This window comes from Caulobacter sp. LARHSG274 (assembly GCF_052871235.1).
Genome location: NZ_JBIXJO010000009.1, coordinates 108704 through 163789 on the forward strand (window position 1 = coordinate 108704; position 55086 = coordinate 163789).

53 protein-coding genes and 1 pseudogene (1 of these 54 running past the window's edge) are annotated in these 55086 nt (G+C 69.2%); 16 read left to right on the forward strand and 38 right to left on the reverse strand.

Annotation, left to right across the window (positions count from 1 at the left end):
- Positions 1–301: 301 nt before the first annotated feature.
- The 7 genes from ACIPQB_RS15945 to ACIPQB_RS15975 all read right to left on the reverse strand — a co-directional run bounded on the left by ACIPQB_RS15945 (position 302) and on the right by ACIPQB_RS15975 (position 7960).
- Complete coding sequence (locus tag ACIPQB_RS15945; RefSeq protein WP_446486235.1) at positions 302–844, reverse strand: hypothetical protein; 543 nt, start codon at positions 842–844, stop codon at positions 302–304.
- Positions 845–927: 83 nt separating this feature from the next.
- Positions 928–2550 (reverse strand): HAMP domain-containing sensor histidine kinase, encoded by a 1623-nt coding sequence (locus ACIPQB_RS15950; RefSeq protein ID WP_446486236.1) that lies wholly within the window; start codon positions 2548–2550, stop codon positions 928–930.
- Complete coding sequence (locus ACIPQB_RS15955) at positions 2547–3266, reverse strand: response regulator transcription factor (protein ID WP_446486237.1); 720 nt, start codon at positions 3264–3266, stop codon at positions 2547–2549. The genes ACIPQB_RS15950 and ACIPQB_RS15955 overlap by 4 nt, the downstream gene beginning before the upstream one ends.
- 2 nt (positions 3267–3268) lie before the next feature.
- On the reverse strand, positions 3269–4897 hold the full coding sequence (locus ACIPQB_RS15960) for a DUF4153 domain-containing protein (protein WP_446486238.1): 1629 nt from the start codon (positions 4895–4897) through the stop codon (positions 3269–3271).
- A 111-nt stretch (positions 4898–5008) separates the two neighbouring features.
- Complete coding sequence (locus ACIPQB_RS15965; RefSeq protein WP_446486239.1) at positions 5009–6025, reverse strand: helix-turn-helix domain-containing protein; 1017 nt, start codon at positions 6023–6025, stop codon at positions 5009–5011.
- A 505-nt stretch (positions 6026–6530) separates the two neighbouring features.
- Positions 6531–7466, reverse strand: a complete 936-nt coding sequence (locus tag ACIPQB_RS15970) for a Gfo/Idh/MocA family protein (protein WP_446486240.1) — start codon at positions 7464–7466, stop codon at positions 6531–6533.
- Between the two features lie 233 nt (positions 7467–7699).
- The gene (locus tag ACIPQB_RS15975; RefSeq protein ID WP_446486241.1) at positions 7700–7960 is read right to left on the reverse strand and encodes a hypothetical protein; all 261 of its coding nucleotides are present in this window, start codon (positions 7958–7960) and stop codon (positions 7700–7702) included.
- Between the two features lie 74 nt (positions 7961–8034).
- Between ACIPQB_RS15975 and ACIPQB_RS15980 the strand changes: the two genes are divergently transcribed.
- Positions 8035–8430 (forward strand): ankyrin repeat domain-containing protein, encoded by a 396-nt coding sequence (locus ACIPQB_RS15980; RefSeq protein WP_446486242.1) that lies wholly within the window; start codon positions 8035–8037, stop codon positions 8428–8430.
- 626 nt (positions 8431–9056) lie between these two features.
- Here the strand turns inward: ACIPQB_RS15980 and ACIPQB_RS15985 are convergent.
- Complete coding sequence (locus ACIPQB_RS15985) at positions 9057–11339, reverse strand: glycoside hydrolase family 3 N-terminal domain-containing protein (protein WP_446486243.1); 2283 nt, start codon at positions 11337–11339, stop codon at positions 9057–9059.
- Positions 11340–11468: 129 nt separating this feature from the next.
- On the opposite strand from ACIPQB_RS15985, the gene ACIPQB_RS15990 reads away from it, so the two are divergent.
- The gene (locus tag ACIPQB_RS15990; protein ID WP_446486244.1) at positions 11469–11702 is read left to right on the forward strand and encodes a hypothetical protein; all 234 of its coding nucleotides are present in this window, start codon (positions 11469–11471) and stop codon (positions 11700–11702) included.
- An 11-nt stretch (positions 11703–11713) separates the two neighbouring features.
- On the opposite strand, the gene ACIPQB_RS15995 is transcribed toward ACIPQB_RS15990, so the two are convergent.
- Together ACIPQB_RS15995 and ACIPQB_RS16000 are read right to left on the reverse strand one after the other, a co-directional pair.
- Entirely contained in the window at positions 11714–12604 is an 891-nt protein-coding gene (locus ACIPQB_RS15995; protein ID WP_446486245.1) for an oxygenase MpaB family protein, read from the reverse strand.
- A gap of 63 nt (positions 12605–12667) precedes the next feature.
- Positions 12668–13114 (reverse strand): hypothetical protein, encoded by a 447-nt coding sequence (locus ACIPQB_RS16000; RefSeq protein WP_446486246.1) that lies wholly within the window; start codon positions 13112–13114, stop codon positions 12668–12670.
- A gap of 180 nt (positions 13115–13294) precedes the next feature.
- Between ACIPQB_RS16000 and rutB the strand changes: the two genes are divergently transcribed.
- The 4 genes from rutB to rutA all read left to right on the forward strand — a co-directional run bounded on the left by rutB (position 13295) and on the right by rutA (position 16587).
- Positions 13295–13996, forward strand: coding sequence for a pyrimidine utilization protein B (gene rutB / locus ACIPQB_RS16005; RefSeq protein WP_446486247.1), 702 nt, complete (start codon positions 13295–13297; stop codon positions 13994–13996).
- 122 nt (positions 13997–14118) lie between these two features.
- Complete coding sequence (rutC, locus tag ACIPQB_RS16010; protein WP_446486248.1) at positions 14119–14508, forward strand: pyrimidine utilization protein C; 390 nt, start codon at positions 14119–14121, stop codon at positions 14506–14508.
- Positions 14509–15312: a pyrimidine utilization protein D gene (gene rutD / locus ACIPQB_RS16015; protein ID WP_446486249.1), complete on the forward strand. Its 804-nt coding sequence runs from the start codon at positions 14509–14511 to the stop codon at positions 15310–15312. It abuts the gene before it with no gap.
- 210 nt (positions 15313–15522) lie between these two features.
- The gene (gene rutA, locus ACIPQB_RS16020; protein ID WP_446486250.1) at positions 15523–16587 is read left to right on the forward strand and encodes a pyrimidine utilization protein A; all 1065 of its coding nucleotides are present in this window, start codon (positions 15523–15525) and stop codon (positions 16585–16587) included.
- Positions 16588–16597: 10 nt separating this feature from the next.
- Here the strand turns inward: rutA and cckA are convergent, their stop codons facing one another.
- The 13 genes from cckA to ACIPQB_RS16085 all read right to left on the reverse strand — a co-directional run bounded on the left by cckA (position 16598) and on the right by ACIPQB_RS16085 (position 34013).
- Positions 16598–18676, reverse strand: a complete 2079-nt coding sequence (cckA, locus tag ACIPQB_RS16025) for a cell cycle histidine kinase CckA (RefSeq protein WP_446486251.1) — start codon at positions 18674–18676, stop codon at positions 16598–16600.
- A gap of 92 nt (positions 18677–18768) precedes the next feature.
- Positions 18769–19425, reverse strand: coding sequence for a hypothetical protein (locus tag ACIPQB_RS16030; RefSeq protein ID WP_446486252.1), 657 nt, complete (start codon positions 19423–19425; stop codon positions 18769–18771).
- A gap of 257 nt (positions 19426–19682) precedes the next feature.
- Entirely contained in the window at positions 19683–20765 is a 1083-nt protein-coding gene (gene flhB / locus ACIPQB_RS16035) for a flagellar biosynthesis protein FlhB (RefSeq protein WP_446486253.1), read from the reverse strand.
- A 12-nt stretch (positions 20766–20777) separates the two neighbouring features.
- Positions 20778–21533: a flagellar biosynthetic protein FliR gene (gene fliR, locus ACIPQB_RS16040; protein WP_446486254.1), complete on the reverse strand. Its 756-nt coding sequence runs from the start codon at positions 21531–21533 to the stop codon at positions 20778–20780.
- Between the two features lie 10 nt (positions 21534–21543).
- Complete coding sequence (gene fliQ, locus ACIPQB_RS16045; RefSeq protein ID WP_446486255.1) at positions 21544–21807, reverse strand: flagellar biosynthesis protein FliQ; 264 nt, start codon at positions 21805–21807, stop codon at positions 21544–21546.
- A gap of 163 nt (positions 21808–21970) precedes the next feature.
- Positions 21971–23035: a serine hydrolase domain-containing protein gene (locus ACIPQB_RS16050; protein ID WP_446486256.1), complete on the reverse strand. Its 1065-nt coding sequence runs from the start codon at positions 23033–23035 to the stop codon at positions 21971–21973.
- Between the two features lie 87 nt (positions 23036–23122).
- The gene (locus ACIPQB_RS16055) at positions 23123–23623 is read right to left on the reverse strand and encodes a RidA family protein (RefSeq protein ID WP_446486257.1); all 501 of its coding nucleotides are present in this window, start codon (positions 23621–23623) and stop codon (positions 23123–23125) included.
- Positions 23624–23772: 149 nt separating this feature from the next.
- Positions 23773–24165, reverse strand: a complete 393-nt coding sequence (locus ACIPQB_RS16060) for a c-type cytochrome (RefSeq protein ID WP_446486258.1) — start codon at positions 24163–24165, stop codon at positions 23773–23775.
- A 41-nt stretch (positions 24166–24206) separates the two neighbouring features.
- Positions 24207–25811, reverse strand: coding sequence for an FAD-dependent oxidoreductase (locus tag ACIPQB_RS16065; RefSeq protein ID WP_446486259.1), 1605 nt, complete (start codon positions 25809–25811; stop codon positions 24207–24209).
- Positions 25812–26102: 291 nt separating this feature from the next.
- A complete protein-coding gene (locus ACIPQB_RS16070; RefSeq protein WP_446486260.1) occupies positions 26103–28562 on the reverse strand; it encodes a TonB-dependent receptor plug domain-containing protein in 2460 nt (819 codons plus the stop codon).
- A gap of 429 nt (positions 28563–28991) precedes the next feature.
- Positions 28992–31532 (reverse strand): TonB-dependent receptor plug domain-containing protein, encoded by a 2541-nt coding sequence (locus ACIPQB_RS16075; protein ID WP_446486261.1) that lies wholly within the window; start codon positions 31530–31532, stop codon positions 28992–28994.
- Positions 31533–31889: 357 nt separating this feature from the next.
- Entirely contained in the window at positions 31890–33569 is a 1680-nt protein-coding gene (gene phoY / locus ACIPQB_RS16080) for an alkaline phosphatase PhoY (protein WP_446486262.1), read from the reverse strand.
- An 84-nt stretch (positions 33570–33653) separates the two neighbouring features.
- The gene (locus ACIPQB_RS16085; RefSeq protein WP_446486263.1) at positions 33654–34013 is read right to left on the reverse strand and encodes a hypothetical protein; all 360 of its coding nucleotides are present in this window, start codon (positions 34011–34013) and stop codon (positions 33654–33656) included.
- Between the two features lie 137 nt (positions 34014–34150).
- Between ACIPQB_RS16085 and ACIPQB_RS16090 the strand changes: the two genes are divergently transcribed.
- Complete coding sequence (locus ACIPQB_RS16090) at positions 34151–34627, forward strand: Lrp/AsnC family transcriptional regulator (protein WP_446486264.1); 477 nt, start codon at positions 34151–34153, stop codon at positions 34625–34627.
- Positions 34628–34660: 33 nt separating this feature from the next.
- On the opposite strand, the gene katG is transcribed toward ACIPQB_RS16090, so the two are convergent.
- Positions 34661–36847 carry a catalase/peroxidase HPI gene (katG, locus tag ACIPQB_RS16095; protein ID WP_446486265.1) on the reverse strand — a complete coding sequence of 729 codons (2187 nt, stop codon included), beginning with the start codon at positions 36845–36847 and terminating at the stop codon, positions 34661–34663.
- A 285-nt stretch (positions 36848–37132) separates the two neighbouring features.
- Between katG and ACIPQB_RS16100 the strand changes: the two genes are divergently transcribed.
- Positions 37133–37372: a hypothetical protein gene (locus tag ACIPQB_RS16100; protein ID WP_446486266.1), complete on the forward strand. Its 240-nt coding sequence runs from the start codon at positions 37133–37135 to the stop codon at positions 37370–37372.
- A 183-nt stretch (positions 37373–37555) separates the two neighbouring features.
- On the opposite strand, the gene ACIPQB_RS16105 is transcribed toward ACIPQB_RS16100, so the two are convergent.
- Entirely contained in the window at positions 37556–39103 is a 1548-nt protein-coding gene (locus ACIPQB_RS16105; protein ID WP_446486267.1) for a glycine betaine ABC transporter substrate-binding protein, read from the reverse strand.
- On the reverse strand, positions 39096–39860 hold the full coding sequence (locus tag ACIPQB_RS16110; RefSeq protein WP_446486268.1) for an ATP-binding cassette domain-containing protein: 765 nt from the start codon (positions 39858–39860) through the stop codon (positions 39096–39098). The genes ACIPQB_RS16105 and ACIPQB_RS16110 overlap by 8 nt, the downstream gene beginning before the upstream one ends.
- Positions 39861–40000: 140 nt before the next feature.
- Between ACIPQB_RS16110 and ACIPQB_RS16115 the strand changes: the two genes are divergently transcribed.
- Positions 40001–40201, forward strand: coding sequence for a hypothetical protein (locus ACIPQB_RS16115; RefSeq protein ID WP_446486269.1), 201 nt, complete (start codon positions 40001–40003; stop codon positions 40199–40201).
- Between the two features lie 175 nt (positions 40202–40376).
- Here ACIPQB_RS16115 and fliE read toward each other — a convergent pair whose 3' ends face one another.
- Genes fliE through flgB form a run of 3 tightly spaced genes read right to left on the reverse strand, consistent with a single transcriptional unit; the run spans position 40377 to position 41581 of the window.
- Positions 40377–40685: a flagellar hook-basal body complex protein FliE gene (gene fliE / locus ACIPQB_RS16120; RefSeq protein ID WP_446486270.1), complete on the reverse strand. Its 309-nt coding sequence runs from the start codon at positions 40683–40685 to the stop codon at positions 40377–40379.
- 11 nt (positions 40686–40696) lie between these two features.
- Complete coding sequence (gene flgC, locus ACIPQB_RS16125) at positions 40697–41119, reverse strand: flagellar basal body rod protein FlgC (RefSeq protein WP_446486271.1); 423 nt, start codon at positions 41117–41119, stop codon at positions 40697–40699.
- Positions 41120–41131: 12 nt separating this feature from the next.
- Positions 41132–41581 (reverse strand): flagellar basal body rod protein FlgB, encoded by a 450-nt coding sequence (gene flgB / locus ACIPQB_RS16130; RefSeq protein ID WP_446486272.1) that lies wholly within the window; start codon positions 41579–41581, stop codon positions 41132–41134.
- A gap of 97 nt (positions 41582–41678) precedes the next feature.
- On the opposite strand from flgB, the gene ACIPQB_RS16135 reads away from it, so the two are divergent.
- Genes ACIPQB_RS16135 through ACIPQB_RS16145 form a run of 3 tightly spaced genes read left to right on the forward strand, consistent with a single transcriptional unit; the run spans position 41679 to position 43772 of the window.
- Entirely contained in the window at positions 41679–42014 is a 336-nt protein-coding gene (locus tag ACIPQB_RS16135) for a hypothetical protein (protein WP_446486273.1), read from the forward strand.
- On the forward strand, positions 42011–42814 hold the full coding sequence (gene fliP, locus ACIPQB_RS16140) for a flagellar type III secretion system pore protein FliP (protein ID WP_446486305.1): 804 nt from the start codon (positions 42011–42013) through the stop codon (positions 42812–42814). Before ACIPQB_RS16135 ends, fliP begins: the two co-directional genes overlap by 4 nt.
- A gap of 46 nt (positions 42815–42860) precedes the next feature.
- Positions 42861–43772 (forward strand): ribokinase, encoded by a 912-nt coding sequence (locus ACIPQB_RS16145; protein WP_446486274.1) that lies wholly within the window; start codon positions 42861–42863, stop codon positions 43770–43772.
- A gap of 4 nt (positions 43773–43776) precedes the next feature.
- On the opposite strand, the gene mopJ is transcribed toward ACIPQB_RS16145, so the two are convergent.
- The 4 genes and pseudogenes from mopJ to ACIPQB_RS16165 all read right to left on the reverse strand — a co-directional run.
- Entirely contained in the window at positions 43777–44283 is a 507-nt protein-coding gene (mopJ, locus tag ACIPQB_RS16150; protein ID WP_446486306.1) for a motility/cell cycle regulatory protein MopJ, read from the reverse strand.
- Between the two features lie 212 nt (positions 44284–44495).
- Positions 44496–44918: a MucR family transcriptional regulator gene (locus tag ACIPQB_RS16155; RefSeq protein ID WP_446486275.1), complete on the reverse strand. Its 423-nt coding sequence runs from the start codon at positions 44916–44918 to the stop codon at positions 44496–44498.
- Between the two features lie 217 nt (positions 44919–45135).
- Positions 45136–46356 carry a DUF2336 domain-containing protein gene (locus ACIPQB_RS16160; RefSeq protein ID WP_446486276.1) on the reverse strand — a complete coding sequence of 407 codons (1221 nt, stop codon included), beginning with the start codon at positions 46354–46356 and terminating at the stop codon, positions 45136–45138.
- Between the two features lie 130 nt (positions 46357–46486).
- Positions 46487–47815, reverse strand: a pseudogene (locus tag ACIPQB_RS16165) (methyl-accepting chemotaxis protein); the annotation flags it as partial.
- A gap of 287 nt (positions 47816–48102) precedes the next feature.
- Here ACIPQB_RS16165 and ACIPQB_RS16170 point away from each other — a divergent pair.
- The 3 genes from ACIPQB_RS16170 (at position 48103) to ACIPQB_RS16180 (ending at position 49517) form a co-directional block, all read left to right on the forward strand.
- On the forward strand, positions 48103–48444 hold the full coding sequence (locus ACIPQB_RS16170) for an ArsR/SmtB family transcription factor (protein ID WP_446486277.1): 342 nt from the start codon (positions 48103–48105) through the stop codon (positions 48442–48444).
- Between the two features lie 35 nt (positions 48445–48479).
- Positions 48480–48959 carry an SRPBCC family protein gene (locus tag ACIPQB_RS16175; protein ID WP_446486278.1) on the forward strand — a complete coding sequence of 160 codons (480 nt, stop codon included), beginning with the start codon at positions 48480–48482 and terminating at the stop codon, positions 48957–48959.
- A 132-nt stretch (positions 48960–49091) separates the two neighbouring features.
- Positions 49092–49517: a hypothetical protein gene (locus ACIPQB_RS16180; protein WP_446486279.1), complete on the forward strand. Its 426-nt coding sequence runs from the start codon at positions 49092–49094 to the stop codon at positions 49515–49517.
- A gap of 141 nt (positions 49518–49658) precedes the next feature.
- On the opposite strand, the gene ACIPQB_RS16185 is transcribed toward ACIPQB_RS16180, so the two are convergent.
- The 5 genes from ACIPQB_RS16185 to ACIPQB_RS16205 all read right to left on the reverse strand — a co-directional run bounded on the left by ACIPQB_RS16185 (position 49659) and on the right by ACIPQB_RS16205 (position 54300).
- Entirely contained in the window at positions 49659–50660 is a 1002-nt protein-coding gene (locus ACIPQB_RS16185; protein ID WP_446486280.1) for a hypothetical protein, read from the reverse strand.
- The gene (locus ACIPQB_RS16190) at positions 50573–51496 is read right to left on the reverse strand and encodes a glycosyltransferase family 2 protein (RefSeq protein WP_446486307.1); all 924 of its coding nucleotides are present in this window, start codon (positions 51494–51496) and stop codon (positions 50573–50575) included. Before ACIPQB_RS16190 ends, ACIPQB_RS16185 begins: the two co-directional genes overlap by 88 nt.
- Positions 51493–52638: a GNAT family N-acetyltransferase gene (locus ACIPQB_RS16195; RefSeq protein ID WP_446486281.1), complete on the reverse strand. Its 1146-nt coding sequence runs from the start codon at positions 52636–52638 to the stop codon at positions 51493–51495. Before ACIPQB_RS16195 ends, ACIPQB_RS16190 begins: the two co-directional genes overlap by 4 nt.
- A 92-nt stretch (positions 52639–52730) precedes the next feature.
- A complete protein-coding gene (locus tag ACIPQB_RS16200; RefSeq protein ID WP_446486282.1) occupies positions 52731–53225 on the reverse strand; it encodes a GAF domain-containing protein in 495 nt (164 codons plus the stop codon).
- A gap of 190 nt (positions 53226–53415) precedes the next feature.
- The gene (locus ACIPQB_RS16205) at positions 53416–54300 is read right to left on the reverse strand and encodes a crotonase/enoyl-CoA hydratase family protein (protein WP_446486283.1); all 885 of its coding nucleotides are present in this window, start codon (positions 54298–54300) and stop codon (positions 53416–53418) included.
- 152 nt (positions 54301–54452) lie between these two features.
- Here ACIPQB_RS16205 and ACIPQB_RS16210 point away from each other — a divergent pair, with 152 nt between their 5' ends.
- A protein-coding gene (locus ACIPQB_RS16210; RefSeq protein ID WP_446486284.1) for a GMC family oxidoreductase crosses the window boundary here: on the forward strand, positions 54453–55086 show its 5' end (the start). It continues 1028 nt past the right edge of the window; the window shows 634 of its 1662 coding nt (coding positions 1–634); the start codon lies at positions 54453–54455; its stop codon lies off the right edge, out of view.

Consider the following 55086-nt stretch of genomic DNA (forward strand, 5'->3'; position numbering starts at 1 on the left):
CCCCCCCCCCGCGGGGGGGGCGGGGCGGCCCTTCCACACTCCCCGGGGGGGGGGGCGCCCCTCGGCCGCCGCCGGACGCCCCCTCCGTCTCGCCGCTGCGCGCCGAGCCACCTCCCCCGTTGCACGGGTGAGGAGAAGACGCCCGCCACGGCGAGGCCGCGCCTTGAAACCTTGATGGCGAGCTTGCTCGTCTGGCCGTGTCCTTTTGGAGAGTAAGTAAGGTGTTTCAATAGGCTGGCGACTGAACGTCCGCTATAGATCGTTCGGATGCGCATTAATTAGTGAAATTACAAGCCTATATCTAGTGATGTTCGAACAATACCTCTTTGAATTTTCCCAACAGAACCACAGCTTCATTAATGTTGAAATCCGAATCATAGAGGCCTGACGCCGTATTTCCAATGAATCTTCTTTCTACCTCCTTCGCTGCAGTAGTGACTCTGCTCATCAGGTCAACTAGTAGCGGTATGGCAGCAGGTGGAAGTATTGCAAAGTCGATTCGATCGAGCATTCGCGCCATTTCTTCGATTTCACCGATCCTGAAATTCTGGCGTTGGCTGATTAAGCCGACGATTTGCTCGAGCAGTCCAAACGCTGAGCGCCGCTTATCCCATAGATCGGCCTGCTCACGCTGGCTATGGGCCCGATGTTGCAGCATCGGCGCCCCAACGGCGATCCCTAATGCTACGAATGCGGCGAAGAACTGCGCCCAATCTGCTGCATGGTCGCTCGACGATAGCTTCCAGATGCCAACGTAGAGACCGGTTGGAGCCAACACCACTCCAACGAATAGCGCACAGCACACGCCAATGATCCAATTTCCCAGCCGCATAAGCATAAGCATCGCACGATTTCGGCGATCAGCTAGGCATTGAATCTGACCTGCGCCAGATCGGCCTCTTCAGCGATTCAGCGCCCGCGAGGGATTCAAAGCATCCTTTCGGCCATTTTTTCGTAGAGCCCCCTCACCCCCCGCACCAACCCCACCTCAAACACCGCCCCCGCCTCGCCCTCGACAAGCCCGATCCGCCCGGAACTCGCCGCCAACAGTGACCTTGCGATCGACAGCCCCAGCCCCGTACCGCCCGCTTCACGCCGGCTGGTGAAGAACGGCTCGAACAGCCGGGCGCGGTCGGCGGGGGGGACGCCGGGGCCGTCGTCGGCGATGCGCAGCACCACCTCCCCGCCCCGCGCCGCAGCGCGGATCGTCACCGTCGAGGCCCCGGCCTGGCGGCTGTTCTCAAGTAGGGCGGTCAGCACCGCCTCGATCGTCGTCTCGGGCGCGGCGACCGGCGGCAGGCCGGCGGGCAGGTCCAGGACCAGGGTCAGGCCGCGGCCGCCCTGGGCGTCGGCGACCCGGCGGGCCGGCGAGGCCAGGTCGGCGACCACCCCGGCCTGCGGCATGGCCATGTCGGCCCGGGCCAGGTCCATCAGCCGGCCGACCAGGTGCGACAGCCGGGCGCTGTCGGCCGAGATGTTGCCGAGGAAGCGGCGGCGCTCCTCCGGGCTCATGGTGTCGAAATGGTCGTCGAGCAGCTCGACCGCCCCGGTGATGCCAGCCAGCGGGGTCTTGAACTCGTGGCTGACGGCGGCGGCGAAGTCGCGCAGGTAGCGCGAGCGCACGGCGATGGCGTCGGCCATCACCCGGAAGTCCTCGTAGAGGTCGCGGATCTCGACCGCGGCGGTGACCGGGGTCTCCGGCACGGCGCCCTGGCCGCTGGCCACGCCGCGAGTGGCGGCGCTCAGCGCCTCGATCGGCCGGGTCACCCCGCGCGACACCAGGCCCGACAGCAGCACCAGCAGCAGGATCGTCGCCCCCGCCCCGATCGCGATCTTGCCGCGGTCCTGGTAGACGCCGCGGAACAGCGCCCGCGGCGAGCGCGACAGCAGCAGCGCCCCGACCACCCGGCCGTTGACCCGCACCGGCCGGGCGTGGTGCAGGCGCACGGCCGAGGCCCGGCTCAGCCACTCGAACGAATAGCGCGGGTGATAGGCGCCGTTGCGGCGCAGCACCGTGCGCGAGCGGCCCTTCAGCGCCGCCTGGATCTCCGGCAGGGCCGAGAGACTCCCGCCCTGGCCCAGGCCCCGCACCACCACGCCGTGGCGGTCGACGATCAGGATCGAGGCCAGGGTGCTGCGGCTGGTCTGGTCGAGGATCGGCTCCAGCGCGTCGGCGGCGGCCAGGGCCTGGGGATCGGCCGCCGGCCCCGGCGCGGCGTCCGGCCGCTCGGGCAGCACCGGCGAGCTGCGCAGGTCGATGCTGGTGCTCTCGGGGCGGTAATAGCCGGGATCGTCGCGGGCGTCGGGATCGGCCGGGGTGGCGTCGCGGATCGCCCCCGGCCACAGGGCCCCGGCCGCCGCCGCCAGGGCCGCCCCCTGGGCGGCCAGCTCGGCCTCGGTCTGGCGCACCAGGGTGTTCTCGTAGGTGCGCAGGAACACCGCCCCGATGGCCGGCATGGCGGCGGCGAACAGCAGCACGGTCAGCAGGATGACCCGCAGCCGCAGCGGCGGCCACCAGCTCCGCATCCAGCCGCGCAGCCGCTCGATCATGCCGCCGCGCCGCCGCTGCAGGCCCCCAGGCGATAGCCGATCCCGGCCCGGGTCTCGATCACGTCCTGGCCGCCGACCGCGGTGAACTTGCCGCGCAGGTTGCGCACGTGGCTGTCGATGGTGCGGTCGGTGACGGCGAAGCCCGGGCCGCGCAGGCGGTCGATGATGGCGTCGCGGCTGAACACCTTGGTCGGGGTGGCCGCCAGGGTGCGCAGGATGCTGAACTCGGTGACGGTCAGCGCCACCTCGGCCCCCGCCCAGCGGGCGCTCCAGGCCTCGGGGTCGAGGCTCAGCAGGCCGCGGACGATCAGGCCGTCCGGCGTCGCCGCCGCCTCGGTCCGGGTCCCGGTCCGCCGCAGGATGGCCTGGACGCGGGCCACCACCTCGCGCGGGCTGAACGGCTTGACCACATAGTCGTCGGCCCCCAGCTCGATGCCCAGCACTCGGTCGATCTCGTCGTCGCGCGAGCTGAGGAACAGGATCGGCAGGTCGCCCCGGGCCCGCAGCCGGCGGCAGACCTCCAGCCCGTCCAGCCGCGGCATGTTGATGTCCAGCACCACCAGGTCGGGGGCGCGCTCCTCGACCATGGCCAGGGCCGCCTCGCCGTCGGCCGCCTCGCGGGTCTCCAGCCCGGCCTTGGCCAGGGCGAAGACCAGGAGCTGGCGGATGTGGGGATCGTCGTCGACGACCAGGATCGTGCGCTGCATGCGGCCCATGTTCAGTGCTCCGCGCCCGGGGTCAACGGGGATGGAGCGGCGGCCGGCGGCGCGGCGGGCTCGTAGACGACCGACGGCGGCGGGGGTTCGGGCGGGGCCGGCGGCGCGACCGGGCGGCCGTCGCATTCGCGTTGGTAGGCCGGGGCGCTGTTGGCCAGGGGCCGTTCGCGTTGCAGCGCCTCAACCCGCGCCAGCCGCCGGGCGCCGCGCCAGGTCCAGGCGCGCCATGCCGATTGCCGTTCGCGCAAGGCGATCAAGTTGATCTGTCGCACCCAGGCGACGCGGTCGACCAGCTCCGGCGGCGGGGTCCGGCGCTCCAGGTCCACCAGCGAGACCAGGGCCGAGGGGCCCAGGGCGTTGAGGTAGCAGACATCCAGCTCAGGCCCCCGCCCGCCGACCTCGCGGGCGTGGCGGACGTTCCAGGCGGCGGCGACCGCGCCCAGGTCGACGACGCAGCTGGCGGCCAGCACCAGCAGGGCCGCAGCGGCGTTGGCGTTGATCAGCCAGGCGCCGCTCTTGCCGCGCAGCATCCGCCAGCAGGTCAGGACCAGGCCCAGCCCGACCAGGCCCATCCAGACCAGGGCGGCGATCCGCAGGCGGGTCAGGGAATAGGCCTGCACATAGTCGACCGTGCGCAGGATGCTGGAGGCGACCAGGAACAGGTTCTGCCCCACCCACAGCACCACCAGCAGTCGGATCAGCGGAACCTTGGCGGTCGGCGAGCGCGGGTCGAGCGCGACCAGCACGAACAGGCCCGCCAGCAACGCCGTGGCGATCAGCGGATAGGCGCCGCGATGGGCGTACTGGGCCAGGGTCAGGCCGGCCGGCGGTCCGGCCCCGCCCCACAGGATCACCGCGTCCAGGCCGTTCTGCACGGCGAACAGGGCGTTGAACACCACCAGCGACAGGGTCACCGAGGCGACGGAGATCCCGGCCCAGGCGACCCCCGACCGCGGGCTGGCGACCGGCAGGACCCGACGGCGGCGCGGCCGCAGCACGCCCCAAGCCAGGGTCAGCACCGCCAGCCACAGCACCATCCGCCCGCCGAGGTCCGGGCTGAAGGCCGGCAGCCGCAGCGCGCCCAGCGCCTGGGCGATCACCGGATTGGCCATGGCGAACAGGCCCAGGAACACCGCCCCGCCGACCGCCGGCAGGGCCAGCAGCGCCGCGACCTCGCCCCAGCGCCGGCGGCGGGTCGCCTGTCCCAGGCGCCGGGCGCGGCGCAGGTCGACCCACGGTCCGACCAGCCCGACCACGGCCTGGCCGAGCAGGCGCTGCGACCACCGCCAGGCGTCGTCGAAACGGTGGGCGCGCGGCAGCAGCGCCGCCAGGCTGAGCGCCGCCCAGAACAGCATCCAGGCCAGCAGGCTCGGGGCCTCGACCAGGACCAGCGCCAGGACGGCCGCCGCCAGCAGGGCCCCGCCGGCCTTGCGGTCGCCGCGCAGGTCCGGACGCAGCGCCGCCGTCGCCAGGGTCAGCAGCAGGGCGAAGGCGCCGAGCGTCGCGCCGACGGGGTGGCCATGAAACAGCAGGTCGGCGACGACGACCAGCAGCAGGGCGACGCTGGCCTTGGCCGCGAACGACAGGTCGCGGAACGAAGGTCGCGCGCGGCGGGGGGCGGAGGCGGGCATGGCGGGTTCCAGGCTTCGGGAAGCCCTGGAATGCCCGCCCCGGATCGAGACCGCCCCGGCGCTACGGCGCCGCTCAGGCCGGATTTGGATGCAGGTTCGGTGCAGGCGCCCTCAGGCGCACTTGGCCGCTTCGGTCCAGCGGCGGAAGGGACTGTCGGCCTCCTCGGCCAGGCTGGGCTGCAGCGAGCGCAGGTCGCTGGGGCGGATGTTGAAGGCCCGGCGGAAGCTGCGGCTGAAATGGGCCTCGCTGCTGAAGCCGCACTGGAAGGCGATCTCCGAGATCCGCCGCGCCCGCTTGGGGTCCAGCAGGGCGGCGCGGGCCAGGTGCAGCCGCCGGTCCCAGACATAGGCCGTGACCCCGCCGAGCGGCTCGAACAGCCGGTAGAGGGTCGAGCGCGACACCCCCAGCATCTCGCTGACCTTGGCCGGGTTGAGGCTGGGTTCCAGCAGGTTGTGCTCGATATAGCTTCGGGCCCGCATCAGCAGCGGCGACTCGCGCATGGCCAGCTCGGCCCGGCCGGCCTCCATCGCCAGGCAGGCGCCCAGCAGCTCGACCGTGGCGCGGGTGATGCCCGGCAGGGTCTGGGGCAGCAGCTGCGGGAACCAGCGGGTCACCGCCGTCAGGTGCTCGACCAGCAGGCCGGCGCGGTTGGCGTCCAGCACCATGCCGTGCAGGTCGACGCCAGGGGCCACCGCCTCGACCTGGGCGCGCGGCAGGAACGTGGTCAGCACCTTGACCGCCGTGCTCTGCAGCAGCATCGGCCGCGACAGGTCGCAGATGCCGATCTCGCCCGGCCCGGCCGAGAAGGGCGCGCCGTCGAAGTCGCCGGTGTGCGAGCCGGCGATGTTGAACTGGACGATGTAGGCGTCCAGCCCGTCGGCGGCGACCATCTCGCGGGTGCGGAACAGGGTCTGGCCGCCGGTCTCGCTGACATAGAAGGCGTGGGGGCCCAGACGCAGGGAGGTGATGGTGGCGGAAAAGCCCGGCTCGGGGTCGCGGGCGTCCAGCGCCCTGAGCACTTCGCGGCGGTAGAGGTCGTGCCGCTCCTCCGGCGGAACGCTCCGGGTGCTGAAATTCGATCGCGCCAGCAGAAGCGGCGGCGCGCCCGGTTTTGCAGTCTCAGTCATGTCGCCTTCCCCCCAAGGCACAATCCCCCATTGTCGCAGCTCGCCCAATGCGGGCGTTCGTCGCAGGGCGCGAGGGAATGGTCCCGCTTTGAGACAGCCGATCAAGAAAATGGAACCAGGAGGCGATGATCGCGGCGTTTTAGGCCTTACAGCTGTCGACCCCGCCGGAGCGCTGAATCCAGCCGCCTGCGAGACGAGCTTGGGCCCGGCGCCGCGACCGCGCGCCCCACGAGTTCGGAGAACGACGCACCGAACAGGCCGCGACCGGCCGTTCGTCCAGCGTCGCCCTGGCCCCGAGGGGGACCAACTGAAGGCGGGCCTTGGGGGAGGCCCGCCTTTTTTGCGCCCGCGCCAGGCGCCGTGGTCCTTGGGCCGAATTCCTCGTCCTTCGACAGGCTCAGGATGAGGAATTCTACCGAACCGCCCTACCCGTAGCCCTCATCCTGAGCCTGTCGAAGGACGAGGGCGGCTCACGACCGCCAAACGCCTGACTTGTCCGCAGCTCCTACTCCACGAAGGCCGGGGCGACCACCCGGCGGCCCAGCAGGAAGGCGTCGGCCACGTGGCGCAGCGGGCTGACGTCGACGTCGGACTGGCCGGCCGCGACCAGCTCGGCGAAGCGGGCGTAGAGCGACGGATATTCCGCCTCGGGCTGCTCGTGGACCAGGGCGCCGTCGATCCATAGCCGTGAGCCGCCGTGCGACAGCCGCAGGGCGCCGCCGTCGGTGTCGACCTCGATGTCCCAGCTCTGCGGGCCGGTCTGCAGGAAGTCGAATTCCGCGGCGATCGGCGTCCCGACGGTGTCGACGAAGCGGAGGTCGGCGGCGATCGGCGACTGGCGGTTTTCAGGCACCTGCAGCGTCGCCTGGGTCAAAAAGAACGGCCGCGGCAGCAGGGCGGTGGCGATCGACAGGGCGTTGATCCCCGGATCGAACACCCCCAGCCCGCCCGGCTCCCAAATCCAGTCCTGGCCCGGATGCCAGACGCGGACGTCCTCCTTCCACAGGATGCGGGCGGCGGTGATCGCCTTGCCGGCCAGCCAGTCGCGCGCCGGGGCGACAGCGGGGGCGTAGCGCGAATGCCAGGTGGCCTGCAGGGTCAGGCCCCGGGCCAGGGCGACCTGGCGCAGATCCTCGACCTCGCTGAGCGTCGCCCCCGGCGGTTTTTCCAGCATCACGTGCTTGCCGGCCTCCAGCGCCTGGCGGGCCAGGGCGTGGCGGACCTGCGGCGGGGTGCAGAGGGCGACGGCGTCGAAGGCGACGCCGCTGGCCAGCAGGCCGTCCAGGTCATGGAAATTGGGCAGGCCGTCCTGCTGGGCGTGGCGGCTGACCACCGCCGCCAGTTCAAAGCGCGGATCGGCGGCCATGGCCGGCAGGTGCTGGTCGCGGGCGATCTTGCCCAGGCCGATCAGGGCCACGCGAATGGGGGTGGCTCGGGACATGCGGCCTCGCGACTCTGGAGATTTTATTTGTAGGATAAATGATCGGCGGGGCGGCGGATGTCAAACGGGGAGTGAGGGCGGGGGTGGGTTCGCGTGCCGATCCGGAGGTCTGCATAGCCGACCAGGTCGCGCCATAACCCCGACGCGAGCGCCGCTCCAGAAACAGGACGTTCAGCCCAGCACCTCAGAGGCGATGAACGACCCGTGGCGGACAGTTGCGGGCCGCTTACGCCCTAGCAAAGCGTCGTGATTTCGATCTCGCTGTCAATTGGCACTTCCGGCTTTGATAATCCGCGCAGCAGGAACGCCTCCGATTCCCGAGCGACAGGCTGACGCCAGAACAGCCACTCCTTGTAAGCGGCGGCGGCAAATGTGGCGCCGTCTGGACGCGTGATCGTCGCCAGCAGCTCAGTGGCAACAGGCAGGCTCGTAATCTCGTCGGTCGCGACCACCAAACCGCGACCAATGATCTCGAAGGTGTCCACGATCTTCATTCGCGAACTATGCCGCGTCTCATTTCCTCAATCCACCGTGGCCGAACCTTGGCCGGTGATGCTTTAGTGACCCAATGACCGGACAATCTCTCGATAGGGTCGGACGCTCGCTTCTTCACTACGCGGCCAGCGAAGGAAACTCTCAATCTGCCGCCGCGCTGCTCGCGTCCGGTGCCGACGCTTCGCTTCCTGACCGAACAGGATGGACTCCGTTGCATTTTGCCGCCCAAAGCAGCGACAGTGCTACGGTTAAGCTATTGCTTGGCGCCGGCGCATGTATCGATCCTCGCGATGAACACGGAAACACGCCCCTCTGGAGAGCCGTGTTCAGCTACCGGGGAGACGGCGCCGTGATTGAAGCGCTGAGGTCTGCGGGCGCCGACGAGGATGCTGAGAATGCGCATGGCGTTAGCCCCCGTTCGCTAGCGCATAGCATCTCGAACTACGACGTTGCTCGCCACTTCCCGTAGTTCGGCCATGGGCGGTGACGTTCCCCTGCAAAGGTCCAAAATCCACCCTTCCCTGCCGATCCGGAGGGCTGCATAGCCGATCGGGTCGCGCCATAACCCGATGCGAGCACCGCTCCAGAACCGGGAAGCTCAACCCAGCACCTCAGAGGCGATGAACGACCCTGGTCGGACCTTTAACTGGCAACGTTCCATTGTAGGCATTTGAACGAGATAACTTCATCTTCGCTGTCGCGAACGGAGTACCTGACCTTGTCGTGCTGCAATGACCCACGTCCTCAGCCAACAGAATGCAGTCGTTCAGAGCATTGAGGTCGGCGAGACGCAGATCGCTAACCCCCCTGAAAATGACGCTGCGTTCGCTGTCTCCGAGCTCTGGCGAGTGCCGAAGCGTCAGCGCCAGTGACGGCGCTTCGGGAAATGATGTCCGGTCAAAATGAACATCGACTATGTAGCCTCGGGCCACCTGAGTTTCATTCATAACCTAAACCTGAATTACGGTGAATTACAGTGACAGTACATTCAATTCGCGCTTCGACTTGCGCCTGCAGGGGTCACGCGACTGAGCGATCGGCCTGATCCGGGTTAATTAGTGCACTGTCACCGTAATCCCGTAATCCGCGCCCCCCTCACGCCCCCAGCAGCTCAAAACTCGCCGCCAGGCCGTCGACGGCGTTGTTGGCCACCCACAGGTCGAACATCCCCGGCTCGGCCAGCCAGCGGTCGCCGTCGCCGACGAACATCAGCGAGCCTCGCTCCAGGGTGAAGCGCACGTCGCGCTTCTCGCCCGGCTTGAGGGCCACGCGGATGAAGCGCTTGAGCTCGCGGACCGGGCGGGTGCGGCTGGCCACCCGGTCGCGGACATAGAGCTGGACCACGTGCTCGCCCGCCACCTTGCCGGTGTTGGCGACCTGGGCGGTGACATAGAGCTTGTCGTTCCAGGCCAGGCGGGCGGTCGACAGCCGGATGTTGCTGAGCACGAAGGTCGTGTAGCCCAGGCCGTAGCCGAACGGATAGAGCGCCTCGTTGCGGGTGGTGCGCCAGCGGGCCTTGTATTCCTGGCTGTCGTCGGCCTGGGGCGCGGGGCGGCCGGTGGTGCGGTGGTTGTAGGCGTAGGGCTCCTGGCCGCTCTCGTGCGGAAAGCTGACCGGCAGACGGGCGGAAGGATTGACCTTGCCGAACAGCACGTCGGCGACGGCGTTGCCGGTCTCGGCGCCCAGGAACCAGGTAGCCAGGATGGCCGGCGCGGCCTTGACCGCCCCGTCCAGAGTCAGGGCGCGGCCGTGGCGCAGCAGCACCACCATCGGCTTGCCGGTCTGGGCGACCAGTTCGGCCAGGCGCTGCTGGACGCGCGGCAGGCCGATCTCGGTACGCGACTGGGCCTCGCCGGACATGTTCTGGCCCTCGCCCACCGCCAGCAGCACCACGTCGGCGGCGGCGGCGGCGGCCACGGCCTGGTCGTAGCCGCCCAGCAGGGTGTTCTCGACGTCGCAGCCGCGGGCGATGGTCAGCTTCGAGGGATCGGCCAGGGCGGCGCGGATTCCCGTCGCCAGGTCGACGCCCAGGCTGCGGTCGCCGTAGAAGGCCCAGGGCCCGAGGATGTTGTCGCGGTCCTCGGCGAAGGGGCCGATCAGGGCGATGCGCTGGCCCTGGGTCGGCAGGGGCAGCAGGCCGGCGTCGTTGCGCAGCAGCACGATCGAGCGCGCCCCGGCCTCGCGCGACAGGGCCCGCGCCGCCGGGGTCGCGGTGTTGGCCGCCTGGGCCTTGGCGTCGAGCGAGCGGTAGGGCTGGTCGAACAGCCCCATCCGCTCCTTCAGGCTCAGCACCCGGCGCACGGCGCTGTCGACCACCGCCATCGGCACCAGGCCCGACGACACCAGCTCGGGCAGGTAACGGCTGTAGAGCCCGCTCTGCATGGAGATGTCGACCCCGGCCAGGATCGCCAGCCGGGCGGCGTCGCGGTCGTCGGCGGCGAAGCCGTGGGCCACCAGCTCCTGGTCGGCGGTGTAGTCGGAGATCACCACCCCGCGGAAGTCCCACTCGTTGCGCAGGATGTCGGTCAGCAGGTGCTTGTTGGCGGTGGCCGGCACGCCGTTGATGTCGTTGAAGGCCGACATCACCGCCAGGCAGCCGGCGTCGAAGGCGGCCTTGAACGGCGGCAGGTGCACCTCGCGCAGGGTCTCTTCCGACAGCTCGACGGTGTTGTAGTCCAGGCCCGCGGTCACCGCGCCATAGGCGGCGAAGTGCTTGGCGGTGGCCAGCAGGCTGTCGGGCGCGGCCAGGTCGCGGCCCTGGAAGCCGCGCACCCGCGCCTGGGCCATGGCCTCGCCCAGGAACACGTCCTCGCCCGAGCCCTCGGCCCCCCGGCCCCAGCGCTGGTCGCGGGCCACGTCGACCATCGGGGCGAAGGTCCAGTGCAGGCCGTAGGACGTGGCCTCGACCGCCGCCGCCCGCGCGGTCCGCTCGGCCAGGCCCGGATCGAAGCTGGCCGCCTCGGCCAGCGGGATCGGGAACACGGTCTTGAAGCCGTGGATGACGTCGGCGGCGAACAGCAGCGGAATCCCCAGCCGCGACTGCTGGACGGCGGTGGTCTGGGCCAGCAGGGCGCCCTCGACGCCCTCGCCGTTGAACAGCGTGCCGATCCGGCTGGCGCGGATTTCGGCCAGCAGCTGCTCGGTGTTGCGCTGGTTGACCACCGGATTGATGTCGCCGACCGGCGGGCGGATCATGTCGGCGTAGCAGGACAGCTGGCCGGCCTTCTCGTCGATGGTCATCTGGTCGAGCAGGCTCTCGACCCGCTTGGAGGCCGCCCGCGCCGGGCTTGTCCGCAGGGCCAGGGCCAGGCCCGCCAGGCCGGCGGCCCCGGTCATCAGTTCGCGCCGCCGCAGGCTTCGCCCGTCACCGCCGGTCATGGAATCTCCCAACTCAGTTCGCGGGCGCAACCTCGCCAGAAACGCCGCGCGGTGCAATGGTGGGCCGTGCGCGGCGCGAACCTCCGGCCGGGGCTCGCGTTGATGGCCCAGCAGTCGTGGAGAAGCCAGATGACCACCTTATGGCGTATCGATGTCCGGCTGGGCGACGCGCCCGTCGAGGCCCCGCTGCGCAGCGTCGTCGTCGAGGCCGACACCGAGGTCGACGCCCTGCGCCAGGTGCTGGCCCAGGCCGAGCGCGACCGGGACGACGCCGAGGAGCTGCTGCAGGACGGCCAGGAGGAGGTGTTCTCCCGCACCGAAGTGCGCGACGGCCATGTCGAGCACCTCGGGCATACGGACTGAGGCGGCCGTTTCTACCGCCGATACAGATAGTCCGCGGGCAGGCCCATGCGCCGGCAGGCCTCCACGGCCGGGGTTCCCGCGATCACCAGGCGGTCGGCCGCCCGCCCGGCCCAGCGGGCCAGCCGGCCCTCGACGGGCCCCAGGTCCCAGGCCCGGTCCAGGTCGAGCACGGCCCGCACCTCCGGCGGGACGATGGCCACGGCCGCCCGGACCAGGCCGCGCTGCAGACTTCGGGTCGGGACCGGCAGCAGGGCCGTGCGGCCCATCAGGTCGAGGAATTCGAACACGATGTCCGAGCGCTCCAGGGTCGGCAGCCGGTCGGCCAGCTGGGCCTCCCATTGGGCGACCGACAGCGGGGCGCCCGTCGCGCCGTAGAGCGCCGCGGCCGGCGCCGCCTCGGCGTAGAAGCGGTCGCGGTCCGCGGCGTCGAGCGGCGCGACATAGGCGTGATAGGCCTCCAGAAAGCCGAAGCTGGCCGTGGCCTGCACCCAGTCCAAGAGGTCGACGTCATTGGCCCGGTAGGCCGCCCCGGCCGGAGTGGCGCCCGCCACCCGGTCATGCATCCGCCGCACGCCGGCGATCATCGCCTCGGCGGCCGAGCGCGGGCCATAGACCGTGACCATCGCCGCCAGGCCGGTGCGCTTGAGGCGCGGCAGCGGATCGCGACGGAAGCTGCTGTGCTCCCAGACCCCGGTGCGCACCCGCGGCTCGGCCAGTTCCAGGATCACCGCCGCCACCCCGCCGACGAACAGCGCCACCGGGTTCTTGAACACCCGCCAGGACACCGAGTCCGGCGCCGCCAGGGCCGGTTCGCCGGCCGGAACGCCGAAGTCGACGCCCGGCGCGTCGTCGGGCTGGATCAGGTCCTTGACCCATTTGGCCAGGAGGCCGCCGCTATGCATGTCGCGCTCGCCGGGTCACGACGGCAGGATGGACGCGGTTTCCGGCGGGCGCCTAGGGCCTTTTTAGCGCTTCGGCGCCAGGCGGCGGGCGTTGGCCGTGGCCACGGCGTGGACCGGGGCCAGGGCGGCGGACTGCCAGGCCAGGCCCAGGGTCGCCATCCGCCCCCAGAACTGCACCAGGCCCCAGGCGGCGGTCAGGCCGGCGGCGGCCCCGACCGGGGCCGTCCAGGCGTTCGTCAGATAGCGGTTGGACTCCGCCGCCATGGCCAGCAGGCCAGGCCCGCCGGCCACCGCGCCGCGGGCGAAGGCCAGCGGCTTTTCCGAGACCATGCGCGACAGCTCCGCATAGTTCCCGCTCAGCGGCTCGCGCCAGGCCTGGACGATCATCGGCGTGCGGGCGTTGACCACCTGCAGCGAGGCCAGGGCCAGCTCTGTTCCGGCCGTGGCCAGGGAGAAGGCGTCAAGCGGCGTGGCCTGTCGGCGGCGGGGCGGGCGGGGCTTGCGGGTCATGAGCGTTCAACGCGCCATGCCGCCCCTTCGCTCCACCGTGACGATCAGGACGCGGGCGGTGAGTAAGCCGTTTCTGAATTAGCCCAAGACCTGGGCAATTGCGCCCGGCTGCGCATCGATCGATTGCGCCCGGCCCCGGCTTGGTCTTTGCTGGCCGGCTCAACCTGCGGGAGCCCGCGCATGACGACATCCGACGCCCTGATGCTGCCCGCCCGCCCCGAGCCGATCGCCCTGCCGGTCGACAGGACCGCGGTGATCGTCATCGACATGCAGAACGCCTACGCCTCGCCCGGCGGCTATCTGGACCTGGCCGGCTTCGACATCAGCGGCGCGGCGGCGGTGATCGACAAGATCAAGGGCGTGCTGGAGGTGGCGCGCGGGGCCGGCATGCCGGTGATCTATTTCCAGAACGGCTGGGACAGCGACTATGTCGAGGCCGGCGGCCCCGGCTCGCCCAACTGGCACAAGTCCAACGCCCTGAAGACCATGCGCGCCCGGCCCGAGCTGCAGGGCAAGCTGCTGGCCCGCGGCGGCTGGGACTACGAGCTGGTCGACGCGCTGAAGCCGCAGCCGGGCGACATCCAGCTGCACAAGACCCGCTACAGCGGCTTCTTCAATTCCCAGCTCGACAGCGTGCTGCGTTCGCGCGGGATCCGCCACCTGGTGTTCGTCGGCATCGCCACCAATGTCTGCGTGGAGTCGACCCTGCGCGACGGCTTCTTCCTGGAATATTTCGGCACGGTGCTGGAGGACGCCACCCACCAGGCCGGCCCCGACTTCGTGCAGAAGGCCGCGCTCTACAACATCGAGACCTTCTTCGGCTGGGTGTCGACCACGGCCGACTTCAAGGGGGCCGTGGGGCAGATCGCGCCCGCATCCTAATCATCCTCCGTCTTCCCGGCGACGGCCGGGACCCAGATTCATCCGGAGCCTCTCGTGGGCTTCACCTGGGCCCCGGCCTTCGCCGGGGAGATGGAAGAAAAACAGAACCAGAGGAAAACGAAATGCCCAAGACCGTCATCATTCCGCCCGGCGCCGGCACGCCGATCGCCCCGTTCTCGCCCGGCACGCTGGCCGACGGCGTGGTCTATGTCTCGGGCACCCTGGCCTTCGACAAGGACAACAACGTCGCCTTCCCCGACGACGCCGAGGCCCAGACTCGCCAGGTGCTGGAGACCATCAAGTCGGTGATCGAGACCGCCGGCGGGACCATGGACGACGTGACCATGAACCACATCTTCCTGACCGACTGGTCCAACTACCAGACCATCAACAAGGTCTATGCCGAGTACTTCCCGGGCGACAAGCCGGCCCGCTACTGCATCCAGTGCGGCCTGGTGAAGCCCGGCTTCGTGGTCGAGATCGCCAGCGTCGCCCACATCGGCAAGAAGTAGATGCAGGGCGGGACGGTCGACGGCCTTCACTACGAGCTGCACGGCGGCCCCATAGCCGGCCGCGAGGTCGTGTTGATGTCGTCCGGCCTGGGCGGCTCGGGCGCGTTCTGGGGCCCGCAGATGCAGGCCCTGACCGACCGCTGGCCGGTGGTGCTCTACGACCATCGCGGCACGGGCCGCAGCGTGCGGGAACTGCCTGCCGGCCCCTACAGCGTCGCCGCCATGGCCGAGGACATGGTCAAGGTCATGGACGCCCTGGGCCTGGAGCGCGCCCACGTCGTCGGCCATGCGGCCGGCGGCAACGCCGGCCTGGCCTTGGCCCTGGCCCATCCCGACCGCATCGGCAAGCTGGTGGTGGTCAACGGCTGGTCGCGGCCCGATCCGCACATCAGGCGCTGTTTCGACACCCGCCTGGCCCTGCTGAACGACAGCGGCGTGGCGGCCTATGTGCACGCCCAGCCCCTGTTCCTCTATCCGGCCGACTGGCTGAGCGCCCATCACGCCCGGCTAGAGGCCGAGGAGCCGCATCATGTCGCCGGCTTCCCGCCGCCCGACGTCATGCGGGCCCGCATCCGGGCCCTGCTCGACTTCGACATCGACGCCGACCTGGAAAGCATCCGCTGCCCGGTGCTGGTCAGCGCCAGCGCCGACGACATGCTGGTGCCGCTCTCCTGCTCGCGCCGCCTGGCCGCGCGCCTGCCCAACGCCGTGCTCGACATCGCGCCCTGGGGCGGCCACGGCTTCACCGTCACCGCGCCCGAGGCCTTCAACGCGATGGTCGTAGATTTCCTGGGAGGCGCATGACCCGTTTCACGCGCCTGCAAAACTTGGATCGCGTTCGTTCCTTGTCGAAGCGAACCCTCCCATCGCCGTCTTCCCGGCGAAGGCCGGGATCCAGATTCATCCTGAGCCTCTCGTGGGCTTCACCTGGGCCCCGGCCTTCGCCGGGGAGACGGTTGAAGACGAGCGGTCGCGCGCTGGACATCATCAGACATAGTCGGAGGGACTAATTCCATGGAAATCGGCGTCTTCATTCCGATCGGCAACAACGGCTGGCTGATCTCCGAGGCGGCCCCGCAGTACATGCCGTCGTTCGAGCTCAACAAGACGATCGTCCAGAAGGCCGAAAAGTACGGCTTCGACTTCGCCCTCTCGATGATCAAGCTGCGCGGGTTCGGCGGCAAGACCCAGTTCTGGGAGCACAATCTCGAGAGCTTCACCCTAATGGCCGGCCTGGCGGCCGTGACCGAGAAGATCAAGATCTTCGCCACCGCCGCCACCCTGACCATCCCGCCGGCCATCGTCGCGCGGATGGCCTCGACCATCGACTCCATCGCCCCCGGCCGGTTCGGCATCAACCTGGTCACCGGCTGGCAGAAGGCCGAGTACGACCAGATGGGCCTGTGGCCGGGCGAGGGCCACTATACCGACCGCTACAACTACCTGGCCGAATACGCCACCGTGCTGCGCGAGCTGCTCGACACCGGGGTCAGCGACTTCAAGGGCAAGTATTTCGAGATGACCGATTGCCGGGTCAGTCCGCACCCAAAGGAGACCAAGCTGATCTGCGCCGGCTCGTCCAACGAGGGCCTGGCCTTCACGGCGCGATATGCCGACTACAGCTTCGCCCTGGGCAAGGGGACCAACACCCCGGCCGCGTTCGGCGGGGTCAATGACCGGCTCAAGGCCGCCGCCGACAAGACCGGCCGCGACGTGGCCTCCTACATCCTGTTCATGATCATCGCCGACGACACCGACGAGAAGGCGATGGTCAAGTGGCAGGCCTACCGGGCCGGCGCCGACCAGGAGGCCCTGGCCTGGCTGACCAACCAGGCCGCGCCGAACGCCGCGGCGGGCGCGACCACCAACACCGCCCAGCTGGCGGCACCGGAATCGGCGGTCAATCTCAACATGGGCACCCTGGTGGGCTCGTATGAGAGCGTGGCGCGGATGCTGGACGAGGTCGCCGCCGTCGAGGGCACGGCCGGCGTGCTGCTGGTGTTCGACGACTTCGTGGCCGGGGTGGAGAATTTCGGGACCAAGATCCAGCCGCTGATGGCCTCGCGGGCGGGGGTTTAAGGGGCCCTCCCTAAGCCGCCGCCATCTGCTGCTTGACCCGCTCGGCCAGGGTCTTGATGTCGATCGGCTTGGGCAGGAAGGTCACGCCGGTCTCGCCCTCCAGCAGGTCGCTGAACTCGGCCTCGGCATAGCCGCTGATGAACATCACCGGGGCGTTGCCGAGATAGCCGCGGGCCTTCTTCAGCAGGGTCGGGCCGTCGATGCCGGGCATGATCACGTCGCTGATCAACAGGTCGATGGTGCCGGCGTGCGCCTCGGCGATCAGCAGGGCCTCCTCGCCGTCGCTGGCCTCCAGCACCTCGTAGCCCCGGGCGCGAAGCAGGCGGGCGGCGACGCCGCGCACGGCGTCCTCGTCCTCGACGAACAGGATGCGGCCGGCGCCGGACAGGTCGCGCGGCGGGCGCGGCTTGGCCGGTTCGGCGTTGGCGGCGGCCGCCGCAGCGGCGGCCTGCTGGGCCGGGGTGGCCTCATAGACCGGCAGGAAGATGCGGAAGGCCGCGCCCTCGCCCGGCCGGCTGTGGACGTGGATCCAGCCGTCGCTCTGCTTGACGATGCCGTAGACCGTGGCCAGGCCCAGGCCCGTGCCCTCGCCCACCGGCTTGGTGGTGAAGAACGGGTCGAAGATCTTGCCCATCACTTCGGGCGGGATGCCGGGGCCGTCGTCGCTGACCTCGATGAAGGCCTGGTCGCCGACCGCGCCGGGGAAGCCCAGGCCGCGGGCCTCGTCCTCGCTGAGGCGGGCGGTGCGGATGCGGACCACGCCGCCGCCCTTGGCCGCCCGCACCGCGTCGCGGGCGTTGACGGCCAGGTTCATCACCGCGGTCTCCAGCTGGCTCTTGTCGGCCCGCACCTGCGGCAGGTCGCGGCCGTAGTCGGTGACCAGCTTGACGTCCTCGCGCAGCAGCCGGCGCAGCAGCACCTCGAACTCGCTGATCAGCTCGCCCAGCTCCAGCACCTCGCGCTGCACGGTCTGCTTGCGGCTGAAGGCCAGCAGCTTGCGCACCAGGTCGGCGGCCCGCACCCCGGTCTGGCGGATCTCGTTGAGGCCTTCGTAGGACGGGTCGCCGACCGGATGGCGGTGCAGCAGCTCGTCCAGGCGCAGCTGGATGGCGGTCAAGAGGTTGTTGAAGTCGTGGGCGACGCCGCCGGCCAGCTGGCCGATGGCCTGCATCTTCTGGGCCTGGGCCAGCTGCAGCTCCATCTGCTTCTGTTCGGAGACGTCGATCAGATAGGCCACCAGGCGCCCTTCGGCGCGGTAGAGATAGAGGTGGGCGATGCGGGTCGGGTCGCGGGCCAGGCGCACCTCGAACGGGCCGGCCTTGCCCTCGGCCAGCCGGGTTTCGGCCTCGGCCCGCGACGGCGGGTCGATCAGCGCCCCGAACGGCGTCCCGGTCGGCACCGGGCCGGCCATCGCCGCCAGGGCGGGATTGGCCTCGAGAATGCGGGAGTTGAACGGGTCCAGCCCCTCCAGCAGGGCCGCGCCGAACGGCGAGGCGCCGGAGAAGGCGTCCAGGGTGCGCGGAGCCGGGGCGGCCTCGGCCAGGGTCGGAGCCGGGGCGGCGACCAGCGGCAGGACCGGCGCCTCGATCGTCGCCGGCAGGCGCACCAGCAGCCGGCCGCCGCGCAGGCGCGAGGCCTCGGCCCGGTGCTCGCGGCCGTCGACCAGCAGCACGCCGGCGGCCCGCTCGCCCTTGCGGGCCTTGACCAGGGCGGCGAACAGGCCGGCCCCCGCGGCGCCGCGCGGCAGGCGCGGGCTGTCGCCGACCGCTTCGGTCCAGGCGCTGTTGGCGGCCAGCACGCGGCCGTCGGCGGCGGTCAGGGCGGCCGGTTCCGACAGGGCCTCGATCAGGGCCTCGCCGTTCTCAAGGTCCTGGTCCTGGACCGAGGTCGAGGCGCGGATGGCCACCAGGCCCAGGATCGCCACCCCGGCGACCCCGCCCAGCAGCAGCAGGCCCGCCAGCGTCGTGGGTCCGGCCTGCAGGGCGGGCGCGGCGGCGAACACCGCGGCCAGGACCAGGAACACCGCCGCGCCCCAGATCAGCAGGTCCGGGCGACGCTTGCCGGCGTCTTTCATGGACGTCTCGGTCATGGGGACCGATATCCTTCTTCAGCCTTTACGGGATGCCATCCCGACGATTCGCGACACAGGATACCCTTAACGCGCTCGGCAGGCGCGATCCGTCATCGATTCCGGATTCCATGACCGAGATGGGGTGCGGCGGCATCATGAACAAAGCACTCCGCCCGCCCCCTGCGATAGGGTCGCTCTTCGAGCAACAAGGTCATATTCTTCTGTTCCACCGACCGCCAATGCGCACCCTCGTGGCGCAGAAGCATGACGTGTCGGGACTGGCTCCAGGAGCGTGGAAGCAGGTCGCAACTGATCCGGGTGACCAGGGCGTAGCGGTCGCCTGGCCAGAATACGGCGCGCGAATAGATCGAGCGCTGGGACGTCTCGACAGGCTGGCCGGGCAGGTAGCGAACGGCTTTCGGCGCCTTGGCCTTGTCCATCGTGGCCGCGCAGGCGATCGGAGCGCCGGCCCTGCGTCCCCGCATCGCGAGAATCCGATCGACGATCTTCCAGCGCCAAGCCTTCGGCTCGAAAGGCCTTGGTGCGCCGCTCACGCGTTCGGCTCGGAGAACCAGATAGGGCAAGGGCGTGTCACGTGCTCGCTCGACGTGCTCGGCTAGGCGCTCGCGCTCCAGGTCGGCGACCAGACGGCATTCGCGGGCGAAGTGGCCGGGGGTGTCGACCGGATCGTGCAGCCAGGCCGCCGGTCCTGCGACCAGCGCCACGCCGATCGCCAGCCCGACCACGAACCACGCCCACCGCGCCATCACGCCTCGCCCCGACACCAGGCTCCATGGCGCATGGTCGGGCGACTACAGTCAACCTTCGGGTGAGGGCCGCAGCCTGGACAACGGTGATTGAAGGCTGAATCACCTTTCACCCCGTCTTCCCGGCGAAGGCCGGGGCCCCAGATCATAGGGCTGTGTGTTTCGGATGAGCGTCCAATACCTCGGCTGAATCTGGGCCCCGGCCTTCGCCGGGGAGACGGGATGGAGGGGCGTTTCTATCTGGCCCCATCCTGCCCTCAGTCCGCCCAGCTGCGCTTCTTGGCCTGCTTGTTGTTCATCACGAAGCCGATGACCTTGGCCACCGCCTCGAAGTGCTCGGCCGGGATCTGTTCGTCGACGTCGACGGCGGCGTAGAGGGCCCGGGCCAGGGGCGGGTCCTCGAGGATGTGGACGCCGGCCTCCTCGGCCACGGCGCGGATCTTCAGGGCCAGGGCGTCGACGCCCTTGGCCACGCAGATCGGAGCGGCGGTCTCGCCCTGCTCGTATTTCAGGGCCACGGCGTAGTGGGTCGGGTTCATGACCACCACCGTCGCTTTGGGCACGGCCTGCATCATCCGCTGGCGCGAGCGCTGCATGCGGATCTGCTTCTGCTTGCCCTTGATGTGCGGGTCGCCTTCGGACTGCTTGTGCTCGTCCTTGATCTCCTGGAGGCTCATCATCATGCGCTTGTTGAAGCGCAGGCGCTGCCAGAACCAGTCGAAGCCGGCGGTGGCGGCCAGGAAGATCAGCACCATCCAGAACAGCTTGACGCACAGCTTCAGCGACATCGGGATGATCGCCGCCACGTCCATGCCGACCAGGTTGGGGATCTCCGAGGCGTGCGGCTTGACCACGAACCAGGCGATCAGGCCGGTGACCAGGAACTTCAGGGCCGACTTGGCGAACTGCATCAGGCCGTCGGGACCGAAGATCCGGCCCAGGCCCTTGACGATGTCCAGCTTCTTCAGGTCGGGCTTGATCTTGTCGGCCGACAGGATGAAGCCGGACTGGCTGACATTGGCGGCCGCGCCCAGCAGGCCCGAGACCAGCATCACCAGCACGATAGCCGGCAGGGCGGCCAGGACCGCGGTCTTGGCGATGGCCTGGATGCCGCCCTCGACGTCCATGGTGCCGGCATGGGCCAGGAACGGGGTCAGGCTGTTGACCAGGTCGCGGGTCAGCCAGCCGCCGGCGATCACCACCACCCCGAACGCCCCCGACAGCGAGGCCAGCTGCGAGATGTCGGGACTCTTGGGAACCTCGCCCTTGGCGCGGGCGTCCGACAGCTTCTTGGCTGTCGGTTCTTCTGTCTTGGAGGCGTCGTCGGTCTCTTCGGCCATGCCGACCCGCCCCTAGTTGAAGACGGCCAGGAGCTCGCGGTAGCGATCGCTCCAGACCATGGCGATGCCGCCGAGCGACAGGCCCAGCAGCGACAGGCCCAGGATCACGCTGAGCGGCGAGGTGACGAAGAAGATCTGGAAGCTGGGCATCACCCGGCCGACCAGGCCGGTGGCCAGGTTGAAGACGATCGAGAACACCAGCACCGGGGCGGCAAGCTGCACGCCGAGCTTGAAGCTGTCGGCGACCGTGCGCACGGCCAGCGTGGCGGCGTCGTTGACCGGCACGGCGCGGGTGAACGGAAAGATGTCGTACGACTTGACGATCGCCCCGATGAACAGGTGGTGCAGGTCGGTGACCATGATCAGCACCAGGCCCAGCATCGACAGGAACGTGGCCACCGCCGTGCTGCTGGGCGCGCCGGCCGGGTTGGCGGTCTGGGCGAAGGACAGGGTGGTCTGGATCGAGATGATCTCGCCGGCCGTGGTCAGCGAGCTGACGAACAGCTTCAGCACGGCCCCGATCATCAGCCCGATCAGCACCTCATGCAGCACCGCCCCGCCCAGGGCCCCGACCGAACTGGGCACGGCGGTGATCGACTTGGAGACCAGCGGCGCCAGCAGCAGGGCCATCAGCACAGCGAACGACAGGCGGATGCGCGGCGGCACCACGGTCTCGCCGATGCCGGGCATCAGCATGACCATCGCCCCGACCCGGGCGAAGACCAGGCCGCCGACATAGACCTGCAGGACCGTGGCGTAGCTGTCCAAGTCCCCTGCCCTACATGCCGGCGATCTTGGCGGCGATCTCGCGCATGAAGCCCGACATCAGCGCGCCCATCAGCGGCAGGAACAGCAGCAGCGAGACGAAGATCGCCACGATCTTGGGGGCGTAGACCAGGGTGGCTTCCTGGATCTGGGTCAGGGCCTGGAACAGGCCGATGGCCACCCCGACCACCAGGCCGACGATCAGGATCGGCGCGCACAGCTGCAGGGTCAGCCAGATGGCGTCGCGGCCGACATCCAGGACTTCGGCTCCGGTCATCGGAGAGCCTCTCATGACGCGCGCACGCGAGTGGGAACTGACGGCTCGCACCATCGCCCGTCATGGTTAACAGCGGGTTAGGGAGGGTTAATGGAAGCGGCGGGAAGGCGTGGCGAAAGGTCGCCGGGGGCAGCGGCTCTTCCCGGTATGGGGCGGAGCCCGCTCAACGATAGCTCTCTTCCATCAAGGCGTCGCCCAGGTCGCCCAGCTTGTAGTAGTCGAAGCTGGCGTTGCTGAGCACGATCACGGTGTGACCGTCGGCCAGCACCCGGCGGGCCAGCACCCGGAAGCCGCCGTTGGAGCCGTCCTCCCAGGCCGCCTCGCGCGGCTGGCCGGCGATCGTCGGGATCTTCACGCGACCGCCTAGCGCATAGTGCTGGTCGGGCATCAGCACCGTCAGCAGCGCCTGGCGCGAGGCGGGCCGCAGCAACCGCCCGTCCAGAACCCCGTCCATCAGCTTCAGCAGGTCGGGCGCGGTCGTGTAGTAGCCGCCGACCATGGCCATGTAGTCGGGCATGGGCGAAGGCTTGGGCTGGGGCGCCGGTTTCAGGGCCGCATAGCCCCGCGCCGCGCCTGCGTCCCGAGCCGAATCGCCCCGGAAGATTCCGCTGTCCTTCAGGCCCAGGGGACGGACGATCTCGTCGCGCACCAGCTGGACATAGGGCCTGCCCGAAGCCCGCTCGGCGACTGCCTTCACCAGGATCCAGTTGGAATGGGAATAGTCCCAGGCCGAGCCGGGCGCGAAGGCCAAGTCGCCGCTGGCGTAGCGGCGCACGGCCTCCATCTGGTCCAGTTCCACGGCCTTGATGGCGGGATCGGCCTTGCGGGCGGCGTCGATCTGATTGGGCAGCCCGCTGGAATGGCTCATCAGGCGGCGCAAGGTCAGGACCTTGCCATTGTCGGGCCGATAGTCGGGCAGCCAGGTCGAGATCGGCGCGTCCAGCGACAGCTTGCCCTGGTCGACCAGGCGCAGCACGACGATGGCGGCGATCCACTTGGAGACCGAGCCGACTTCGAAGCGGGTGGTCGCGGTCATCGGCCTGGCGGCCTCGGCGTCGGCCAGGCCGGCGACGCCGATCGCCTCGACCCGATCGCCTCGTCCGACCAGGGTCACGCCATTGAAGCCCTGCTCCTGGTCGAAACGCCGGACGATCCCGGCGTAGTCACCGGCCAGGGCCGGCGTGGCGAGGGCCAGAATCGCCGCCGCAGGCAGGAGCAGACGTCGCATGAAAACCCCCGCCGAAGACGCGACGCACCGTCGCCCCCGGCGGGGGCCTTTTCAACTTAACGATTTTTCAGGGTCGACCGCCCCGCCCTACTTCGGCTTCTTCACCGCCTGGACCTCGATCTCGACCAGCATGCCCGGCTGCACCAGCGAGGTGATCTGGCTGGTGATGCGCGAGGGCTTGTTGGGCTGGGCGGCGGTGCCGAAGAAGGTCTTGTAGGCCTCCATCATGCCCATGAAGTCCATCTTGCCGCCCTTGGCCGGGTCGCCGACCAGCAGCACGCGCATCATCACCACGTCGCCCATGTCGGCGCCCTGGGCCTTGAGCGCGTCCTGGATGCGGGTCAGCACGCCCATGGTCTGGGTCTTGGTGTCGCCGAAGGTGGCGGGCAGGGCCGGGTCGCCCTTGGGGTCGAGCGGCGGCGGGGTCATGCCGCTGACATAGATGGTCTCATAGCCGGCCGGCACCACCACCACGCTGGCGATCGGCGAGGTCGGCGCGGCGACGTGGACGACCTCCTGGGCGTTGGCCGCGGCCGCGCCGAGGGCGAGGGGCGCGGCGAGGGCGGCGGCGAGGATCAGGCGCTTCATGGTTCGCTTCCTTTGAAAGGTTTCGGGTTCAGTCCTGACGAAATTCCCCGCTCATCCCGGCGAATGCCGGGACCCAGATTCAACCTGAGCGGCTCGTGGGTTTCACCTGGGTCCCGGCATTCGCCGGGATGAGCGGATATCTTACGAACTCAGTGGGCCTGCAGGTTGGCGGGCTTCTTGACGGCTTTGAGCTTGAGGCGGGCCCCGGCGACGTCGGCGGGGGTCACCGGCTTGCCCTTGTTGCCCCAGGAGGTGCGGACATAGGTCAGCAGCGAGGCCAGGTCGGCGTCGTTGATGTCGTCCTTGAACGAGGGCATGCCGGCCCGGCCGGCCAGCACCGTGGCCATCACCGGGCCGGCGTCGCCCTGCACGAAGGGGTCGCCGGCCAGGGCCGGAAAGGCGCCCTTGACGCCCTTGCCGGTGGCCTGGTGGCAGGCCGAGCAGTTGTCCATGAACAGGGACTGCGGCGAGGCGGCCTGGGCGGCCGACGCCAGAACGGAGGCGGCCAGCAGGCCGGCGGCGAAGACGGTCGAGCGGTTCATGCAAACTCCCAAAACGCTTTTCTTCAACCCATAGCCCAGGCTCATGCGGCTTGCACCCGGGCGTGGATCCGGCCGATCTGCTGCCAGGCCGACTCGATCGCCCCGGCCTGCCAGCCGCCCAGATAGCTGAGGTGCTCGCCGGCCAGGTAGATGCGGCCGTCGGGCTGGCACAGCACCGGATAGGAGTCCTTGCGCCCGTCCTCGCTCCACTCGGCCCAGCCGCCGAGATTGAACTGCGCCAGGTGCCAGCTGAACGAGAAAGCGGTCTCGAAATTGTCGGCGTATTCGGGGAACACCTTCTGGCCGGCGGCCACGGCGAAGGCGGCGCGGTCGGCGGGGTTCTTCATGCTGACCTTCACCGCCTCGTTGCCGAAGGCGTAGTAGCCCAGCAGCACGCCCTTCTGGCCCTGCCAGCCGGTGGACGGCAGGGTGATGGTGCCGACGCCCGGCATGTCGTTGTAGATGTGGCCGCCATAGATGAAGTGGTTCTCTTCCCAGAACCGCGTCTTCATCTGCAGGCCGATCTTGTTGACCGGCGCATAGGCCACGCCCGACATCGCCGCCTTGAATGGCTTGGAGAAGTCGGCGTCGACGTTCTTGAGCACGCTGAGCGGGATGGTGCAGACGCAGTAGTCGGCCTCGATGGTGTCCTGCTCGCCGAACTTGTCGACATAGGTGACCTTCACGCCCTTGTCGGTCTGCTTGATCTTCTCGACCACGCAGGAATAGCGGATCAGGGCGCCGACACGCTTTTCGAAGCCCTTGGCGATCTGGTCCATGCCGCCGACCGGCTGCAGCATGGTGCGCTGCTGCTCGTAGCCGGTGACGGAGCTCAGCACCTGCCAGGCCTTGGAGTGCAGCACGTCGGCCAGGCTGTAGGGCGTCGACGGCTTGCCAGGGCCCGGATCGACCCCCGCGCCCGGATGCACGGCGAAGCCGCGGCCTTCCGTGCCGGTATAGGCCAGGTCGGTCGGCGAAAGGCGCCCTTCATTGATCATGTAGGCCACGAACAGGTCGCGGTCCGCCGCGGTCAGCGGCGCGTCCAGCTGGCCCTTGGAGGCGGCCTTGGCGATCATCTCGGCGGCGTAGCCGCGGACGTCGGCGGCGATCTCGCCCTTGCGGACCGGCTTGCCCTTCAGCGGGCCCTCGCCCTTCTCGAAATAGACATAGGCGGCGTCGTTGTCGTTGACGAAACTCTCCAGCGGCACGCCGAACAGCTTGGTGTAGTGCAGGGTCGAGCGGTGGTGATAGGGGATCCGCCACGGGCCGTGGTTGATGTAGAGGCCCTCGTCGAAGTCGCAGGTCTGGTCGTTGCCGTTCAGGTCGGTGTGCTGGAAGCCCTTGCGGGCGGTCTGGCAGCGGCCGCCGGCGAAGCCCCGGGCCTCGATCACCTGCACCGTGTAGCCGGCCTTGGTCAGCTCATAGGCCGCGGTCATGCCGGCCAGGCCTGCGCCCAGCACCACGACCTTGGTTCCCTTGGCGTCGCCTTCCAGCTTGGGCGGCGCGGCCTGGGCCGAGGAGAATCCGAACCCCAGGGCGTCCATGCCGGCCATGGCCAGCGACACGCCGCCGAACGCGGCCAGCCCCTCGAAGAACCGCCGCCGCGTCAACACGCCACCCGACGCCGCCGCCGATTGATCACCCATACGACCCTCGATTTTCTTGTGTTTCGGTCGCCTGGGAGCCAGACGCCTCAGCTTGCCGCATCACGAAACCTGCGCCGTCTTAGGGCAATGTGAAACCCTCCACATCGTTTCGAAAAGCCACTTATGCCGTGCGCGTGGGCGCCTGGAACGCCGCCTGTGTGAACAGCGGGCGAGGTGAAATTTCACGGTGAAAAAGCCTGTTTTCCCTGACGGAAAATGAAATTGTCCGAAAACGCAAAAAGAGCCGGGCGCGGGGCCCGGCTCTTCCTGGTTCGACAGCTTGCCTTATGATCAGAAGTTGTAGGCGAACTTGGCGTAGTAGTAGCCGCCGTTCAGGCCGTAAGGCGAGAAGCTGGGATAGATGTCCTGCGCGCCGTTGCCGTTGTCGGCCTCGTCCTTGAGCTCGGCGGCGCTCTTCCTGTCCGGCTGCTTGTCGAACAGGTTGTTGGCGCCGACCGAGACCTTGAACTGCTCCATCACCTGCCAGTCGATTTCGAGGTCGGTGATGAAGGCCGGCTTGATCTTCTCCAGCCAATAGGTGCCGCCGTCATAGGTGGCGTACTCCGAGGACTTTCCGTACAGCGTCTCGTGCAGGTTGACCGTCACCGGGCCACGGTTGTAGAGCGCGCCGGCCGAGACCTTGTACCGCGGCGAGGCGGTTTCCAGGTCCGAGATGGCCGACTTGTCGTACAGCGAGGCGCCGGACAGCTGGGCCGGCGCGGCGGCGATCTTGGTGACCTCCGTCTTGCCGTAGTTGGCCGCCAGGCTCCAGTCGACCCGGCCCAGGTCGCCGAAGCTCGTCGCATAGGTGACGACCGCTTCGGCCCCGCGGGTGCGGGTGTCCAGGCCGTTGGTGAAGATGTTGATGCCGATGTCGGTGGCGTCGTCGGAAATCGAGTTGCCATTGGCCGCGATCGCCGCGGCCACCGCCGGGTAGTTCACCGCCCCGCCCGCGCCGTACAGCGAGCCGCTGCCGGCGATGCGGTCTTCGATCTCGATCTGATAGACGTCGAGGGTCGCCGACAGTCCCGAGCCCGGATGGGTCACGAAGCCGATGCTGTAGTTGGTCGACTTTTCGGGCTTCAGGCCGTTGACGCCCACCAGCTTGGCGCCGGCCGAGTTGGGCGCCAGCTGCACGAAGGCCGAGGTCGGCCCGACATTGGTGGCCGAATAGTATTCTTCGGCCAGGGTCGGGGCGCGGAAACCGGTGCTGGCCGTGCCGCGCAGAGCGAAGGCCGGCGAGAAGTCGTAACGGCCGGTCAACTTGCCGACCGTGGTGTCGCCGAAGTCGCTGAAGTGCTCGTAGCGGACGGCGGCGTCCAGTTGCAGGGCCTCCACCGGCTTGACCGCCAAGTCTAGATAGGCCGCGACGTTGTCGCGTTCATGCTTGCCGGCGTCGGTCAGCGAGAAGCCCGGATAGGACTGCGAGCCGCCGTTGTAGCGCGAGGCGTATTCGCCGGCCTTGATCTTGTAGGTCTCGTGGCGCTGCTCGACGCCGAAGGCGACGTTCAGCGGGCCGGCCAGGCCGACCTCGAAGGGACGGCTGACGTCCAGGGTGGTGGTCCACTGGGTGGAGAGGAAGGCGCCGGCGTGGAAGGCCGACTGGGTCGAGCCATGGCCGGGAACGGTCGCGGCGGCGAGATAGAGATCCTTGTTGACCGAGTTGGTGACATTGATCGCGTCGAAGTCGCGGCCGTAGGTCGAGCTCAGGTCCCAGTCCCAGTCGCCGAACACCTTGCCCTTGGCCCCGCCGGTGACGGCGTAGTCCTCTTCCTTGATGGTCTCCATCGGGTTGAAGCCCAGGGGATAGAGCTGCGGCAGACGGGTGGGCGTGCGGAAGTTCTCGTAGGCGCCGGCGTACTTATGGCCGTAGGTGCCGAACGAATAGAGCTCCAGGTCGCCGATCTCGACGCCGCTGTTATAGGCCAGGGTGGTCAGCTGGTAGCGCGCGTCGCCGGAGATCTTGTTGGTGTGCGGATAGCCGGCCAGGCTGGTGGCCCAGTTGGCGCCGCCCGCCACGGCCCGCACGACGCGCTGGTCGTCGCCGCCCCAGTCGCTGAAGTCGTGATAGCGGGTCTCGGCGGTGAGGTTCACGTAGGAGTTGGCGAACGGCGACAGGCCGATATTGCCCGCCACGTTGCCGGTCTTGCCGTCGCCGCCGTAGTAGCGGCCGGCCGTGACGTCCAGCGAGCCGCCGGAGGTGTTCTTCTTCAGGATGATGTTGACCACGCCGGCGATGGCGTCGGTGCCGTACTGGGCCGCGGCGCCGTCGGTCAGCACTTCGATATGGTCGATGGCCGACAGCGGGATGAAGTTGAGGTCGGCCGCCGCGCCGCCCTGGTAGGGTCCGCCCAGGACCGCCAGGTTGGCAGTGCCGTGCCGGCGCTTGCCGTTGATCAGCACCAGGGTGTGGTTGGCGCTCAGGCCGCGAAGCCGGGCCGACAGGGTCAGGGCGGCGGTGTCGCCGCCGAAGGATTGGGCGTTGAACGACGGGATCGCCTGGGCCAGGGCCGCGATCAGGTCCGGCTTGCCGGCCCGCTTCAGCGACGCGGAGTCGACCACCTGGATCGGCGCGGCGCTGTCGACGGCCTTCAGGCCCGTGACGCGGGTGCCGGTGACGATGACCGTCTCGACCTCGGTGACGGCCGGCTCGGCGGGCACGTCGGCGGCATAGGCCAGGCTGGCGTTCGCCATGCTGAGCGAAAGAGTTGAAATCCCGGCAAGCAGGATATTCCGCGAATACTTATTCATTAAGATCCCCTGGTGGCGTTACAAACGCGCTGTGGTTTTCGCCGCCTGTGGAATCCCCCGATAGATTTCTTCTTTTTTTGATTCTGAATGCTATCAACCGTAGGAAGAATATTTTAGGCGCTGATAACATATACAAGCGACGGCCGACCGCCGCCGACCGAAGACTTCCTCAGGGGGTAAAGTTCGGCAATAGCCGCAACCGTTAATGGACGTCGGCGCGGCGCCAGATCAGCCCCGGCGCCCCATTGCGCGGCGCCCATGGCGCCTTTTGGCCGTCTTCTGATCATCGGTTTGGCGCCCGAGGCCCGAAAAGGCGCATCGCGCCCCCAGAAACGGGACGAGCCGGACGCGAACGTCCGGCCCCGAGGATCTGGCTGGTTTTGCGGTCCCGGCGCCTGGATCGCAGACGCCGGGACCGGCTCGGAAGCCTTAGAAGCTGTAGGTGATCTTCCCGTAATAGTAGCCGCCGTTGATGCCGAAGGGCGAGAACGACGGGAACTGGGTCACGTAGCCGTTGCTGTTGTTCTTCAGATAGTGCTCGCGCAGCAGGCCGTTGATCCGGTTGGGATAGCGGTTGAGCAGGTTGTTGGCCCCGACCGACAGCTTCACCGCCGGAATGACCGTGTAGCTAACGTCCAGGTCGGTGATCAGGGCCGTCTTGACGGTGGTCTTCATCAGGGCCGACGAGCCGCTGTCGCTGCTCAGGCCCGAGGCCTTGCCGTAGACGGTTTCCTTCAGGTTCACCGCCCACTTGTCCATGGTCCACAACCCGCCGGCGATGATCTTGAACTTGGGCGAGGTGGTTTCCAGGTTGGCGATCGCGATGGCGTCGAACAGGGTCAGGCGGGAATCCAGGCCCGACGGGTTCGGCGCGATCTTGGTCACTTCGGTCTTGTTGTAGCTGGCGCTCAGCGACCAATCGATCCGGCCCCAGGCGTCGAAGTCGGTGTAGTAGGTCGAGACGAAGTCGACGCCGCGGGTGCGGGTGTCCAGGCCGTTGACGAACATGCTGGCGCCGACGCTGTAGGTGGCGTTGCTGCGGATCGACGGGTCGATATTGACGCCGTTGGCCGTCAGGGCCGCAATCACCGCCGGCGAGACGATGCCGTTGGTCACCTTTTGCGTCTTCTTGCTGCCGTCGGGATTGAAGGCCTGGCTGCCGTCAGGATTGAGGACATTAACAGTGACGACGTTCTCGCCGTACAGCGTGCCCGAGCCGACGATGCGGTTCTTGATGGTGATCTGGTAGGCGTCCAGCGTCATCGTCAGTTTCGGCGCCAGGTGGGTCACGAAGCCAATGCTGAAGTTGTTGGATTTCTCCGGCTTCAGGCCGTTGATCCCCAGCAGCGTCGCGCCGGGCGAGTTCGGCGGCAGTTGGCCGCTGATCGAGCTGGGCGAGACGTTGATCCCCGAATAGTACTCCTCGGCCAGGGTCGGGGCGCGGAAGCCAGTGCTGACGGTGCCGCGCACGGCGACGGCCGGCGAGAAGTCATAGCGGCCGGTCAGCTTGGCGACCGTGGTGTCGCCGAAGTCGCTGAAGTCCTCATAGCGAACGGCGGCGTCCAGCTTCAGCGGCTCGATCGGGCTCAGCGCCAGGTCGGCGTAGATGGCCTTGTTGTTGCGCTTGTGCTTGCCGGCGTTGACCGGCGCGAAGCCGAAATAGGACTGCGAACCGCCGCCGTAATAGGTGGCCTTTTCGCCGGGCGTGATCTCGTAGGTTTCCTTGCGGTACTCGACGCCCGTCGCGAAGGTCAGGGGCCCGGCCATGCCGACGTCGAAGTCGTGGCTGATGTCGAGCGTGTTGCTCCACTGGGTGTTGATGAAGCCGCCCGCATGGATGTTGTTGGGCGAATAGCCCTTGGTCGTGGTGGTCGAGGTGTCGGCGTAGAGCGAGGCGTTGGCGGTGTTCAGCACGTTGACCGAGTCGTCGTCCTTGCCGTAGGTCGAGCTGAGGTCCCAGTTCCAGTCATTGGTCTTGCCGGCGACGCCGCCGCTGACGGCGTAGTCCGTCTCGGTGATCGATTCCTTGGGGTCGAAGCCCAGCGGGAAGGCGATGTCGCCCGCCATCTTGCCCTTGACCACGTTGGGCAGGCGATAGTTCTCGTGGGCGGCGCTCCACTTGCGGCCGATGGTGCCGAAGCTGTAGGCCTCGATATCGGGCGTAATCTCGTAGCCGGCGTTGTAGGACAGCACCGTCTGGCGGTACTGGGCGTCGCCGGCGATGCGGTTCACATAGGGCCAGTTCGGGGCGTTGATGACCTGCGGATAGCTCTTGGCCGGGCTGTTGGTGGCGCCGGCGTTGTAGATCGAATCCACCACGCGCGGGTCGTAGGCGCCGCGGAAGCTGTAGCCGTGGTACTTGGTCTCGCCGGTCAGGTTCAGGTACGACTTCTCGGTCGGCGCCATGCCGATATTGGCGGTGAAGTCGCCGGTCGTGCCGCCGCCGTCCTGGTAGCCGCCGCCGGTGATGATCGCCTCGCCGCCCGAGGTGGCCTTCTTCTGGATGATGTTGATGACGCCGGCGATGGCGTCGGTGCCGTACTGGGCGGCGGCGCCTTCCAGCAGCACTTCGACATGGTCGACCGAGGCCAGCGGGATGAAGTTCAGGTCGGCGGCCGCGCCGCCCTGATAGGCCCCGCCCAGAACCGCCAGGTTGGCCGTGCCGTGGCGGCGCTTGCCGTTGAGCAGGACCAGGGTGTGGTTGGGGCTGATGCCGCGCAGCTTGGCCGACAGGGTCAGGGCGGCGGTGTCGCCGCCGAAGGCCTGGGCGTTGAACGAGGGCACGTTCTGGGCCAGGGCCTGGATCATGTCCGGCTGGCCGGTGCGCTTGAGAATGTCGTTGCCGAGTACGGTGATCGGGGCCGGGCTGTCGACGGCCTTCATGCCGGTGGTGCGGGTGCCGGTGACGATGACCGTTTCGACTTCGGTGGCGGCCGGCGCGTCCGGCGCCGGATCGACGTCGGCGGCCAAGGCTACGCCCGCCGTGCACAGAGAAATAAGCGACGCTCCCGCGAGCAGAACTTTCCGCGAGCAATACTTCATCTAAAACCCCCTCGTAGCGCTTTCAACGCATGATTGTTCTCTCCTCCATGGATGCTTCCCCTCTTCTACGCATGTTTTTGTTGTACTGACCCAATACGGGCATGATCGGGCCCATATTCCGGATCGTTACAGTTCAACAGCACTGAAATTTCGGCAACCGAGTCGGCCGCCTGGCGATCGCAATATGGCGATCAAGGGGCGCGGCGCCCCTTTGCGTGGCGCCCGCTGCGCCGGTTCGGTGACTTCCTGATCATCCGCACGGTTCCGGGCGGGCGGCGGGCGACCTCAGCAGGCCGGCCCGGCGCCCAGCGGCAGGCAGCGGCCGTCGATGTCGGCCGGCGGCTTGACGCCGGTGACGGCGGCCAGGGTCGGGGCGATGTCGACGGTCTCGATCGGCAGCACCCGCTCGCGCGCCTCGCCGCCCTTCCACCAGAACAGCACCGGCACCCGGCGGTCGTAGTTCCAGGGACTGCCGTGGCTGGCCACATAGCTGGAGCCGGGCGAGGTCGGGGTCAGGTAGGGCTGGAAGGCGACCAGGATGTCGCCGACCCGGCCGGGATAGGCGCTGCGGCGCATGCGCTCGGCGACGCTGATCTCGTCCGGCGGCGTGCCCGTGGGCGGCGGCGCGGCGGTGAACAGGGCGTTGGCGTCGTAGGCCGCGAAGACCTCCGGCCGCTGGGCCAGGACGGCCAGGGCCGCGGCGGTGATCCGGGCGTGGTCGACGGCCGACGGCGCCTTGCCGTCGGGGCCGTCCACGTACAGCGACTCGATGCCGCCGGCCTGGATCAGCGGATCGTAGGCCAGGTCCAGGCGCGCGCGGACGGCGGCGTTGAGGCCCTTCAGCCAGGCGACCGGCGGCACCCGGCCGGCGTCATAGCCCTGCTGGCGCAGGCGCTCGGGGAAGTCCGAGCCGCCGTGGTCGGCGGTCAGGGCCACCAGCACCGGACCCTTGACCTTGTCCAGGCTGTCGAGGAACGCGCCCAGCCGCGCGTCCAGGCGCATCAGGTGGTCGCACATCTCCGGCCCGCGCGTGCCGAACCGGTGGCCGATGAAGTCGGTGGCCGACAGGCTGACAGCCAGCACGTCGACCGCCGGACCGTCGCCGAGGTGGAACTCTTCCCGCAGGGCCTCGGCCGCCTCCAGGGTGACGCGGTCGGTATAAGGGCTGGTCGACAGGTCCTTGGCGGCGGCGGCCTCGTCGGCCGGCCGGGGCAGCGGCAGGGCCGCGCGCCAGCGGCGGTCGCCGGTGACGTAGTCGGCCTCCTTGGCGGCGCAGGCCTTGTCGGCATAGGTCCAGGTGAACGGATGGGCCTTGAGGTCGGCGGCCAGCTTCAGGTTCAGGGCCGCCACCGGCGCCAGCCGCGTCTTGGCGTCCTGGCCCGGCTCGACCCAGGTGGTGAAGCCGAAGCCCGGTTGCAGCCAGAACACCCCGTCGGCGCCGTGGCCGGCCATGTTGATCGCCCCGCGGTCCTTGCCCGACACCGCATAGACCCGGCTGGCCGGCGAGACCGCCTTCAGCCATTCGCCATAGGTGCTGGCCATCAGCAGCTTGGGGCTGACGCCCTTGGCGGCCGGATCGTGGGCCAGGGTCACGGCCGGATCGGCCAGGCAGTAGGTCTTCTGGCCGGTCGCCAGGTCGTACCAGTCGTTGGCGACGATCCCGGTCTTGCTGGGATATTTGCCGGTCAGCAGGGTGGAGTGGCCCGGGCAGGTCTCGGTCATGGCGTGCGACTGGTAGCCGCTGGGATAGACCACGCCCTCACGGGCCAGGCGGCCCAGGCCGCCCTTGAAGCTGGGCCGGTACTGCTCGAACAGGTTGGCGCTGAACTGGTCGATCGAGATCACCACCACCAGCTTGGGGGCGGGGGCCTCGACCGGGGCGGCCCGGGCGGCGCCGGCGACGAGGAGAGGAACGAACAGGGCGGCCAGCGCCGGACCGGCGACGGTTTGGGTGAAGCTACGCATGGCGCGCACCATGCATTGTCACAAAACCGTCGCAAGCTGGAATTGCCGCCGGACCGCGGTTTCCGGTCCGGCGCCCGCCACCGCTCAGGCGGCGACGTGGCTGACGAACTCCACCAGCCGGCCATCGGGGTCGTGGGCGAAGCCGGCATAGTAGTGCGGGTGGATCTGCGGCAGCACGGCCGGGGCGCGGTCCTGGACGCCGCCGTGGTCGGCGGACCGGCTGTAGGCGAGGTCGACGGCGGCGCGGTTGGCGGTGATGAAGGCGTAATGGACGTCGACCGACGGCTCGCCCTCGCCGATCCAGAAGTCGATGCGGCCGTCGGAGCCGAAGCCCTTCTTGGGTCCATCGACCACCAGCCGGTAGCCGGCGGGGGCCAGGACCTGCTGGTAGAAGCCGACGCAATCGGCCAGGCGGCGGGTGCGGATTTCCAGGTGATCGAGCAAGGGAGGCGACCTTTCAGCATGGGTGTCAGCGGCGCCGTGAGGTTTAGCCGCGCCGCGGCGGCCTTTGGCCGCGAAGACAGGCCGTTCAACGCGGAAATTCGGCGTTCTCAGGCGGTTTTCCGATGGTAGCTTGCGGCATGAAGCTTGATCGTTTCGACCGCCAGCTCCTCAACCTCGTCCAGGAGGACGCGGGGCGGACCTCCGAGCAGCTGGCGGCCCAGGTCGCCCTGTCGCCCTCGGCCGTGCAGCGCCGCCTGCGCCGGCTGAAGGAGGCCGGCGTCATCCTGCGCCAGACCGCCGTGCTCGATCCGCGCAAGGTCGGGCGGCCGACCTTCTTCATCGTCTCTCTGGAGATCGAGCGCGACCGGCCCGAGCTGCTGGCCCCGCTGCGGACCTGGCTGGCGGCGCAGGAGCACGTGCAGCAGGCCTTCTACGTCACCGGCGAGGCCGACTTCGTGCTGGTGGTGACCGCGCCCGACACCGAGACCTACGACGCCCTGATGGCCCGCCTGGCGACCGAAAACCCCAATGTCCGCAAGTTCACCACCAATGTCGCCCTGGGCGTGGTCAAGTGCGGACTGGCGATCCCCGTGCCCCTGGAGGAAGCGGAATAGGGCGGCGTCGACTCCACGCCGCCCCGAGCCATGTCAGGCCAAGTCGAAACGATCGGCGTTCATCACCTTGTTCCAGGCCGACACGAAGGCCTTGACGAACTTCTCCTGCGCGTCGGAGCCGGCATAGGCTTCCGCCAGGGCGCGCAGTTCGGAATGCGAGCCGAAGATCAGGTCGACGCGCGTGCCCGTCCATCGCAGGTCCCCCGACTTGCGATCGCGGCCTTCGTAGGTGTTGTCGGCCTCGGTCGCACGCCATTCGGTGCGCATGTCCAGCAGGTTGACGAAGAAGTCGTTGGACAGGGTTCCGACCCGGTCGGTGAAGACGCCGGCCTTCGAGCCCTGGGCGTTGGCCCCCAGAACGCGCAGGCCGCCCACCAGCACCGTCATCTCCGGCGCGGTCAGCCGCAGCAACTGCGCGCGATCCACCAGCGCCTCCTCCGGCGCCATGAACTGCTTGGCATTTCGCCGATAGTTGCGGAAGCCGTCGGAGATCGGCTCCAGCGGCGCGAACGAGGCCGCGTCGGTCTGTTCCTGCGACGCGTCCATGCGGCCCGGCGTGAAGGCAACCTCCACGCTGGAGCCGGCGTCCCTCGCAGCCTTTTCGATCGCCGCGGCGCCCCCGAGAACGATCAGGTCGGCTGCCGACACCTTCTTTCCGCCGGCCGCGGAGGCGTTGAACTCCGCCTGGACGGCCTCGAGCTTCTGCAGGACCTCGGCCAGCGCGGGCGGATCATTGACCTCCCAATCCTTCTGCGGCGCCAGTCGGATGCGGGCGCCGTTGGCGCCGCCGCGCTTGTCGGACCCGCGGAACGTCGACGCCGACGCCCAGGCGGTGGAGACCAGCTGCGACACCGAAAGCCCCGAGGCGAGGATCTTGGCCTTGAGGGCGGCGATGTCCTGGGCGTCGACCAGCGGATGGTCAACGGCCGGGATCGGGTCCTGCCAGATCAGCGTCTCCTTCGGCACGAGCGGGCCCAGGTAGCGCTGGATCGGCCCCATGTCGCGGTGGGTGAGCTTGAACCAGGCGCGGGCGAAGGCGTCGGCGAACTGGTCCGGATGCTCGTGGAAACGGCGCGAAATCTTTTCGTAGGCGGGGTCGAACCGCAGGGAGAGGTCCGTCGTCAGCATGGTGGGGACGCGCGTCTTGGCGCTGTCGAACGGATCGGGGATGTCGGCGGGCGCGCCCTTGGCTTGCCATTGCTGGGCGCCGGCCGGGCTCCTGGTCAGCTCCCACTCGAACTTGAAGAGGTTGTCGAAGAAGTGGTTGCTCCACATCGTCGGGGTCTGGCTCCAGACGACCTCCGGACCGCCGGTGATGGCGTCCGCCCCGATTCCCGTGCCGTGCTCGCTGCGCCAACCCAGGCCCTGGTCCTCGATGACGGCGCCCTCCGGCTCGGGACCGACGAACGAGGGATCGCCCGCGCCGTGGGTCTTGCCGAAGGTGTGGCCGCCGGCGATCAGGGCGACCGTCTCCTCGTCGTCCATGGCCATGCGCGCGAAGGTCTCGCGGATGTCACGGGCGGCCGCGAGGGGGTCCGGGTTGCCGTTAGGACCTTCCGGATTCACGTAGATGAGACCCATCTGCACGGCGCCGAGCGGGCCCTGCAGCTCGCGCTCGCCGCTGTAGCGCTCGTCGCCCAGCCACGAGCCCTCGGGGCCCCAATAGAGCTCTTCCGGCTCCCAGGTGTCGGCCCGGCCGCCGGCGAAGCCGAAGGTCTTGAAGCCCATCGACTCCAGGGCGACGTTGCCCACCAGAACATAGAGGTCGGCCCAGGAGATCTTGTCGCCGTACTTCTGCTTGATCGGCCACAGCAGCCTGCGCGCCTTGTCCAGGTTCGCATTGTCCGGCCAGCTGTTGAGCGGCGCGAAGCGCTGCTGGCCGTCGCCGGCGCCGCCGCGGCCGTCCGCGATCCGATAGGTGCCGGCGCTGTGCCAGGCCAGCCGGATGAACAGGCCGCCATAGTGACCGTAGTCGGCGGGCCACCAGTCCTGAGAGTCCGTCATCAGGGCGCGGAGGTCGGCGATGACCGCGTTCAGGTCGAGGGTCTTGAACGCCGCGGCGTAGTCGAACGCCTCGCCCATCGGGCTGGACAGCGGCGAATGCTGTCGAAGGCCCTCCAGACGGAGACCGTCCTGCCACCAATCCCGGTTGCTCGGGCCGCGAGGTCCGTGAATCACAGGGCACTTGCCGGCTGCGCCGTCTTCAACCTTGGCGTCCATAGTCGCCTCCCGTCAGTTTATCATTGTCGGGTGGGCCGAAGAGAGGTCGGCCCTTCCAGCGCGCATGCAGCGCTCAATCAGCGGCCATGTACAACGGATTATTGCGATGGAGCTGATCGAGAAAACCTATGGACGCGCCGCGATGGCGGGGTGTGATCGTCGCGCATGAGCCCTGCGACCATCCGCCGATCTCGCGGCGTTGAAATTTCGTATAATCTGGCCTTTGCTATCCGTTCAAGGCGGTCCGGGCGTCGATCAGGCGCGGACCCGTGCAAGGCGAAGCCGATGAATTCGGTTCAGATCGCCGAGTCGTTGCTAGGGTTGGAAGGCGCGGCCAGCCTGGTCGAGCTCTTCAGCTCCGGGCGAAAGTGCGACGCGGTTCAGGTCCAGTTCGCGATGCTGAAGATGTTTCCGGACACGAGCTACGAGGACCTCGCCGCCGGTCTGCAGCTCGCCGTGACCATAGCCAGGCTCGACGAGGCGGAGGTCGAGGCCATGGACGAATGGCGACCGCACGCGACCTAGAGCGTATTGATCTCAGATCGACGCTTTCTCCCCCTTCTCCGTATTCCCGGCGAAGGCCGGGACCCAGATTCATCCGGAGCGGCTCGTGGGTTTCACCTGGGCCCCGGCCTTCGCCGGGGAGACGGGAATTTGGGCTGCGCGATTCAACTTGAAGGTCTCGAAGGAGTCGCTGGTCCACGCACCTCACCGCCCCAGCCCCGCCGCCAGCGCCCGGGCCGCCTCCGCTGGCGAGCGCTTGTCGGCGTCGCGGTCGACCGAGAGGTTGGCGGCGCGCATGGCCTCGACGCTGATCGCGCCGTCGAGACCGCCCAGCGCATCCCGCAGCCGGCGGTCGTCGGCCCGGCCCGGGGCGATCAGCAACACCGCGTCATAGGGCGGCAGGGCGCCCCTGGGATCGGCCAGCACCACCAGGCCGTCGGCGGCGATGCGGCCGTCGCTGGAGAAGGCCGAGATCACGTCGGCCTCGCCCGAGGCCAGGGCGCGGTACATGAAGGTCGGCTGGAACTGGCGCTTGGCCTTGAAGCGCAGGCCGTAGGCGCGCTCGACGCTGGCCCATTCGGGGCGCGAGAAGAACTCCAGGTCGCCGCCCATGGTCAGCTGCGGGGCCTTGGCGGCGAGGTCGGCCAGGGTCGCGATCCCCAGGGTCTGGGCGCGGTCGCGACGCATGGCCAGGGCGTAGGCGTTCTCGAAGCCGAGCGGGGCCAGCAGCACCACGCCGTCGCGGCGCTTCAGCTCGGTCCGCAGGCCGGCGAGCACGGCCGTGCGGCCGGGATTGTCCTTCCGCCCCAGGACATTGGCCCACAGGGTGCCGGAATAGTCGACATAGGCGTCGATCTCGCCGGCGGCCAGGGCGCGGTAGGCGACGGCCGAGCCGAGATTGATCTTGCGGGTGACGCGGGCGCCGCGCGCCTCCAGCCGGTCGGCCATCAGCTCGGCCAGGATGTACTGCTCGGAGAAGTTCTTGGCCCCGATCACATAGGTCGACGGCCGTGGCGCCAGCTCGGCGGCCAGGGGGGCGAGGGCGGCGGCCAGGCCGATCGCCAGGCCGGCCAGGCCCGCGCCCCAGATCCGCCGGTCGCGGCGCTCGGCCCCGCGCTCGACCAGGCCCAGCAGCTGGTCGACGACCAGGGCCAGGACCGCCGACGCGACGCAGCCGGTCAGCACCATCGCCCAGTTCTCGGTCTGTAACCCTGAGAAGATGTAGTCGCCCAGCGAGGTCTGGCCGACCGGGGTCGACAGGGTGGCCGCGCCGATCGTCCACACCGCCGCCGTCCGCACCCCGGCCATGAGCACCGGGATCGCCAGCGGCAGCTCGACCCGCCACAGCCGCTGGCGGTCGGTCATGCCCACCCCGCGCGCCGCCTCGACCACCGCCGGGTCGACTCCGGTCAGGCCGGCCACGGTGTTGCGCAGGATCGGCAGCATCGAATAGAGCGTCAGGGCCAGCAGCGACGGCAGGAAGCCCAGGGCCGAGAAGCCGTGGCCGAACGCGGCCCTGGCCAGGTTCGAAAGCAGCAGCAGCAGCGGATAGAACAGGGCCAGCAGGGCCAGGCTGGGAATGGTCTGGACCAGGCCGGCCAGGGCCAGGGACGGCCAGCGCAGGCGCGGGCTGCGGGCGGCCAGCGCCCCGAGCGGCAGGGCGATCAGCAGGCCAAGCGCCAAGGCGGCCGCCGACAACGCCACGTGCCAGGCCAGGCGTTCCGGCAACAGCGACAGCAGGCCGCTATTCACCGGCGACCTCCCGCATCCGCGCGGCCTGGCGGCGCGGGGCCTGCATCAGGTCCTCGACCCGCGGATCGGGATGGCCGGCCAGCAGGGCGCGCGGGGCGGCGTCGGCGATCACCTGGCCGCGCGCCATCACCACGATGCGGTCGGCCAGCACCACGGCCTCGGCGATGTCATGGGTGACCATCACCGTGGTCAGGGACAGCTGGTCGTGCAGGCGGCGGACGTCGTCGGCCAGGGCGGTGCGGATCACCGAATCCAGCGCCCCGAACGGCTCGTCCATCAGCAGGATCGACGGCCGCGCCGCCAGGGCCCGGGCCACCCCGACCCGCTGGCGCTGGCCGCCGGACAGGGCGGCGGGGCGACGTGCCGCCAGGTCGCGCGGCAGGGCGACGAGATCGAGCAGCTCGGCGGTGCGGGCGGCGATCGCAGCGGCGTCCCAGCCCAGCAGGCTCGGGACCACCCCGATGTTCTCGCCCACGGTCAGGTGCGGGAACAGGCCGACCTCCTGGAACACGTAGCCGATGCCGCGCCGCAGGGTCGGGCCGTCGCGCGCGTCGGTCGCCACGCCGTCGATCCGCACCTGGCCGCCGCTGGGGACGACCAGGCCGTTGACGGTCTTCAGCAGGGTGGTCTTGCCCGCCCCCGAGCCGCCGACCAGGGCCACGAACTGGCCGCGTGGCACGGCCAGACTGGTCGCCTCCAGCACCGTCGCGCCGTCATAGGCCTTGCTCACCCGGTCCAGAACGATGGCGTCGGTCATGGCGCTCCCAGACATGCGCGGACATGCGGCGTCGCGCCACAGTCGGACAGAACCGGACGCCTGGGAAGAGCGCTTGCCAAACGTCCGGCTTCGGCGCGAAACTGAAGCGGCTGGGGGATATTGGCTGGATGGAGATGTCCATGGCCGCCCTCAACCCCTCCACCCCCGGCCGGCCGATCCTCAGCGCCCGCCAGCGCGCGCGGATCGTCAACGCCCGCCTGCGCGGGGCCGTGGTGGTGATGGTGCTGCTGAACCTGGTGATGTGGGGCGGGCTGATCGCCGTCGCCCAGGGCCTGATCGCCTTCGACGACCACTTCGGCCTGCGCCTGATCGCGCGGTAGCTGAAGTCCGCAGGTCCGCCAGGGCATGGCGACTGGCGGCGGGATCGCTCTTCAGTCCATCTCCCCGGCGAAGGCCGGGGCCCAGATCATAGGGCGGTGCACGTGGGGATTATCGTCCAATACGACGGCTGTATCTGGACCCCGGCCTTCGCCGGGGAGACGGATTAGGGTTCCGCTAGATCGGCATCCGCATGATTTCCTGGTAGGCCGAGATCACCTGATCGCGGACGGCCATCACGGTGTCGAGGCTGGCCTCGGCCGAGGAGATGGCGGTGACGACGTCGATCAGCTCGGCCTTGCCGGAGGCCTGCTGGGCCATCTTGGTTTCGGCCGCCCGGGTCTGGTGCAGGGTGTCGGTCATGGCCGACTTCAGCAGGGCGCCGAAGTCCATGGCCTTCTTGGCCTCGCCGGTCCCGCCCAGCGACGGCGTGGCCATCGAGCCCTGGGCGGCGTAGGCCTTGGCGGCGGCGAGCGCGGTGATCATCGGCTAGCCCCTTACTTGCGCAGGATGTCGAGGGTGCGCGATTCCATGGCGCGCGAGGTCTCGATGACGTTCATATTGGCCTCGTAGGCGCGCTGCGCCTCCTTCATGTCCAGGGCCTCGACCAGCGGATCGACATTGGGCAGCTTCACATAGCCCTTGGCGTCGGCCGCCGGGTTGCCGGGGTCGTATTCGCTGCGGAAGTCGGAGCGGTCCGGATCGACCTGGGCCATGGCCACGCCCTCGCCGCCGCCGTCCAGGGTGGTCGGCTTGAACACCGGCACCTGGCGGCGATAGGGGTCGCCGCCGGCCGTGCGGGCGGTGGAATTGGCGTTGGCGATGTTCTCGGCGATCACCCGCATCCGGCCCTGCTGGGCCTTCAGGGCGCTGGCGGCGATCGCCATGGTCGCCATCGACTGGGAGCGGATCTCGGTCATCTAGATGTCCCCTTAGCCGCCCGGCCGCCGCGTGGACGTCTTCAGCATGGCCATGGATTTCTGGTAGAAGCTGACCGCCGCGTCGTAGTTCATCCGCGCGTCGGTCATCTTCAGCATCTGGTCCTCGAGCGTCACGGCGTTGCCGTCGAGGGTGGTCTCGCTGTCGGCGGCCTCCGGCGCCCGCCAAATGCCGGCCGGCCTGGAGGGGGCCAGGTGGGCGGCGCTGGTGGCCATCATCGACACGCCCTGGACGGCCGACGGCCCGACCGGTCCGCCGCGATAGGCCTGGCCCGCAGCCTGCGAGGCCAGCGAGGCCTGGAAGCTGTAGGCCTTCAGGTCGCGCGGCTGGTAGTCGGGGGTGTCGGCGTTGGCGACGTTCTGGGCGATGACCTTCTGGCGCTGGGACAGATAGCCCAGGCGGCTCTTGAGCATCGCGAAGAGGGGAATGTCGTCGGGACCCATGCCGTCATGGTGAAGAAACAGGGTTAATCCAGCCTTAAGAACCTTGCGGCACACCAGGGGTGCGGCTCCGCGCCGCGCCCTTGCACCGACAGGCGCCATGAACTTCGACTTCGTTGAACTGATCCGCGCCGTCGCCGCCCTGGCCATCACCCTGGGCCTGGTCGGGCTGGCCGCCGCCGCCCTGCGCAAGTTCGGGCCCGACGCGATGTCGCGCCTGGCCAGCCTGCGCAAGGAACGGCGGATGCAGGTGGTCGAGACCCTGGCTCTCGACCCGACCCGCCGCCTGGTGCTGTTCACCCTCGACGGCGAGGAACGGCTGCTGATGCTGGGCGACGGCAAGCTGCTCGAATGGGGACCCCGGCCGGCCGCCTCGCCGGTCGCCGCCCCCTCCTCCCCCTCCCCCTCTTCGCCCTTGACGGAGCCCGTGGCCTGATGCGCGGTCTGATCAAGCTCGTCACCGGCGCCGACCCCAGGGACCTGCGCCAGGCGGTGGTGATCTCGGTGCTGGCGGGCCTGGCCACGGCGCTGGGACCGGCCGTGGCCATGGCCCAGTCGACGATCAATGTCGACCTGGGCACCGGCGCAGGCCTGTCCGAGCGGGTGGTGCAGATGGTCGGCCTGCTGACCGTGCTCAGCCTGGCCCCGTCGATCGTCATCATGACCACCTCGTTCGTCCGCATCGTCGTGGTCCTGGGCCTGCTGCGCACCGCCATCGGCGTGCAGCAGAGCCCGCCCAACCCTGTGATCATCAGCCTGGCCCTGTTCCTGACCGCCATCGTCATGGGCCCGACCTTCGAGAAGTCCTACGACGAGGGCGTCAAGCCGCTGCTCGACAAGCAGATCGAGATGCCCGAGGCCTTCGACGCCGCCGCCCAGCCGGTCAAGGTGTTCATGCTGCGCCAGGTGGACCAGGACGACCTGGCCCTGTTCATCCGGCTGTCGAAGATCGAGAAGCCCAAGACCGCCGCCGAGACCCCGCTGAAGGTGGTCACGCCGGCCTTCATGATCTCGGAACTGAAGCGGGCCTTCGAGATCGGCTTCCTGCTGTTCATCCCATTCCTGGTCATCGACCTGGTGGTGGCCAGCGTGCTGATGAGCATGGGCATGATGATGTTGCCGCCCGCCACCGTCAGCCTGCCGTTCAAGCTGATCTTCTTCGTGCTAGTGGACGGCTGGCGACTCGTCGCCGGCAGCCTGGTCGAAAGCTTCCAGCGCGGGTCGGGCGGCGGTTAGAGATTAGGTTTCCGGGATCGATCCCTGAGACGATTAGAGGAAGACGATGGGGGTATTTGTTCTCGGCTCGATCAATCTGGACGCCGTGGCGCGGGTCGACGACCTGCCGCGGCCCGGCGAGACCGTGGCCGGCATTTCGCTGGAGCTGTTCCCCGGCGGCAAGGGCGCCAACCAGGCGGTGGCCGCCGCCCGCATGGGCGCGCCGACCCGGCTGATGGGGGCGGTCGGCAAGGAGGACAGCGGTCCCAGCCTGAAGGCCAAGCTGGCCGGCTATGGCGTGCAGGTCTCCGATGTCATGGAACTGCCCGGGATTCCCACCGGCCAGGCCCATGTCTGGGTGTCGTCGAGCGGGGAGAACATGATCGTCGTCACCGGCGGCGCCAACGCCACCCTCGGCCCGCAGCACGTGGCCGCCACGCCGCTGGAGGGCCAGCGGGTGCTGCTGTGCCAGCTGGAGACCCCGGCTCCCGCCATCGAGGCCCTGTTCCGGGCCGGGGCCGGCAAGGGCGCCCTGCGCATCCTCAACGCCGCCCCCGCCCTGCCGCAGGGCGCGGCCTTGTTTCCGCTGACCGACATCCTGATCCTCAACCAGACCGAACTGGCCACCTACGCCCGGCTCGGCCACGAGCCGTCGCGGCTGGAGGAGGTCTCGCGCGTGGCCCGCAAGCTGATGTCGCGCCCCGACCAGACGGTGATCGTCACCCTCGGCTCGGCCGGGGTGGCCACGGTGCGCCGCGACGAGGCCTTCCTGGTCGAAGGGCGTAAGGTCAAGGCGATCGACACCACCGGGGCCGGCGACTGCTTCTGCGGGGCCCTGGCCGCCTGCCTGGCGTCCAACATGGACCTGCGCGAGGCGGTCGAGCAGGCCAACGCCGCCGCCGCCCTGTCGGTCCAGAAGGCCGGCGCCGCGCCGTCCATGCCCGGCCGGCGGGAGGTCGAGGCGTTCCTGGAGCGGTGACGCCCTAAGCCGCGCGGATGCCGCTGTGCGAGCCTTCGATCTGGGCGCCGACCAGGGCGTCGTAGCCGAGGATCATGTCGACGTCTCGGCCGTTGGAGGCCAGCGGCAGGCGCAGCCACAGGATCGACATGTGCGGCGAGCCCTTCCAGGCCAGGCTGTGCACGCCGACGCCGGGGCGGCGCTCGTTGACCACCTTGTCCAGTTCCCGGCGCCAGTATTCGACGGCGGCGGTGTTGTAGACGTCGTTCAGGGTCTTGCCGGTGATCTCGCGGCCATAGACCGAATAGAGTCCGGTCCCGGCCAGCCGCAGGCGGTAGTCGATGGCGCCGACCGGGTCGCGCCTGACGTCGATCAGGCTGACGGTCGGCAGCATGCGCTTGATGCCGGCGGGATGCAGGTCAACGCGCGAGGGCAGGTTCGCCCCCCGGCGGAGGGACGCCCAGTAGGCGAACATCTCCTGGTGAGCGCGGGCCGCCGTGGCGGATGCGCTCAGCTGCGCGTTCATCTTCAGATTCCTTAACAAGCCGTTGGAATCACGACGATTCACTATGTCTTAAGGACCGAATCGCCGCCAGCGGAAAACGCGCGCTACGGCAAAGATTCGCCAGAAGAGTCAATCCGCAAGCAAACGCCCGGCTCCCCAGGAGGGATGCCGGGCGCGGCTGAATTTGCGCGCGAACGGCGCAAGCAATTGTTTGAACTAAGGTTAATGAACGCTCAGACTCACGCCCGGCGCTTGCGCGCCGGCTTGCGGCCGCCCTGCCCCAGGCCCATCTGCTTGGCCAGCTCCGAGCGCGCCTTGGCGTAGTTCGGCGCCACCATCGGATAGTCCTTCGGCAGATCCCACTTGGCCCGGTACTGTTCGGGGCTCAGTTCGTACTTGAGCCGCAGGTGCCGCTTCAGCGACTTGAACTTCTGGCCGTCCTCCAGGCAGATCAGATAATCCGGGGTGATCGAGCGCTTGACCGGCACCGCCGGCTCCTTGTCGGTCGCCCCCGCCGCCGCGCCCTCCGCCCCCAGGCCGGCCAGCGCCTTGTGGACGCTGCGGATCAGTTCCGGCACCCCGGCCACAGCCACGGTGTTGCTGCCGACATAGGCGGCGACCACCGCCGCCGTGACTTCGATGAATTCGGACTTGTCGTCCATGTTGCTGATGCTCCCCCAGGCTCATACTTGTCTGAATTGGTCCAAGCAGGTCCAATTGAGTTTGGAATAGCAGATTATGGAAGCCCGGCAACGCCGCCGCGACATCTTGCCATAGGCGTGCAAGCAAGACGAAGATTTCAGTTCGCAGCCTTTAGTTGACCGGCATTGTATTTGGGGCGCGGCAAAATTCGTCGAATGCGTTCATCGACATTTTTGCCTAGCGCCGGAGATCCCTCGAAAGAGCCAGCATGGCGGCGCGCTGAGGCACCGAATATTCGTCGACGGCGGCCTCGTCGCCCTCGCGGATCGCCTTCAGCAGCGCAGGCGTCATGGCCGAGGACAGGGACCAGTTCCAGTAGCGCAGCACCGTCTGGGCGCGATCGACGGCGACGGTGTCGAACACCGTCAGCACGCGATCGAGAGCCTCGGTCGGCGCGCCGCTGGCGTCGGTCTCCGGCCGCCGCAGCCCGCGCCACAGGGCTCGCACGGCGGCGCGGGGCAGGCCCGTCGCCTTGCACAGGATCGCCAGCGGCTCGCCGCCCGGGTCGGTGAAGATCTTGGCCCCGGTCATCGGCTTGAGACCCGACAGATAGGCGATCTCCTCGGCGGTCTCGCGGTTCATGCCGTCCTGGGCGGCGGCGACGGCGGCTTCCAGGCTGTCATAGGGACTCTTGGCGATGGCGGCGCGATTTCGCTGACGCCGTTCGATGAACTGCAGCGCCTTGCGCGACAGCGGATCCTGCCAGCCCTCGGCCGAGGCCATCGGAAAGACGTCGCCGACAGCGTCCTGCAGGATCTCGCGGGAGACGGCGAAGCGCTGCAGGATCGTGCGCCGGGCCTCGGCGTCCGACCACCAGAACATCACATAGGCGTGGCTGGGCCGCAGTTCGGGGCGTTTGAGCAACAGCGGGATCAGCTGGGGATTGTCGCGCGAGGCGGCGACGATGTTCTCCAGCCCCTGGTGGCTGAAGCGCGCCAGATCGTTCTTCAGCAGGATCTCGATGACCACGGTCTCGCCCATGTCGACCAGGGCGTCGGCGACCACCTCGCTGACCCCGCGCCGTTGGGCGATCAGCCGCCGATGCTCATGGCCGGCGTTGTAGAGGCAGGAGATCAGGTCCGCGTCGCTGAGGTTTGGCGAGTGCTCCAGCAGGGCCCGGGCGACCGGCAACTCGTCCCGCAGCAGCAGGCGGACCAGGACGCCGGGCATTTCGGCCAGGTTGGCCAGCCGCCGGGCGACCTTTTCCCGCTCAGCGGTCACCGCATCGCGCAGCATCTCGACCAGCAAATCGGCGGTCATCGACCGTTCGAAGGCGTTGATGCGGCTGGCCGGCAGGCAGACCACGTCGGCCAGCCGCTTGAGCAGGGCGGCGCGGGCGCGGGGGGTGGCGCCCGTCGCGGGCTCGGCGCTGGCGAGGGGCTTGGGGTGATCGTTCATGGTCGTCCTGACGGCAGCCCGCCGTGCTCAAGTCTAGACCAGATCGTCCTTAACGTCGGATGAGCGTGAGCGGTCGCCCATCGGTGGATTGTGGGCCGCATCGGCGAGCTTCGCCAGACGAAAGACGGTCCTAATCGCGCCATTGACCGGGACGCGAGCGCGGCTCGATCTTCAGGGCGTTGGCGCCCTGCACATAGCGTTCGCGGAAGGCTTCGCGGCGCGGGGCGGCCGGCGCCTCCCGACCGGGACGCGGGCGGTATTCGTGGATTTCGGCCCCGACCCGGAAGCGGCCGATCAGGTGCTCCAGCTCGGCGGCCTCGGCGGCCAGGGCGTGGCTGGCGGCGGTCGACTGCTCGACCATCGCCGCGTTCTGCTGGGTGACCTGGTCCATCTGGTTGACGGCGGCGTTGACCTCGGCCAGGCCCACGGCCTGCTCCTTGGACGACGCGGCGATGTCGCCGACCAGCTCGTTGATCTCGGCCACCTGGACCAGGATCTGGTCGAGGGTCTGGCCGGTCTCACCGACCAGCTTGACGCCCTTGCCGACCTGCTCGCTGGAGGCGCGGATCAGGCCTTTGATCTCCTTGGCGGCGTCGGCCGAGCGCTGGGCCAGGGCCCGCACCTCCTGGGCCACCACCGCAAAGCCGCGGCCGGCGTCGCCGGCCCGGGCCGCCTCGACCCCGGCGTTGAGGGCCAGCAGGTTGGTCTGGAAGGCGATCTCGTCGATGACGCCGATGATCTGGGTGATCGATTGCGAGGACTTTTCGATGCCGCCCATGGCCTCAACCGCCTCGCGCACCACCTGGCCGCTGCGCTCGGCGTTGGTCTTGGCGCTCTGGGTCACGCCCTTGGCCTTCTCGGCGTTGTCGGAACTGCGCCGGACGGTGGCGGTGATCTGGTCGAGGGCGGCGGCGGTCTGTTCCAGGCCGGCGGCCTGGCGTTCGGTGCGGCGCGACAGGTCGTCCGTGGCCGTGGCCATCTCGCCGCAGCCCGAGCGGATGCTGCGGGCCGCGCTCAGCATGCCGGCCATGGTCTGCTGCAGGCTTTCGACCGCGGCGTTGAAATCGCGCGGCGCCTTGCGGGCCTCGGCGTCGAAGCCGTCCTCGCGCATCCGCCAGATCAGGTCGCCGTCGGCCAGGCGCTCCATGCCCTCGCCGAGGGTCGCCACGGCGGCGGCCTGGGACCGGGCGAAGGCGGCGACCTCTTCAGCCTGGCGCTGGCGCTCGGCCTCGGCGGCGGCGCGGGCGGCGTCGTGCTGCGCCCGCTCGCGCTCGCCGCGCGCCAGGTCATGGCGGAAACCGTCGAGGGCGCGGGCCACGGGGCCGATCTCGCGATCGTCGCGTCCGTCGACTGCCTGATCGTAGCGCCCGGCGCCGAGTCCTTCGACCGACCGGGCCAGGCTGGCCACGGCCCGGCCCGAGGCCGCGCTCCAGGCCAGGATCAGCAGGGCCAGGGTCGCCACCAGGGTCGCCAGCCCGGCCGCGACGAACGGCGAGCCCAGACCGGCCTGCGCCGCCAGCGCCCAGCCGATCTGGCCCAGCCCGGCCGTCACGCCCATCACCACGATCAGCTTCCAGCCCAAGGACAGCCGATTGAACCCGTTCATCCCGAATCTCCGCCCCTCAAGGGATGCTCCAGCAATGGCGGCTGATTCCTAATGGCGCATTAACCATGATGTCGCTGCGACGTTCTGGCGGACGCTTGACAGGCCTCGCCCATGAATATAACCATTAAGTTATGGAACCGATGAGTTATGTAAGCCCGACACCCGGACGCCTCGACGCGATCTTCGCGGCCCTGGCCGACCCGACCCGCCGCGCCATCCTGGCGCGGCTGGCCGCGGGCGAGGCGTCGGTGGGCGAACTGGCCACGCCGTTCGCCATGAGCCAGCCGGCGATCTCCAAGCACCTGAAGGTGCTGGAGAAGGCCGGACTGGTGTCACGCGGCCGCGACGCCCAGAGGCGGCCGGTGCGCGTGGAAGCCGCCCCTCTGGCCGAGGCGAACGCCTGGCTGGAGGCCTATCGCAAGACGCTGGAAGCCAATTTCCAGCGGCTCGACGACCTGCTGGACGAACTGAAGGGGCGCTGACGCCCGCTCGAACCCAATCGTAAAGGAGACGACCCATGGCCCATGAAAAACTGACCGTCGCCGCCCAAGGCGACCGCGAGGTGGTGCTCACCCGCGCCTTCAACGCCCCGCGGGCGCTGGTGTTCGACTGCATCACCAAGCCCGAGCTGGTGAAGCGCTGGATGCTGGGCCCGCCCGGCTGGACCATGCCGGTCTGCGAGATCGACCTGCGGGTCGGCGGGCGCTACCGCTATGTCTGGCGCAACGCCGAGGGCCAGGAGATGGGCATGGGCGGCGTCTATCGCGAGATCGCCGCTCCCGAGCGGATCGTCTCGGCCGAGCTGTTCGACGAGGACTGGACCGGCGGCGAGACCCTGGCCAAGTCGGAACTCTCCGAAGAGGGCGGCCGCACGATCCTGACCACCACGGTGGCCTACGCCAATGAGACGGCCCGCCAGGGCGCCCTGGTCAGCGGCATGGCTGAGGGCATGGAGATGGGCTACGCCCGCCTCGACGGCCTGCTGGTCGAGGTCTGAGCGCCGACCGACGCACGACCCCGGCGCGGCCGCCGGGTCGGGGTCACGACACGCTTCCGAAAAACCGAAACCACCTGTCGGATCCGGACCGCCTCGCGCGTCCTGTGATCACCGCCCTATAGGAGCGAACCCATGAGCGACCTGGCTCTGAGCACGAAGTCCCCTGGCCGCCTCGGCCGCAGCGTCGCCGCGATCCTCATCGGCTTCGCGACCGTGGTGGTGCTGTCCACCGCCACCGACGCCATCCTTCACGCCCTGAAGATCTATCCGCCGACCGAACAGGGCCTGCACGATCCGCTGCTGATTCTCCTGGCCCTGGCCTACCGCAGTGCGTTCACCGTGGCCGGCGGCTGGATCGCCGCGCGGCTGGCGCCCGCCGCGCCGCTCCGGCATGCCTTGATCCTCGGCGTCCTCGGCCTGGCGGCGGGGACGGCCGGGGTGGTCGCGACCTGGAACCTGGACCTGGGCCCGCGCTGGTATGCGATCGCCCTGGCGGCCAGCGGCCTGCCGCTGTGCGCGCTGGGCGGCTGGCTGGCGACGAGGGGACGGCCGCGGTGAAGCTGCCCCGCAGCGGCTGGGCGCTGGCCCTGGAGACGGCGCGCGAGCGCCGGCCGCCTCCGCCTGCGGCCAGGACCTCGCCCGGCGCCCCGCCGGCTCGTCCCCTCCCCGCCCGGGACGGCCCGCCTTGATCTGAAGAGTTTACGTCCGCTCGACCAGAACGCCCGGCCGGCTGGCGTCCAGGCCGAAGGTCACCGGCAGGTGGCGGACATGCGGGGTCTGCAGGTTCAGGGCCTTGGCCCCGCGCGCCACCGCCAGCTTGCCCAGGGCCGTAGGACCGAAACCGTTCTGGACCTTCGGTCGCGCGCCCAGCCGGCGGCGCAGCACGCCGTTGGCGTAGATGACATTGGCCCGCATCAGGGCCGGCGGGGTCATGAACTCGATCGAGATCGAGACGTTCAGCATCGGGCCGTTCTCGATGCGGTGCGGCGCGTTCTGCCGCCAGGTGACCATGGTTCCCGGCGTCAGGTCATAGGCCTCCGCGCCCGCATCCCAGCTGGGGTCGAAGGCGAACTGCTCGGCCGTCTCCTTCAGCACGATCTTTTCCAGCGCCGGTTCGCCGACATAGGGATCGGCGACCGGATAGACCCAGACCTTCTTCCGTCCGCGGATCTGCCACAGCGACACCAGCGGCACGTCGAGGTGATAGAAGACCTGGGCGTTGGCCGAGCTGATCAGCATGCCCAGGTCGCGCTTGAAGGTCTTCAGCCCCGGCACGCGGGCCTCCTTCTCGGCGAAGATCTCGTCGCAGAGCGCGGCGTAGTCCGGCACGTGGTCGTTGGTGCGGCGCAGGTTCAGCCAGATGCGGCCGGCCTGGGCGGCTTCCAGCAGCTGGTCGCCGCTGAGGTTTCCCGCTGCGCCCTTGCGCCAAGTGGTCCAGGCCTTGGGGTCCTCGCCCATGGTGAAGACGCCCAGTTGGTCGCGGGGATAGAGGTCGAGCAGCCGCGCCAGGCCTTCGTCGTCGAACATCGGCCGCTGGTGCAGGCCGTGCCGGAACACCAGGTTCTCGCGCCCGAACGCCCCGGCCTTGTCGGCGGTCCAGTCGGTGATGATGCTCACGACGCGGTCCTCCCATAGAACTGGATCTTGAACGGCCCCCACCACAGGGTCTTGCCCAGGCCGCGGGCGGCGCGGTCGAGCCATTGGGCCCGGTCGCCGGCCCGGGTCAGCCACTTGGCGCCGGCCACGGCCCCGAACAGCGCCGCCTGCACCACGCCCACCGCCATCCAGCGGGCCACGCCCAGGCGGTCGGGCGGACTGGCGGCGGCGCAGTGCGAGCTGGGGCCCTGGCCGTAGGCGAAGGCGCGGCGGATGGTGTAGTCCAGGGTCAGGCGGTCGGGCACGGGGTCTTCCCAGACGAAGGCGGCCGGCTCCCAGGCGAAGCGCGCCCCCGCGGCCCGCATGTGGCCGAACAGCATGTCGTCCTCGCCGCCGATATGGTTGCGCTCGACGGCGAACGGCGCGACCGGATCGGGCAAGGCGGCGCGGCGCAGCAGGCTGTCGCCGCAACCGTAATAATGGTCGATCACCCCGGCCTCCGCCGATCCCTCGCGCGAGAAGAACCGCTCCAGATAGTCGCGGTGCTCGACCACCGCGGCCGGGGCCCGGGCCTTGACCGGGCCGAACACCACGTCGGCGTCATAGCGCGCCTGGGCCGCCAGCAGGGCCGCCAGCCAGCCGGCCGGGGCCTCTTCGTCGTCGTCGAGGAAGGCGATCAGCTCGCCGGCCGCCTTGGCCATGCCGGCGTTGCGGGCGTTGGCGACGCCGGGCCGCGGTTCGTGGACATAGTGGACGGGAAACGGCGCCTCGGCGGCCAGGGCGCCGGCGGTCGCCTGGGCCGACGGGGCCTGGTCATTGTCGACGATCACCAGCTCCAGCCGGGCGGGATCGACGCCGGCCTGGGCCAGCACCGAGCGGGCGGCGACGGCCAGGCCGCCCGGGCGCCGCTGGGTGGGGATCATCACCGTGACGCGCATCAGGCCTCCACGGGGGCGCCGGCGCGGCGGTGCGCCTGGCTGGCGATGGCCTCGACGAAGCCCCGCACCCGGCCGCCCATGGTCAGCTCGACGCTGGCGATGGCGTCCATGCGCCGCCGCAGCCGGCCGACCGGCCCGGAGCCCGCGCCCCCCGCCAGGGCCCAGGCTCCATTGACCGAACTGGCGACCCGGCCGGCCATGCTGGCCGCGGTGGCCACGCCGTCGCCGATCTGGATCTGGCTCAGCGCATAGGCGCGCTTGTAATGGTCATGGCCGGGACCGAGGTCATAGCGGCTCAGGCCCAGCTGCGGCATGGCCGCAATGGCCCGCATCAAGAAGACCTGGCCGGGCGACCACTCGCCATAGGCCGGATTGGTCGAGGCGATCCACGGATGGTAGACGCCGTTCAGCCGCACGCCGAAATGGCCGCTGACCAGCTCGCCGCCGGCATAGAGGCTGATCATCAGCCCCTGGAAGGGACCGTCCTGTTTCTGGAACAGGTCGAGCAGCAGGCCGCGGGTCCAGGCCGGCCGCAGGAAGTCGTGGACCCCCGTGCGCTCCAGCTGCTCGCGCTTCCAGGCGATCAGCCGGTCGAAGGTCTCGCGGGAACGATCATCGCCCACCAGGACCACCGGCCCCCTCTCACGCTCGAGCTTGCTGTCCAGCCGCCGCCAGTTCTTGATCTTCTTGGGGCTGGCGGCGCGGACGGCCTCCGCATAGGTCGCCGCATCCGCACCGGCCAGGTCGATCACGTGGGCCGACTTGAGTTCGGCGGTGCGGAACACGCCATGGGGATCGACCAGGCCGGTGTAGCGAAACGAGGCGAGATCGGCGGCCCGCAGCACCGCGGCCCCCTCCAGCCCGGCGTCCGGCCGCGAAACAAGGCCGTGGAAATCCGACAGGGGCGAGCCGATCGGCCGGGCCATGGCGCCGGGCCGGCGGTGATGCGGCAGGAAGCCCAGGGTCTCGCCGCGACGGCGGATCACCGCCACGCGGGCGTCGTCGCGCACGGCCCCGACCGCGCGGGCGAAGTCGGGACCCAGCAGCGGACTGGCGAAGGCCGGCTCGGCCGCCGCCATCTCGCCCCAGGTCAGCAGATCGGCCGCCGCCAGGTCGCGGGGGTGAAGGGTTTCGACATCCAGCATCGCCAACTGTCCTAATCCGATCCGGTTAGGGAATGATGAGGGCGACACTGCAACCTAGAGGCCACATGACGTAGCCGCGCCGTAACAGGCCGTTACGCGAACGTCGCCTTGAGGATCGTCTCCAGGCCCTGCCGGTCGACGGCGTCGAAGGCGGCGGGGCGGTCCGAATCGACGTCGAACACCGCCAACAGTTCGCCCTTTGAGTCGAACACCGGCACGACGATCTCGCTGGCCGATCGGCTGTCGCAGGCGATGTGGCCCGGAAAGGCGTGGACGTCCTCGACCAGCTGGGTCTGGCCGGTCGCCGCCGCCGTTCCGCAGACCCCGCGGCCGAAGGCGATGCGCAGGCAGCCGAGCGTGCCCTGATAGGGCCCGACCACCAGCTCCCGCTCACGGGTCGGGTCGACCACATAGAAGCCGGTCCAGAAATAATGGTCGAAGCTGCTGGCCAGCATCGAGGCCACCGTGGCCATGCGGGCGGTGAGATTGTCCTCGCCGTCCAGCACCGCGGCGATCTCCTCGGCCACCTCGCCGTAGCGGGCGGCCTTGTCGGTTGTCAGGGTCTTATCGTTGAAAGCTTCAGCCATGGGCGGGATATAGCGCGTCCGGCGGCTTATGCGAGAGGGGCCGGGGGAGGTCGCCCTCCAAACCCCCACCGCCGGCTTCCCGGCGAAGGCCGGGATCCAGATTCATTCTGGACGGCTCGTGGGTTTCACCTGGGCCCCGGCCTTCGCCGGGGAGACGGGCTTGGGGGGCGAAAAGGGGTAGACTCTCTCCCTAGCGGAACGGATGCTCGCCCCATTCGGGCCAGATGTCGGGCAGGTCGGTCGAGACCTTGTCGGGATAGGTCGGCGGGCGCTTTTCGAGGAAGGCGCTGACCCCTTCCCGGGCGTCGGCGGCCGCGCCGCGGGCCTGGATGGCCCGGCTGTCGACCTTGTGGGCCTCCATCGGGTGGTCGGCGCCGGCCATCCGCCACAGCAACTGCCGGCTCAGGGCCACCGAGACCGGGGCGGCGTTGTCGGCGATCTCGCGGGCCAGGGCGCGAGCGGCGGGCAGCAGGTCTTCAGGGGCGTGCAGTGAGCGGACCAGGCCGCGCTCATGGGCCTCCTGGGCGCCGAACACCCGGCCGGTGAAGCACCATTCCAGCGCCGTCTGCATGCCGACCAGCCGTGGCAGGAACCAGGACGAGCAGGCCTCGGGCGTGATGCCGCGACGAGCGAAGACAAAGCCGAACCGGGCCTCGGCCGAGGCCAGGCGGATGTCCATCGGCAACTGCATGGTCGCCCCGATCCCCACCGCCGCGCCGTTGACCGCGGCGATGATCGGCTTGAGGCTTTCATAGATCCGCAGCACCACCCGGCCCCCGCCGTCGCGATAGACGTCGCCGACCTTGCCCTGCTCGCGCTCGACCGCCTGCGGGCTGTTGCGGTCGAAGGTGGCGCCGCCGGCCGACAGGTCGGCGCCGGCGCAGAAGGCCCGGCCCGCGCCGGTGACGATCACCGCCCGCACCGCGTCGTCGGCGTCGGTCAGGTCGAACACCTTGATCAGCTCGGCCATCATCGTGGCGGTGAAGGCGTTGAGCTTGTCGGGCCGGTTGAGGGTGATGGTGGCGATCCCGTCCTCGACGACGTACAGCAGCGTTTCGAAGGCGGGCGCGGTCATGGAGATTCCCTCTGGGCTGGCCTCACTCAAACACGCGTATGAACGGGCGGCAACCCGCCCCGTCGACGGAACGGTTGCCATCTTCGCCGCGCCGGTCATTGTAGGTGAACACCGATCACGCGGAGACACGCGGACGGGACGAGGGAGACTCCATGACGTCGATCATCGAGGCCGACTACATCGTCGTGGGGGCCGGCTCGGCCGGCTGCGTCCTGGCCGCCCGCCTATCGGAAGACGGCCGCCACAAGGTTCTGCTGCTCGAAGCCGGCGGCGACGACCGGCCGACCAGGAACCCCTCGCAGTTCCTCTCCAATCTGATGATCCACGTGCCGGTCGGCTATGCGACGACGCTGAAGGATCCCAAGGTCAATTGGCTGTACGCCACCGAGCCCGATCCGGGCACCGGGGGGCGGCGGCACCTGTGGCCGCGCGGCAAGGTGCTGGGCGGCTCGTCGTCGATCAACGCCATGCTCTACATTCGCGGCCAGCCCTCCGACTATGACGGCTGGCGGCAGATGGGCAACGCCGGCTGGGGCTGGGACGACGTCCTGCCGTTCTTCCGCAAGTCGCAGAACCAGGAACGCGGGGCCTGCGACCTGCACGCGGTCGGCGGCCCGCTGAACGTCGCCGACATGCGCGACAGCCACGCCGTGTCCGAGCGGCTGATCGAGGCCTGCCACCAGGCCGGCATCCCCCGCACCGTCGACTTGAACGGCGAGACCCAGGAGGGTGCGACCTGGTTCCAGGTCACCCAGAAGAACGGGGCCCGCTGCTCGGCGGCGGTGG

Bases quoted from the DNA above. Each gene is read 5' to 3' on its own strand.
- ACIPQB_RS15945 (WP_446486235.1), bottom strand. From the start codon at position 844: ATGCTTATGCTTATGCGGCTGGGAAATTGGATCATTGGCGTGTGCTGT.
- ACIPQB_RS15950 (WP_446486236.1), bottom strand. From the start codon at position 2,550: ATGATCGAGCGGCTGCGCGGCTGGATGCGGAGCTGGTGGCCGCCGCTG.
- ACIPQB_RS15955 (WP_446486237.1), bottom strand. From the start codon at position 3,266: ATGGGCCGCATGCAGCGCACGATCCTGGTCGTCGACGACGATCCCCAC.
- ACIPQB_RS15960 (WP_446486238.1), bottom strand. From the start codon at position 4,897: ATGCCCGCCTCCGCCCCCCGCCGCGCGCGACCTTCGTTCCGCGACCTG.
- ACIPQB_RS15965 (WP_446486239.1), bottom strand. From the start codon at position 6,025: ATGACTGAGACTGCAAAACCGGGCGCGCCGCCGCTTCTGCTGGCGCGA.
- ACIPQB_RS15970 (WP_446486240.1), bottom strand. From the start codon at position 7,466: ATGTCCCGAGCCACCCCCATTCGCGTGGCCCTGATCGGCCTGGGCAAG.
- ACIPQB_RS15975 (WP_446486241.1), bottom strand. From the start codon at position 7,960: ATGAAGATCGTGGACACCTTCGAGATCATTGGTCGCGGTTTGGTGGTC.
- ACIPQB_RS15980 (WP_446486242.1), top strand. From the start codon at position 8,035: ATGACCGGACAATCTCTCGATAGGGTCGGACGCTCGCTTCTTCACTAC.
- ACIPQB_RS15985 (WP_446486243.1), bottom strand. From the start codon at position 11,339: ATGACCGGCGGTGACGGGCGAAGCCTGCGGCGGCGCGAACTGATGACC.
- ACIPQB_RS15990 (WP_446486244.1), top strand. From the start codon at position 11,469: ATGACCACCTTATGGCGTATCGATGTCCGGCTGGGCGACGCGCCCGTC.
- ACIPQB_RS15995 (WP_446486245.1), bottom strand. From the start codon at position 12,604: ATGCATAGCGGCGGCCTCCTGGCCAAATGGGTCAAGGACCTGATCCAG.
- ACIPQB_RS16000 (WP_446486246.1), bottom strand. From the start codon at position 13,114: ATGACCCGCAAGCCCCGCCCGCCCCGCCGCCGACAGGCCACGCCGCTT.
- rutB (WP_446486247.1), top strand. From the start codon at position 13,295: ATGACGACATCCGACGCCCTGATGCTGCCCGCCCGCCCCGAGCCGATC.
- rutC (WP_446486248.1), top strand. From the start codon at position 14,119: ATGCCCAAGACCGTCATCATTCCGCCCGGCGCCGGCACGCCGATCGCC.
- rutD (WP_446486249.1), top strand. From the start codon at position 14,509: ATGCAGGGCGGGACGGTCGACGGCCTTCACTACGAGCTGCACGGCGGC.
- rutA (WP_446486250.1), top strand. From the start codon at position 15,523: ATGGAAATCGGCGTCTTCATTCCGATCGGCAACAACGGCTGGCTGATC.
- cckA (WP_446486251.1), bottom strand. From the start codon at position 18,676: ATGACCGAGACGTCCATGAAAGACGCCGGCAAGCGTCGCCCGGACCTG.
- ACIPQB_RS16030 (WP_446486252.1), bottom strand. From the start codon at position 19,425: ATGGCGCGGTGGGCGTGGTTCGTGGTCGGGCTGGCGATCGGCGTGGCG.
- flhB (WP_446486253.1), bottom strand. From the start codon at position 20,765: ATGGCCGAAGAGACCGACGACGCCTCCAAGACAGAAGAACCGACAGCC.
- fliQ (WP_446486255.1), bottom strand. From the start codon at position 21,807: ATGACCGGAGCCGAAGTCCTGGATGTCGGCCGCGACGCCATCTGGCTG.
- ACIPQB_RS16050 (WP_446486256.1), bottom strand. From the start codon at position 23,035: ATGCGACGTCTGCTCCTGCCTGCGGCGGCGATTCTGGCCCTCGCCACG.
- ACIPQB_RS16055 (WP_446486257.1), bottom strand. From the start codon at position 23,623: ATGAAGCGCCTGATCCTCGCCGCCGCCCTCGCCGCGCCCCTCGCCCTC.
- ACIPQB_RS16060 (WP_446486258.1), bottom strand. From the start codon at position 24,165: ATGAACCGCTCGACCGTCTTCGCCGCCGGCCTGCTGGCCGCCTCCGTT.
- ACIPQB_RS16065 (WP_446486259.1), bottom strand. From the start codon at position 25,811: ATGGGTGATCAATCGGCGGCGGCGTCGGGTGGCGTGTTGACGCGGCGG.
- ACIPQB_RS16070 (WP_446486260.1), bottom strand. From the start codon at position 28,562: ATGAATAAGTATTCGCGGAATATCCTGCTTGCCGGGATTTCAACTCTT.
- phoY (WP_446486262.1), bottom strand. From the start codon at position 33,569: ATGCGTAGCTTCACCCAAACCGTCGCCGGTCCGGCGCTGGCCGCCCTG.
- ACIPQB_RS16090 (WP_446486264.1), top strand. From the start codon at position 34,151: ATGAAGCTTGATCGTTTCGACCGCCAGCTCCTCAACCTCGTCCAGGAG.
- katG (WP_446486265.1), bottom strand. From the start codon at position 36,847: ATGGACGCCAAGGTTGAAGACGGCGCAGCCGGCAAGTGCCCTGTGATT.
- ACIPQB_RS16100 (WP_446486266.1), top strand. From the start codon at position 37,133: ATGAATTCGGTTCAGATCGCCGAGTCGTTGCTAGGGTTGGAAGGCGCG.
- ACIPQB_RS16110 (WP_446486268.1), bottom strand. From the start codon at position 39,860: ATGACCGACGCCATCGTTCTGGACCGGGTGAGCAAGGCCTATGACGGC.
- ACIPQB_RS16115 (WP_446486269.1), top strand. From the start codon at position 40,001: ATGGCCGCCCTCAACCCCTCCACCCCCGGCCGGCCGATCCTCAGCGCC.
- fliE (WP_446486270.1), bottom strand. From the start codon at position 40,685: ATGATCACCGCGCTCGCCGCCGCCAAGGCCTACGCCGCCCAGGGCTCG.
- flgC (WP_446486271.1), bottom strand. From the start codon at position 41,119: ATGACCGAGATCCGCTCCCAGTCGATGGCGACCATGGCGATCGCCGCC.
- flgB (WP_446486272.1), bottom strand. From the start codon at position 41,581: ATGGGTCCCGACGACATTCCCCTCTTCGCGATGCTCAAGAGCCGCCTG.
- ACIPQB_RS16135 (WP_446486273.1), top strand. From the start codon at position 41,679: ATGAACTTCGACTTCGTTGAACTGATCCGCGCCGTCGCCGCCCTGGCC.
- ACIPQB_RS16145 (WP_446486274.1), top strand. From the start codon at position 42,861: ATGGGGGTATTTGTTCTCGGCTCGATCAATCTGGACGCCGTGGCGCGG.
- ACIPQB_RS16155 (WP_446486275.1), bottom strand. From the start codon at position 44,918: ATGGACGACAAGTCCGAATTCATCGAAGTCACGGCGGCGGTGGTCGCC.
- ACIPQB_RS16160 (WP_446486276.1), bottom strand. From the start codon at position 46,356: ATGAACGATCACCCCAAGCCCCTCGCCAGCGCCGAGCCCGCGACGGGC.
- ACIPQB_RS16170 (WP_446486277.1), top strand. From the start codon at position 48,103: ATGAGTTATGTAAGCCCGACACCCGGACGCCTCGACGCGATCTTCGCG.
- ACIPQB_RS16175 (WP_446486278.1), top strand. From the start codon at position 48,480: ATGGCCCATGAAAAACTGACCGTCGCCGCCCAAGGCGACCGCGAGGTG.
- ACIPQB_RS16180 (WP_446486279.1), top strand. From the start codon at position 49,092: ATGAGCGACCTGGCTCTGAGCACGAAGTCCCCTGGCCGCCTCGGCCGC.
- ACIPQB_RS16185 (WP_446486280.1), bottom strand. From the start codon at position 50,660: ATGGCTCGACCGCGCCGCCCGCGGCCTGGGCAAGACCCTGTGGTGGGG.
- ACIPQB_RS16195 (WP_446486281.1), bottom strand. From the start codon at position 52,638: ATGCTGGATGTCGAAACCCTTCACCCCCGCGACCTGGCGGCGGCCGAT.
- ACIPQB_RS16200 (WP_446486282.1), bottom strand. From the start codon at position 53,225: ATGGCTGAAGCTTTCAACGATAAGACCCTGACAACCGACAAGGCCGCC.
- ACIPQB_RS16205 (WP_446486283.1), bottom strand. From the start codon at position 54,300: ATGACCGCGCCCGCCTTCGAAACGCTGCTGTACGTCGTCGAGGACGGG.